We start from the raw sequence: 57053 nt of genomic DNA, 5'->3' as shown, positions 1-57053 counted from the left end.
GCGGCCGGTGGAGGTTGCTTCAGACATGTTGGGCTCCGGGATTCTGCGGCTCACTGGCACCGCGTTGGGTGGGCTGGATTTTCCTGCCTCCGATCTTAGCCTCCGGCGCGCTCCACCCCGCTCTGGGCCGCCCGCTGTTTGGGCGGTCCAGCCGATGGTGAGAGAATTGCAGGAAGCCTATGGAGCGTGATCTGAAAGCCGTGACAAACAAGAACCGACCCGGTGAACGGACGTCCGGGGAGGACTCCGGCGACACCGAGGTCCACAGCATTACCGACGCCGCCGCCGCCCACTCGGAAGAGATGCGTCAGCGGATGATCAAGTATGCCGTGGCGATGGGCATTCGCATGGTCTGCCTGATCCTGGTGTTTGTGGTCGACGGCTGGTTCAAGATCCTCCCCGTCATCGGAGCAGTGTTCCTGCCGTGGTTTGCGGTGGTGATCGCCAACGGCAGCGACCACGCCGAAGTGCACAGCGAATCGCTGATCGACTACGTGCCGATGGGCGAATTGGACGCTCCACGCTCCGGGCAAACAACGGGCCAGGAACCACCGGCGGCGGACGATGTCCCCATCACCCTGTTGCAGGGCGAGCTGATTGACGACGACGAAGACCACGGACGGGCAGCTTCATGAACATTTTTGACTTGGCCGGCCCGACGGCCGAGCCCGCCAGCGCGCTGTGCTCCCGCAAGGCGTGCCGTGCGCACGCCGAGTGGCAACTGCTGTGGAACAACCCCAAGATCCACACGCCGGAGCGACGCAAGATCTGGCTCGCCTGTCCGGAGCACCGGGCCTGGCTGGAGGATTATCTCCAGACGCGGGGGCTGTGGAAGGAAACCCTTCCGCTGCACAGCACCCCCGACGAAGCCGCGGGCGGGGCCGGGAACGACGCTGCCTCGACCATCGCCCCGGGCAGGGCCGGCTGAATGTACCGCTTCCTTTTCTCCAGCAAGTGGCTGGGCTACCTGCTCCTGGCCGCCATTTTCGCCACCGCCTGCGTGCTCCTGGGCCGCTGGCAGATGGACCGCCGGGCGGAAACGCTCGCGGAGATCAACCGCGTCGTCTCGAATTACTCGGCCACCCCGATCCCCTTCGCGGACGCCCGGAACCAGTTCATTAAACTCGACGCCGACCGTGAGTGGACACAGGTCGAGCTGCACGGCCGCTACGACGAGGCCGCCCAGCGGATTGTCCGCAACCGCCCGCTCAACGGCCAGCCGGGCTACGAGGTGGTGGTCCCCTTCAAGCTGGACTCCGGCGAGACGGTTGTGATTGACCGCGGCTGGCTGCCGATCGGCAACAAGACCCCGGGCAGCCCGGACTCAATTCCTGCCCCGCCCCCGGGCGAGGTCACGGTGGTTGCGCGGCTCAAGCATTCCGAGCCGGAACTGCAGCGCGGCGCCCCGGACGGGCAGCTCGCGTCGATCGACCTCGCCGCCTACTCGGCCCAGCTCGGGTATCCCCTCCTCACCGGGGCCTACGGCCAGCTGGCCTCGGAAACCCCGCCGGCAGCGGACATGCCCGTCGGCTTCCCCAAGCCGTCCACCGACGAGGGCACGCACCTGTCCTACTCGCTGCAGTGGTTTGCCTTTGGCGTTCTCATGTTCGTCGGCTTCGGCTACGCAGCACGCCAGCAAGCCCGCAACGCTGAGATTGACGCCGAGGACGCCCAGGATCAGGCCGCGGCCGCCGACGGCTACCTGCACGTCAGCAACCCGGCGCCCCGCCGTCGTCCTGTCCCCCGGAAGCGGAAAACTGCCACCGCGGAGGAAGAGGAAGACGCCATCCTGGACGCCCAGGGATTCTGAAGGAGCACAGCATGGACCCCGACGCCGTAGCGAACGTCCGGCGCGCGCTCCTCGCGGCGGGCGCGGCCGACACCGTAGCCGTCTTTGAGACCCAGGTGCCGACCGCCGCCGCGGCGGCCGCGGCCTTGGGCTGCGACGTCGCGGCGATCACCAACAGCCTCGTGTTCGACGTCGACGGCGCTCCCCTGCTGATCCTGGCCAGCGGCGCGGCCAAGGTCGATCTCCGCCACGTCGCCGCGCGGCTCGGGTCAGGGAAGATCCGCCGCGCGGATGCCGACTTCGTCCTGCTGCACACGGGCCAGCGCGTCGGGGGTGTAGCCCCGGTGGGCCACCCGCAGAAGATCAGGACCCTGCTCGACGAGTCCCTGAAGGACCACGAACTCCTCTGGGCCGGCGCCGGCGACCACCACTCCATGTTCTCGATCACCTACCAAGAACTCCACCGCATCACCAACGCCGAACAGATGCCTGTCCGCTAAACACTGGCAGCACGGATGGTGACGTTGCCTCAAGCGCAATGGTGACGTCCAAGTAAGCGCCGAACGCGGGCAATTTGCGTAGCGTGCGTCTAAGCGGGGGCCCACGCCGTCAGGGTTCCCTGGCCGAGCTTGCGAGGTTAGGGCGACGGTGGGGAGGACGAGCGAGCACGCGGCAAATTGCGCGCGCGAGGCGCGAACCCAACCACGGAACGAAGGCGGAGCGGCGAAGGAAGGCGAGCGGCCTAAGCCAGCGTGATCAAGTCCAGGTAGTCCTCATTCCAGAGGTCCTCGACGCCATCAGGAAGCAGCACAACACGCTCCGGGTTGAGGGCTTCGACAGCACCCTCGTCGTGGCTCACCAGCACCACGGCACCGGTGTAGTTGCTCAGGGCCCCGAGGATTTCGGCGCGGCTGGCCGGGTCGAGGTTGTTGGTGGGCTCATCAAGGAGCAGCACGTTCGCGCTCGAGGCCACGATGGTGGCCAGCGCCAATCGTGTCTTTTCGCCGCCGGAGAGCACACCGGCGGGCTTGTCGACGTCGTCGCCGGAGAACAGGAACGAGCCCAGGATGTTGCGGACCTCGGCGTCGTTCATGTCAGGGGCCGAGGAGCGCATGTTCTGCAGAACGGTGCGGTCGACGTCGAGCGTCTCATGTTCCTGGGCGTAGTAGCCGACCTTCAGTCCGTGGCCGGGGATCACTTCGCCGGTGTCGGGCTTGTCGACGCCGGCGAGCATGCGCAGCAGTGTGGTCTTGCCGGCACCGTTGAGGCCCAGGATGACCACCTTGGAGCCGCGGTCGATGGCGAGGTCGACGTCGGTGAAGATTTCCAGCGAGCCGTAGGACTTGCTGAGGCCGTCGGCGGTGAGCGGCGTCTTGCCGCAGGGTGAGGGGTCCGGGAAGCGCAGGGCGGCCACGCGGTCGTTCTCGCGGACCGCTTCGAGGCCGCCGAGGAGGCGTTCGGCGCGCTTGGCCATGTTCTGCGCGGCGACGGCCTTGGTGGCCTTGGCGCGCATCTTGTTGGCCTGGTCCATCAGGACCTGGGCCTTCTTTTCGGCGTTGGCGCGTTCGCGCTTGCGGGCACGTTCGTCGGTTTCGCGCTGCGTGAGGTAGCGCTTCCAGTCCATGTTGTAGAAGTCGATCTGCGCGCGGTTGGCGTCCAGCAGGAAGACCTTGTTCACCGTGGCCTCAAGCAGTTCCGTGTCGTGGCTGATCACGATCAGGCCGCCCTGGTGGTTCTTCAGGAACTCCCGGAGCCAGGCGATGGAGTCGGCGTCGAGGTGGTTCGTGGGCTCATCGAGGAGCATCGTCTCGGCGTCGGAGTACAGGATGCGTGCCAGCTCTACACGGCGGCGCTGGCCGCCGGAAAGGGTCTTGAGCGGCTGGTTCAGCAGCCGGTCCGGCAGGGCGAGGTTTGAGCAGATCGCTGCGGCCTCGGCCTCGGCCGCGTAGCCGCCGGCGGCGAGGAACTCGGATTCCAGCCGGTCATAGCGGTTCATCGCCTTGCGCTGGACCTCGGCGTCCTCGCTGGCCATCTCTTCGTGTGCCACGCGGAGCTTGCCGACCGCGATGTCGAGGCCGCGGGCGGACAGGATGCGGTCCCGGGCCAGCTGCTCCATGTCCGGCGTGCGCGGGTCCTGCGGCAGGTAGCCGATCTCGCCGCTGCGGGTGACCTTACCGGCGGCGGGCAGGCCCTCGCCGGCCAGGACGCGGGTGAGCGTGGTCTTGCCTGCACCGTTACGGCCGACGAGGCCGATCTTGTCTCCCTTGTCGATCCGGAAGCTCACCTGGTCCATAAGCAGACGGGCGCCGGCGCGCAGTTCGAGATCCTGGACGGTAATCAATGCAGCTAAGGCCTTTCACAACAGGGAACGCCGCGGCACAACGGATGGAGTCTGGACGGGGCCGGGGCAGTGTGGCCGAGAGAACGGCCTCTACCAGTCTACCGGCACCTCCCCTGCCGGGTGACATCGGGGAACGCGGCGGACGACGGCGGCCCGCGTCCGCCAGCGCCGGCTCCCTTTGGCGGGGTTGGCCAGCGAGGGGACCGCCGCTTAGTGCAAGGCCTACAAAATGGCGGGGTTGCCGCGGCCGTATCGTCGGAAGTAGGACCTCGGCCCCACCACTCGACTCCACCACTCGACTCCACCACTCGACAGGAAACAGCATGAGCAACACCGACAATTCCGTCACCAACACCGCCCCGGCGGCAAGCCATGGCAGCACCGCCCCGGCGGCCCCGCGCCAGAGCCGCCGACGCCGCTGGGACGCGACCGACCTCGCACTGATCGCGGTGTTCGCGGCGATCATCGCGGGTTCTGCCCTGATTGCCGCAATCCCCGTGGGCGGGCTTGGTGTGCCGATCACCCTGCAGACTCTCGCCGTGATGCTCACCGGACTGGCGCTCGGCCCGGGCCGCGCCTTCGCTGCCGTGGGCCTGTACCTCCTGCTGGGCTTCGCCGGGCTGCCGATCTTCAGCGGCGGGCGCAGCGGGCTGGGTGTCCTGGCGGGACCCTCGGCCGGCTACATCTTCGGCTTCCTGCTGGCCGCCACGGCCGTCGGCGCCCTGACCGTCGTCGTGCTGCGCCGCACGGGGGCGCACTCCGCGAAGGTCCGGGCTGTGCTGCTCTTCTGTGCCGCCATGGTCAGTAGCATCGTCTTTGTCCACGGGCTGGGCATCCTCGGCATGATGGTCAATGCCAAGCTCAGTCTCTCCGCGGCCTTCCTCGCCGATCTGGCCTTCTACCCGGGCGACGTCATCAAAAACATCCTCGCCGTGACGGTCGCGTTGACGCTGCATAAGGCGTTCCCTGACCTGCTGATCCGCCGGATCCGCCGCGTGGAGTTGGCCGGCGAGGCAGACGGACGCGCATGAGTATTGTCCTGGACGGTGCGGCCGTCCGGGTAGCCGTCGACGGCCGCCCGGAGCCCAAGACCCTGCTTGAGCCGGTGTCCCTGACGCTGGCTGAACGCCGGATCGGCGTCATCGGGGCGAACGGCTCGGGCAAATCCACCCTGCTCCGGATGCTTAACGGCCTCGTCGCACCGAGCTCCGGCGCGGTGGCGGTGTCAGGTTTCGACACGGTCCGGGATGTCCGCGCTGTCCGCCGCCGCGTCGGCTTCGTCTTCACCGATCCGCTCTCGCAACTCGTGATGCCGACCGGTCGCGAAGACGTCGAATTATCGCTGCGCCGCTCGGTGCGGAACGCCGGCGAACGGCGTGCCCTCGCGGAGGCCTGCCTCGAACGGTTCGGGCTGCTGGGGCTGGCGGACCAGAGCGTATACGAGCTCTCCGGCGGCGAACGGCAGCTTGTCGCCCTCGCTGCGGTGCTGGCCGTGAACCCGGACATCCTGGTACTGGATGAGCCTTCCACCCTGCTGGACCTGCGGAACCGGGAACTGCTGCGCCGCACCCTAGCGGGGCTGGACCAGCAGATCATCCTGTCGACCCACGACCTCGACCTCGCGCTCGATCTGGACCGGGTGCTGGTGGTGGACGACGGCAAGATCGTGTTCAACGGCGGGGCGGCCGCCGCCGTCGCGCACTACCGCGTGCTCTGCGCGGCGGAACCCGCCGGGGTGCGGGGCGCCGGCGTGCGGGAAGCCGGCGGGGGGACGGCGCAGCCGTGAGGGGCCATGGCTTCCTGCTCGCCAACTATGTACCGGGCACCTCGCTGGTGCACCGGATTCCCCTGTGGCTGAAGTTCTTGCTGGTACTGGCGTGCGGGATGGGATCGTTTCTCGTTGCGGACTGGGCCGCGGCGGCAGCTGGACTCGCCTTGCTGTGCGGGGTATTCCTGCTCAGCGGGGCAGGTGCCCGCAGGCTGTTCCGGGCTGTCCGGCCGATCCTGCCCGTGCTGGCTGTGATCGGCGTGTTCCAGTGGTGGCAGCTGGGCGGCCCGGTCGCCGCGCGGATTGTGTTGAACGTTTTGGTCTGCGTGGTGGCGGCGGCAATCCTGACGGCCACCACGCAGGTCCAGTCGCTGTTGGACGGTGTAGCCTCGCTGGCGCGGCCCTTTCGCCGGCTCGGCGCCGATCCCGAGCGGTTCGCCCTGACAATTGCCATCATGCTGCGCAGCATCCCGTTCATCGCCGGCGCCTACGCCGATGTGCGCGATTCGGCACGGGCCCGCGGCCTGGAACGGAACCCGCGTGCATTGGTGCTGCCGGTCTTCATCACTACGGTGGCATTCGCCCGGCAAACCGGCGATGCCCTGGCGGCGCGCGGTTTGGGTGAGGCTGACGATAGGGAGGACCGGGAGGATCGGGACGGCCTAGCGGGCTGAGACGACCGGGCCGGGGCAGGTTTCGTGCCGCGGCTTGAAGCACTGGGCATGCCCCCCGCCGCGGCCCGCGACGGCGCATGCCCATTCCTCGTCCTGCGCACTGGACATATGACCACTATGTCCACTCCCCGCAGCCAGGAACGGGCATGCCCGGCAGGGCTGGCGCACCGGGCATGCCCCCTGCCGCGGCCCACCACGGCGCATGCCCATTCCTCGTCCTGTGCAGTGGACATATGACCACTATGTCCACTCCCCGCAGCCAGGAACGGGCATGTCCGGCAGGGCTGGCGCACTGGGCATGCCCCTTGCCGCGGCCCACCACAGCGCATGCCCATTCCTCGTCCTGCGCACTGGACATGTGACCACTATGTCCACTCCTCGCAGCCAGGAACGGGCATGTCCGGCAGGGTTGGTGCACCGGGCATGCCCCCTGCCGAGGCCCACCACGGCGCAGGCCCATTCCTCGTCCTGCGCACTGGACATGTGACCACTATGTCCACTCCCCGCAGCCAGGAACGGGCATGTCCGGCAGGGTTGGCGCGCCGGGCATGCCCCTTGCCGCGGCCCGCGACGGCGCATGCCCATTCCTCGTCCTGCGCACTGGACATGTGACCACTATGTCCAGTCCTCGCAGCCAGGAACGGGCATGTCCGGCAGGGCGCTACCGGAGCGAGCGGTACTCGAACAGTGCAGCAGTCCCCATCCCGCCAGCGATGCTGATCATGGCCAGGGCCAGTCGGCCATCCACGGCCTCCCGGCGGGCCTGGGCCAGCAACCTGGTCACGAGCACCGCGCCGGACGCTCCGTAGGCGTGCCCCAGGGCAAGGGCGCCGCCGTCGAGGTTCGCGCGTTCCGAGTCGATGCCCAGCTGGTCGAGGCATGCCAGGGTCTGGGATGCGAACGCCTCGTTGAACTCGATCAGCCCGAGATCCCCGGCCGCGACGCCGGAAACCGTAAGCAGGCGTTCAGCGGCGGCCGCCGCGCCCATCCCCAGCAGCGCCGGCTCCACGCCCGCGGTGTCCGTCCCGAGGACCAGGAGGCCGTCCCGTGCGCCGAGTTGGCGCGCCCGGGCCAGCGAGGTGATCACGACGGCGGCGGCCCCGTCCGCGTCGAAGCAGGAGTTGCCGGCTGTCACGGTCCCGCCGGGAACGAACGCGGCAGGGAACCGGGCCAGCAACGCCGGGGTCAGCGAGCGGCGTGGGCCGTCATCGCAGCCCACGGGACCATCGGGCCCGGGCAGCGCGACGGTCTCGGTTTCGAAGGTTCCGGCCGCCGCGGCGTCGAGGGCGCGACGGTGGCTGCGCAGCGCGAAGTCGTCCTGCCGTTGCCGCTCAATGCCATGGCGGACGGCGACGTTCTCGGCGGCCACCCCCATGTCCGGGTCGCCGATGCTGCCGGGGGCGAACTGGGCGCGGCTGAAGAACTGCGGCTCGCCGTCGGCGCCGCGCCTGGCCCGCAGTGGTGCGGTGCTGATGCTCTCCACCCCGCCGGCGAGATACACGCTGCCGCCGCCGGAACCCCCGCCGAATTGGCCGCCGGACGCGACGAGCCGGGATGCCAGCACGATCGCGTCGAGGCCGGACCCGCACTGCCGGTCCACGGTCAGTCCCGGAACGCCCACGGCCAGCCCGGCCTCGAGGGCCGCCAGCCGGGCGACATTGCCGCCGCCGCCCACCGCGTTCCCGACCACGACGTCCGTCACCTGGTCCGGTGCAACACCCGAGTCGGCCAGCAGTCGGTGCAGTACCGGCGCCAGCAGTTCGTGGGCGGGCAGCGTCTTCAGGGCTCCGTGGGCGCGGCAGAGCGGGGTCCGCAGCGCCGCGATGATGACGGGCTGCCGGTCCTCCGGCAACAGTCCGCCCCGGCGCGGCGCAGGCGAAGGCGTCCGGGAAGGCAACGGGTCCTCAGCCAAGGCGCCGGACACGAGGATCATTCCGGGCGATCCACTCAAGCAGCAGCGGCCGGCTGGGCTTGCCGCGATCGGTGAGGGGCAGCTCGGTCAACGCGTAGTAGTCCAGCGGACGTTTGCTCCGGACCAGGACATCCTCGACGCCGGCCTTCAGCTGCGTGCCCGTCAGGCCGCCGTGGGACGGCAGTACCGCGGCCACGACGCGCTGGCCGCGAAGGTCGTCCGGCTGCCCGGCGGCCATGGCGGCGGCGACACCCGGCACGGACGCGAGGGCGAGTTCCACCTCGTGCGGGTACACGTTGGTCCCCGCCGTGACAATCATGTCCGAACGGCGCCCCAGCAAATGCAGGGTTCCGTCGGACAGGTAGCCCCGGTCCCCCACAGTGTGCCAGCCGTCGAAGCACTGCAGCGCCGTGCCGTCGTCGCCCCACAGGTAGCCCTCGCTGACCATGCCGCTGCGCACGCAGACGTTGCCGTCGCATCCGTCAGGAACCGCGGCGCCACCGTCGTCGAGAATCCTGATCTCGACGCCGGGAAACGGACCGCCGATTCCCGTGCCGTTCGCCGTCCCGCCGTACGCTCTCAAGCTGGACGCCGGGGCCTCGCCCGGCCGCAGTCCTGCGCCGGCGACGAAACTGAGCTCCGCGGCGCCGTAGTACTCGAAGATCGTCGCGTTCGGCGCCCAGCGGCGGGCGGCCTCCAGGGTGCGCGCGTCGAGCTTGGAGCCGGCGCAGATGATGCTCCGCAGGCCGGAGGCATCCACGCCGCCGGCCAGGCCGCGCTCACTGAACAGCCGCAGCATGGTCGGTACCAGGACCAGCCGGGTGATGCCGTCATGGCTGACCGCGGTGTGTGCGTCGCCGACGTCGAACTGCTCGAGGGTGTGGAATTCAGAGCCGGCATACAGGCATTCGGCAAGCGCATAAAGATTGAGGCTGGCGGCAAGCGGTCCGGGTGCGAGCGTCCGGTCCTCGGGCCCTAGGCCGAAAAACTCGACCGAAGACTCGAAGGACAGTCGCCAGGAGCGCCGCGAGCGGGTGAACGCCTTGGGCAGCGCAGTTGTGCCGGAGGTGAGCCCGATCAGGAAAGGCGACTCAGGTGACCCGTCCTCGAGTTCGCTGCCCAGGCCGGTGCCGTCAGCGGGAACGGCTTCCGCGATCCGGGCCGTGATGGCGTCCAGGAGCTGCTGGGGCCAGGTGGGGTCCAGCACGGCGCAGCGGCGGCCGGCCGCGACGGCCGCCGCGAAGGCGACCGCAAAATCCGTGGAGTTGCGCTCGGCCAGCACCGTGACGGCCGGCGTCACCGGGACGAGCGCAGCCGCCGCGTTCCGCAGTTCGGACCAGCTCAGGCGTTTTCCGGCCACGACGACGGCGGTGCCGTCGGGGCGCTCATCGGCCCAACGCTGGAGTCTGTCAAGAAAAGGCATCGGATCAACTTTACCGGGCAGCGGGGCCCCGGCCGCCGGGAGAGGATATTGTGACAGCATGAGTTTCAATGACAACGTGCAACTGGACCCGTCGCAGGTCCAGAGCCGCGGCGGCATGGGCCGCGGCACCAAAATCGGCGGCGGGATCGGCGGCGGCATCGTGCTGCTGTTGGCCGCGCTGTTCGGCATCAATCCGCAGCTCCTGGAGGGCCTGGCCGGCACTACCCAGGACCAGACGCAGAGCCAAAGCACCGCGCCGGCCTGCAAGACCGGCGCCGACGCCGACGCCCGCCTGGAGTGCCGGATCGTGGGCACGGTCAACAGCCTGAATGCCTTCTGGCCGGATTATCTGGGGCAGTACGACAAGAAGTACCCGCAGCCGGAGACGGTCCTGTTCCGCGGCGCCACCAACACCGGCTGCGGCAACGCCACCTCGGAGGTCGGCCCGTTCTACTGCCCCGCCGACCAGACGGCGTACTTCGATCCGGGCTTCTTCCAGGAACTCGTGGACCGCTTCGGATCCTCGGGCGGCCCGCTGGCGCAGGAGTACGTGGTGGCCCACGAGTTCGGCCACCATATCCAGAATGTCCTCGGCACCATCGACCGCGCCCAGCAGGATCCCCAGGGCCCGCAGTCCGGCGCGGTGCGGGTGGAGCTCCAGGCCGACTGCTATGCGGGCCTGTGGGTCCGCTACGCCACCACCACCAAGGACCCGAAGAGCGGACAGCCGTTCCTGGAACCGCTCAAGACGCAGGACCTGCAGGACGCCCTGTCCGCAGCCTCCTCCGTGGGCGACGACCGGATCCAGAAGGCAGCCACCGGGCGGGTTTCGCCGGAGTCCTGGACCCACGGCTCCAGCGCGCAGCGGCAGAAATGGTTCTACCAGGGTTACAAGACCGGCGACATCAACCAGTGCGACACCTTTAAGGTCGCGACCCCTTAACCCCTTCGACCGCTCCGAAACCACCGTTATGGGCCTCCAAAAGGGCCGTTGCGGAGCACTCGATGTCATCGCGGCAGAGAAAACGACGGCGGGCCCACCTCCAAGAGGTGGGCCCGCCGTCGTTGTGGGGATCCTAGATGTTGAAGCCCAGGGCCCGCATCTGGTCGCGGCCGTCTTCGGTGATCCGCTCCGGACCCCATGGCGGCATCCACACCCAGTTCAGCCGCCAGTCGTCGACAATGCCGTCCAGGGCCTTGCCTACCTGCTCCTCGATCACGTCGGTGAGGGGGCAGGCCGCCGTGGTGAGCGTCATGTCGATCAGCAGGGCGCCGTCGTCGTCTGAGTACTTCAGGCCGTAGAGGAGGCCCAGGTCAACGATGTTCACACCCAGCTCCGGGTCGATCACATCCTTGAGTGCCTCTTCGACATCCTCGAGGCCCGTGCGGGCCATATTGATTTCGGTCATGGCGTAGTCCTAACTAGGCCTGTGCTGCGGCGTCGGCGGCAGCGATGGCGGCGGCTCCGGCGCCCGGGAGGTAGCGGTCGTAGCCTTCTTCTTCAAGGCGGTCGGCCAGCTCCGGGCCGCCCTCTTCGACAACCTTGCCGTCCACGAACACGTGCACGAATTCCGGCTTGATGTAGCGCAGGATCCGGGTGTAGTGGGTGATCAGCAGGGTGCCCATGTTGCCCTCGGCGTGGGCGCGGTTGACGCCCTCGGAGACGACCTTGAGCGCGTCGACATCCAGGCCGGAGTCGGTCTCGTCGAGGATGGCGAACTTCGGCTTGAAGAGCTCCAGCTGGAGGATCTCCACGCGCTTCTTCTCGCCGCCGGAGAAGCCCTCGTTGACGTTGCGCTGGGTGAAGTCGGCGTCGATGCGCAGCTGGGCCATGGCAGCCTTGACGTCCTTGGTCCAGGTGCGGAGCTTCGGGGCTTCGCCGTCAATGGCGGTCTTGGCGGTGCGCAGGAAGTTGGTCATACTGACGCCGGGAACCTCGACCGGGTACTGCATGGCCAGGAACAGGCCGGCGCGGGCGCGCTCGTCAACGCTCATCGCGAGGACGTCTTCGCCGTCAAGCGTGATGGTGCCGCTCGTGACGTTGTAGCGCGGGTGCCCGGCGATGGTGGAGGCCAGGGTGGACTTGCCCGAGCCGTTGGGACCCATGATGGCGTGCGTCTGGCCGGTCTTGATGGTCAGGCTGACGCCCTTCAGGATTTCCTTGGTGCCCTGCTCGGTGTCAATGCTGACGTGCAGGTCCTTGATCTCAAGAGTAGACATGTGTCTTGTTCTCCTCTGCACCCCCGCCTCGGCGGCGGTGCGTTTTCTCGTCGATAAGTTTTTGTGGTGCTGGTTGCCGGCCCGGCCGGGACAAGCGTGGCTTGCCCCGGCGGTCAGCTGAAGTTCGGAGCTTCGGCGCCGTTCAGGATGGTGCTGACGTCCACGTAGACGTCGTCGCCCTGGATGGTCACGGCGAAGACAGGCACGGGATCGTAGGCAGGCAGCTGGAGCGGCTGGCCGCTGCGCAGGTCGAACTGTGAGCCGTGGCCCCAGCATTCGATCTTGCAGCCTTCCACTTCACCCTCGGAGAGCGAGATGTCTGCATGCGAGCAGGTATCGCCGATGGCGTGGATCTCCCCCATCGAGTCCTTGACGACCGCTACCGGGTAGTCATCGATCAGGATCCGCAGCGCCTGCTTGACCTGGATCTCGCTGGCGTTGCAGACCAGCTCGCCCTTTGGCTGTTCCGTCATGTTCGTTGTCCGTCTTCCCTAGTGCCGTGCACTAGTTTTCCGTGGCGGCGAGCTCGCGCTCGACGGCCGCCGTGAGGCGCTCTTCGATGGCGGGAACCTTGATCTGCTGGATGATCTCGTTCAGGAAGCCGCGGACCACCAGTCGGCGGGCCACCTTTTCCGGAATGCCGCGGGCCATCAGGTAGAACAGGTGCTCGTCGTCGAAGCGGCCGGTGGCGCTGGCGTGGCCGGCGCCGGCGATCAGGCCGGTTTCAATCTCAAGGTTCGGCACGGAATCCGCGCGGGCACCGTCGGTGAGGACCAGGTTGCGGTTGGCCTCGTAGGTGTCGGTGCCTTCTGCTTCCTTGCGGATCAGGACGTCGCCCACCCAGACGGTGTGCGCGTTCCGGCCCTGCAGGGCGCCCTTGTAGAGCACGTTGGACTTGCAGTTGGCGACGGCGTGGTCCACGAAGAGGCGCTGCTCGAGGTGCTGGCCGGCGTCCGCGAAGTAGAGGCCGAACATTTCCGCTTCGGCGCCGGGGGCGGTGAAGCGGGTCGACGGCGTGACACGGACCAGGTCGCCGCCGAGGCTGACGACTATGTGCTTGAACTTGGCGTCGCGGCCGAGCTTCGCCTGCTGGGAGGAGGCGTGCACGGCGTCGTCGTTCCATTCCTGGAGGGAGATGACGGTGAGCTGCGCGCCGTCCTCGACCAGGATCTCGACGTTTTCCGCGACGACGGCGGTGCCCTGGTGGTCCAGCACAACAACGGCCTTGGAGAACTTCTCCGCGATGATCACAACGTGCTGCGCGGAGGCCCCGGTGCCCTGGCCGGTCAGGACTACGCTGACCTCGCCCTCGGCCTGGACCTCGGCGGGAACCGTGATGACGGTGGCCTCGGTGAAGTTCTCCCAGGCGTTCGCGGAGACCCGGTCCTCGGGGATGGCGGCGGAGCCGATGCGGGCATCGTCCCGGCCGACGGTCTCGATCCGGACGCTGTCCGGGCCGGTGACGGCCACGGACGGTGCCGCGCCGCTGAGGACGTCGGTGTGCAGGCCGCGGAGGCGCTTGAGCGGGGTGAACCGCCAGTCTTCCTCCATGCCGGTCAGCGGCTTGAAGTCCGCCAGCTTGTACGAGGTCAGGCGGCCGGCGCGTGAGCTGTCCGGGACGCCGACGCCGCCGCCGTGCGAGTGGCGCTTGACGGCTTCGCCGGCCAGCGGCGACTTGGACTCCGCGGCGTTCAGCGGTGAAAGGCTCTCGCCTTCCTCGGTGAAACCGTTGATGAACGGCTGGGCTGAGGGCGCGCCGATGCGGGCCTTTTCAGTAGTGATGTCAGTCATTAACCGACCGATCCTTCCATCTGCAGTTCAATCAGGCGGTTCAGCTCGAGGGCGTATTCCATCGGCAGTTCGCGGGCAATCGGCTCGATGAAGCCGCGGACGATCATCGCCATGGCCTCGTCTTCGCGCATGCCGCGGGACATCAGGTAGAACAGCTGTTCTTCGCTGACCCGCGAGACCGTGGCCTCGTGGCCCATGGTGACGTCGTCCTCGCGGATGTCGATGTACGGGTACGTGTCCGAGCGGCTGATGGTGTCCACCAGCAGCGCGTCACAGCGGACCGTGTTGGCCGAGTGCTTGGCGCCTTCGCGGACCTGGACCAGGCCGCGGTAGGCAGCCCGGCCGCCGCCGCGGGCCACGGACTTGGAGATGATCGAGCTCTTGGTGTTGGGCGCGATGTGGACCATCTTGGAGCCGGTGTCCTGGTGCTGGCCTTCGCCGGCGAACGCGATCGAGAGGGTCTCGCCCTTGGCGCCTTCGCCCACGAGGTAGACGGCCGGGTACTTCATGGTGACCTTGGAGCCGATGTTGCCATCGATCCACTCCATGGTGGCGCCCTCTTCGCAGATGGCGCGCTTGGTGACCAGGTTGTACACGTTGTTGGACCAGTTCTGGATGGTCGTGTAGCGGACGCGGGCGCCCTTCTTCACGATGATCTCCACGACGGCGGAGTGCAGCGAGTCCGAGGTGTAGATCGGCGCGGTGCAGCCCTCGATGTAGTGGACGTAGGAGTCCTCGTCCGCGATGATCAGGGTGCGCTCGAACTGGCCCATGTTTTCCGTGTTGATGCGGAAGTAGGCCTGCAGCGGGATGTCCACGTGGACGCCCTTGGGCACGTAGACGAAGGAGCCGCCGGACCAGACCGCCGTGTTCAGCGAGGCGAACTTGTTATCGCCCACCGGGATGATGGTGCCGAAGTACTCCTGGAAGATTTCCGGGTGCTCGCGCAGCGCGGTGTCCGTGTCCAGGAAGATGACGCCCTGGGCTTCCAGGTCCTCGCGGATCTGGTGGTAGACCACCTCGGACTCGTACTGGGCGGCGACGCCGGAGACGAGGCGGCTGCGCTCGGCTTCCGGGATGCCCAGCTTCTCGTAGGTGTTCCGGATGTCCTCGGGCAGGTCCTCCCAGGTGGCGGCCTGCTTCTCCGTGGAGCGCACGAAGTACTTGATGTTGTCGAAGTCGATGCCGGACAGGTCCGCACCCCAGGTGGGCATGGGCTTGCGGTCGAAGTACTTCAGGCCTTTCAGGCGCAGGTCCAGCATCCATTCCGGCTCGTTCTTCTTGCCGGAGATGTCACGTACGACGTCCTCATCGATACCACGGCGTGCGTTGGCGCCGACGTCGTTCTTGTCGGCCCAGCCGTATTCGTAGGTTCCGATTCCGTGGAGCTCGGGATTCTTTTCCAGAATCTCCGAGATCACAGTGGATTCAGCAACCTTCTTCTCTGATAGTTGGTCCGTCATCACGGCCTTTCTTGCAGATGGTTGGATACTTCGTCCGGGTTGCCCGGGCCCGCGGGGCTGGGAGCCCCGACGGCGGCCGGACGGCCCGTAGGTATGTGGGTGGTGCAGACATGGCCGCCGCGCGCCAGGGTGGAGAGCCTGCGCACATCGACGCCGACCAGCCGGGAGAACAGTTCGGTCTCCACGTCGCAGAACACCGGGAACTGCGCGGCGAGCTGCTGGATGGGGCAGTGGCCCTGGCAGAGCTGGACGCTGGAAAGGGCGGCCGGCAGCGGCGCCTTGGCCTCGATTGACTGCGCCGAGGCGACAAAACCGTCGCGGCTCAACGCCTCGGACAAGGCCTGCGCGCGTGCCGTGATATCGGTTCCCGCCCGCTCGATTTCCGGCGCGTAGCGGCGTTCCATTTCGGCGAAACGCTCGACGGCGAACTCCCGTACCGCGTCCTCGCCGGCCATTTCGCCGAGCCGCCGCAGCGCGGAGCTGGCGATGTCGAGGTAGTCGTTGCCGAGCGTGGACTGGCCCTGCGAGCTGAGCACGTAGCGGCGCGCCGGGCGCCCCGCGCCGGCGCCTGCACGGGCCGCGCGCTTGACTTCGATCACGCCGTGACGTGAGAGGTGGTCCAGGTGACGTCGAACCGCCGCCGGAGTGAAACCGAGCAGCTCGCCGAGCTCCGCGGCGCTGATCGGACCGTGTTCGAGCACAGCCGCCAAGACTCGGTCCCGGGTGCGTTCCTCCGCGTCGGCAGCCATCGCCGCAGGCATTGCTGCGGGAACAGCCTCGCCTTCGGCAGGCTCGGCCGACTCCGCGCGCACGGCAGGCGCGGCAGAAGTAGTTGGGCTCATGGAATACACAACACAATCATGTCGTAATTTACTCCCCCGATCCAGTAAGGCATGGCTTTCCTGGCGCTGGCTCCGGATCGGGGCCTACTACATCGCGTAGAATGCTTTGGTGCGATCTCCCGAATCCCCCGCCCTGACAATCAGCGGGCTCATCAAGGATGTTGGTCCGCTGCCCAGCCTTGACGGCAAAATGCTGCGGGTGGTCAGTGGCGTCTCCCTCGTTGCCGAGCGCGGCCAGGTGACCGCCCTGCTGGGAGCCAACGGGGCTGGTAAGACCACCACCATCGAATGCGCCCAGGGCCTGCAGAAACGGTCCGGCGGCAGCATCAGCCTGCTCGGCCAGGATCCGGACACGGCCGGGGCGGAGCTGCGCGCCCGCGTCGGCGTCATGCTCCAGGACGGCGGCCTGCCGCCGTCGGCCCGCCCTATCCCGCTGCTCAGGCACATCGCCGGAATGTACCAGGACCCGTGGCCGGTGGACGAACTCGTGGCGCGCCTGGGCATCGACGCTTTCAGCCGGACCTCCGTTCGGCGACTCTCCGGCGGCCAAAAACAGCGCCTCGCCCTGGCCGCAGCCCTGGTGGGCCGCCCCGAAGTGCTTTTCCTCGATGAGCCCAGCGCCGGCCTGGACCCGCAGTCCCGCCAGTTGGTCTTTGAGCTAATCGCCGAACTGCGGGACCGCGGCATGGCCATCATCCTCACGACCCACCTCATGGACGACGCCCAGCGCCTGGCCGACTACGTCTACATCATCGACGCCGGCCGGAACGTCGCCGAAGGCACCGTAGCGCAGTTGCTGCGGCACGAACTGGCGGCCGCCGGCGAACAGCACATCCGGACGCTGCATTTCGAAGCGGAGCCCGGACTGGACCTGGCCGGCGTCCTGCCCGCCGACGTCGACATCCGCGAGACGCGTGCCGGAAGCTACAGCGCCACCGGTGCGCTCACGCCCGCCGACCTCGCCGCCGTCACGGCCTGGTGGGCGGACCGCGGCATCATGCCGGCCTCCATGAGCCTGGCCGCCCGCAGCCTCGAGGACGTCTTCCTCGACATCTCCGGAAGGGAGATCCGATGAGCTCCGCCCCCGCCACCGCCGGCACCCCGCTGGGCAGCGCCCCCGCTCCCCTGCTGCGCCGGATCCTGCTGCAGGGCAAGTACGAGACCGTCACCATGATCCGTAACGGCGAACAGCTGATCCTCGCGATCATCCTGCCGTTGCTGGCCCTCGTGGGCCTGACCGTTACTCCCCTGCTGGACGGCCTTGGTTCCAGCAGGATCAATACCGCCGTGCCGGGCATCCTCGCCCTCTGCGCCATGTCCACGGCGTTCACCGGCCAAGGCATCGCCACGGGATTCGACCGCCGCTACGGGGTGCTGCGTTTCCTCTCCACCACACCGCTGGGCCGCGCGGGCCTGATCCTGGGCAAGGTGCTCGCGGTGCTGGCGGTGCTGCTGCTCCAGGTGCTGGTGGTCGCAGCGGTCGCCCTGCCCCTGGGCTGGCGGCCGTCGGCGCCGGGGCTGCTCCCGGGCTTGCTGCTGCTGGTCCTCGGCGCCGCTGCCTTCACCGCCCTGGGCCTGCTGGTGGCCGGCACGGTCCGGCCGGAGGCCACGCTGGCGATCACCAACCTGCTGTGGATCCTGCTGGGCGCCCTCGGCGGCATCGTCATCCCGGCCGAGCGCCTCCCCGCTCTCGCCCAGGCGATTGTGCACTTCCTTCCCTCCGGCGCGCTGGGCCAGGCGCTGCGGGATGCTTTCCTGCACGGCAGCGTCAATCTCGCCGCCGTCTTTGTCCTGCTGCTCTGGACGGCCATTGCCGGCGCCGCAGCAACCCGTTGGTTCAAGTGGAATTGAGAAAACTGTGAGTACGGCATCCCGCCCTTCCCGGATCGTGTCCCGCATTTCCTCCCGGCTGCCCGTCACCGTCGACAGGACCGTCCGCCGGCTGGCCGTGCTGTCCCTGATCGGCCAGACCGTGCTGGTGGTGACCGGCGGCGCCGTCCGCCTCACCGCTTCCGGCCTGGGCTGCCCCACCTGGCCGCGCTGTACCGACAGTTCGCTCGTGAACACCCCGGAGATGGGCATCCACGGCATCATCGAGTTCGGCAACCGGCTCCTGACGTTCGCGCTGGCCGCCGTCGCAGTCGCGATGCTGGTGTACCTGTGGAACCTGCGCAAGGAACGCCGGGACCTTTTCCTGCTGGCCCTCGGCCTGCTGGCCAGCATCCCGGCCCAGGCTGTCATCGGCGGCATCACCGTCCTCACCCAGCTGAATCCGTGGGTGGTGGGCCTGCACTTCCTGGTCTCGATGGCACTCGTGGTTCTCGCGACCCTGCTGGTCAACCGGGCCTACGGCAGGACCGGCAAGTTCCGCACCAGCCGGCTCCCCGCGCTGCCGGGCGCCGCACGCCCCGTGCTGACCGCCGTCGCGCTGATCTCGGCCGTAGCCGTGTGCCTCGGCGTCGTGGTGACCGGTGCGGGCCCGCACGCCGGCGACGCGAACGCGCCGCGCAACAACCTGGACTGGGACCTGTTCTCGCACATCCATGCGGTCCCTGCCTACCTCGTCACCGCGGGGGCCCTGTTCGGCGTCGTCCTGGTGTTCCGCGGCCGCATCACCGGCCCGTTCCGCACGGCGGTGTTCCTGCTCCTGGGCGTCACCGTGCTGCAGGCGGTCATTGGCTTCACGCAGTACTACAACGGCATCCCGGCCCTGCTCGTTGCCGCCCACATGCTCGGCGCGGCCCTTCTGATGAGCGCGTCCAGCAACGCCGCCGACATCGCGCGCAGCAGCCCGCTGAAGTAGCACCCCCTCCGGCAGCAGCCGCCTGAACCACAAACGCGCCGGTCACCCGCCGCCCATCCGGAAGACCGGAGCGGGCGGCAGGTGACCGGCGCGTTGTTTGTTGCGGGAGACTTCTGCTTAGCCGCCGACGATGGCGGACCCGATGAACGGGTCGACAGCCAGGGCGATGAAAAGCAGGGTGAGGTAGCTGATCGAGCCGTGGAAGACCTTCATGGCGCCCTTGTTGGAGACGTCGCCGCCCTGTGCCCGGTTGTAGAGGGCATGCGACTCGTACAGGAACCAGGCCCCCGCGGCGACGGCGGTGACGGTGTACACCCAGCCGGCCCCGCCGACCGGGATCAGCAGCAACGAGCAGACAACCATGGCCCACGCGTAGAGAACCACCTGCACGGAGACGACCTTGGCGCCGGCGATCGCGCCAAGCATAGGCACGTTGGCGTTGCGGTAGTCCTCGCCGTAGCGCATGGACAGCGGCCAGTAGTGCGGCGGCGTCCAGAGGAAGATCACCATAAAGAGCACGACGGCGGGCCATTCCACCGTGTTGGTCACGGCGGCCCAGGCGATCAGCACCGGGAAGCAGCCCGCGGCGCCGCCCCAGACGATGTTCTGCGCGGTGCGGCGCTTCAGGATCATGGTGTAGATCACGACGTAGAACACGATGGCGCCGAGGCCCAGCCAGGCCGAGAGCGGGTTGGCACCGAACCAGAGGATCGCGATGGCGGCGGCGCCGAGGAGCCAGGAAAACACCAGCGCTTCCCGCGGCGTGACCTCGCCCGTAACCAGCGGCCGGTTCTCCGTCCGGTGCATCAACTTGTCGATGTCCCGGTCGATGTAGCAGTTGAAGGAGCCCGCACTGCCGGCAGCAAAGGCGCCGCCCACGAGGGTCGCCAGGATCAGGCCCAGGGACGGGAAGCCGCGCTCGGCGTAGATCATGGTGGGCAGGGTGCTGACCAGCAGGAGTTCGATCACCCGGGGTTTCGTGAGCGCCAGGTAGGCCTTGGCTTTGCGGCCGAAGCCGATTCGACCCGGGGCCGGGGAGGCGTTAAGCGGCGTATCTGTTGTGCTCACGGTGGCAGTCACTCTGTTCTGTCTGGCTGTTCAGTCCGGCTGGTCGCCGCAGTACGTCCTAGATCCGGCGCACTGCGTTCGGAGGGGGTCCACGCGCAGCGCACAGGCATGTCCTCGCCCCCGTTGGTAGCCACGCACCATCATACCGTGGCGGCACCCGCGTCCGGGTCCTCCGGAAACCCGCTGGAATTCCGCCAGGTTAACGCAGCCTCACCGCCGCGGCGGCACCCGGTGATTCATATAAGCCGAAAACCGGTCCAATTCGTGAGATGTACGCTACCCGGCAGGTGGAATGGGGCTAAGCTGTCTGACAGATCAGCACGCACGGGCGGCTGCCCCCAACGGCGCTCCCTGCCTCTGCGCATGCGACTAAATGATAGATCAACGTTTCGATGGTGAACGGCTGGTACGAACCGCAGCGGGCACCGAACTGTGCCCCCGGCGGAAAGCCCTCAGCGGGAAAGCTCCCAGAGGGAAAACCCGTACCACCGGCCGTCAGCACAGAGAGGGGCCCGGTTTACGTGCCACATTTGGAAGAGCAAGAACTGTCATGGACTCATCTGGACCAGCGTGCCGTGGACACCGTCCGGGTACTCGCGGCGGATGCGGTGGAGAAGGTCGGCAACGGCCACCCCGGCACGGCCATGAGCCTGGCCCCGGCCGCCTACCTGCTCTTCCAGAAGTTGATGCGCCACGATCCGGCGAACCCGGACTGGCTGGGACGTGACCGGTTCGTCCTGTCCCCCGGCCACACGTCCCTGACGCTTTACATCCAGCTCTTCCTCTCCGGCTACGGCCTGGAGCTGAAGGACCTCGAGGCGCTGCGGACCTGGGGGTCGCTGACCCCGGGCCACCCGGAGTACAAGCACACCGCCGGCGTGGAAATCACCACCGGCCCGCTCGGCCAGGGCCTGGCATCCGCCGTCGGCTTCGCTTACTCCCAGCGCCGGATGCGCGGGCTGTTCGACGCCGACGCCGCCGAGGGCACCAGCCCGTTCGACCACACCATCTGGGTGATCGCTTCCGACGGCGACCTGCAGGAAGGCGTCACGTCCGAGGCCTCCTCGCTCGCCGGCCACCAGGAATTGGGCAATCTCGTGGTGATCTACGACGAGAACCACATCAGCATCGAGGACGACACCGACGTCGCGTTCACCGAGGACGTCCTGGCCCGGTACGAGGCCTACGGCTGGCACACCCAGCGGGTCGACTGGACCCGGACCGGAGAGTACAAGGAGGACGTGCCCGAGCTGCACGCCGCCCTGCTCGCCGCGAAGGCCGAGACGGGCAAACCCTCCATCATCTCGCTGCGCACCATCATCGGGTGGCCGGCGCCGAAGAAGCAGAACACCGGCAAGATCCACGGCTCGGCCCTCGGCGCCGAGGAAGTCGCGGGCCTGAAGAAGGTCCTCGGCTTCGACCCGGAGCGCAGCTTCCAGGTCGACGACGAGGTCCTGGCCCACACCCGCGAGGCGCAGTCCCGCGGCGCCTCGGCACGGACCGAGTGGCTGGCGTCCTTCGAGGCCTGGCAGTCGGCCAACCCCGAGGCGGCCGTCCTGCTGGAGCGCGTTGAAGCCCGGAAGCTTCCGGCCGAACTCGATGCCGCCCTGCCGGTCTTCGAAGCCGGCAAAGACGTCTCCACCCGCGCCGCGTCCGGCAAGGTCCTGAACGCGATCGGCCCGGTCATGCCCGAGCTGTGGGGCGGCTCCGCCGACCTCGCCGAATCCAACAACACCACGATCGAGGGCTCCCCCTCGTTCATCCCCGCCTCCCGGCAGACCGAGGCATGGAAGGGCAACCCCTACGGCCGGGTGCTGCACTTCGGCATCCGCGAACACGCCGCGGCGTCGATCGTGAACGGGATCAGCCTGCACGGGGCGACCCGGGCGTTCTCCGGCACGTTCCTGATCTTCTCGGACTACCAGCGCCCGGCGATCCGGCTCGGCGCCCTGATGGGCGTCCCGTCCCTGTATGTCTGGACGCACGACTCGATCGGCCTCGGCGAGGACGGCCCGACCCACCAGCCGGTGGAGCAGCTCGCCTCGCTCCGGGCGATCCCGGGCCTGGACGTCGTGCGCCCCGGCGACGCGAACGAGGTCGCGGCGGCCTGGAAGGTCATGCTCGAGAACCATGAGAACCCGGCCGGCATTGTGCTGACCCGGCAGAACATCCCCACCTATGCCCGCGGGACTTCCGATGCCGAGGCAGACACCTTCGCCTCGACGGCCGGTGTCGCCAAGGGCGGCTACGTGCTGGCCGAAGCGTCCGCCAACGGCCAGAGCACCGAGGCGCAGGTCATCCTGATCGGCACCGGCTCCGAGGTCCAGCTCGCCGTGGCCGCCCGCGAGGCCCTGCAGGCCGAAGGCATCCCCACCCGGGTGGTCTCCATGCCGTGCGTGGAATGGTTCAACAAGCAGGACGCCGCCTACCGCGAGGCAGTGCTCCCCGCCAACGTCAAGGCACGCGTCTCCGTCGAAGCCGGGCTCGCCCTGGGCTGGAAGGAGTTCGTCGGCGACGCCGGCCGCTCCATCAGCCTCGAGCACTTCGGCGCGTCGGCCGACTACAAGCGCCTGTTCCAGGAATTCGGCATCACCGCCGAGGCCGTGACCGCCGCCGCCAAGGAATCCCTCGCCGGCCTCACGGCCTGATCCCAACTTCACGCTTTCCGGGCCGCCGCCCCACCAACGGCGGCGGCCCCAGACTTCAGGAGTTACACATGAACACCACCCCCACCGCTACCCCCACGCAGCAGCTCTCCGACGCCGGCGTCTCCATCTGGCTCGATGACCTCTCCCGCGGCCGCCTCGCCACCGGCACGCTGCGCAAGCTGATCGAAGAGAAGAACGTCGTCGGTGTCACCACGAACCCGAGCATCTTCCACGCTGCCATCACCACCGGCACCGACTACGACGCCAAAATCAAGGAAATGGCAGCCGCCGGCGCCAGCGTCGAGGAGACCGTCTTCGCGATCACCACCACCGACGTCGCCGACGCCTGCGATCTGTTCGCCCCCGTGGCCGCCGCGACGAACGGCGTCGACGGCCGCGTCTCGATCGAGGTGGACCCGCGCCTCGCCTGGGACACCGCCGGCACCATCACCGAGGCCAAGGAACTCTACGGCCAGGTCAACAAGGACAACGTCCTGATCAAGATCCCCGCCACGATTGAAGGCCTCGAGGCCATCACCGCCACCCTGGCAAGCGGCATCAGCGTCAACGTGACCCTGATCTTCTCGCTCGAGCGCTACCGCGCCGTGATCAACGCGTTCCAGAGCGGGCTCGAACAGGCCAAGGAGAACGGCCACGACCTGTCCAAGATTCACTCCGTCGCGTCGTTCTTCGTCTCCCGCGTGGACTCCGAAATCGACAAGCGCCTCGACGCGATCGGCACGGACGAAGCCAAAGCCCTCAAGGGCAAGGCCGGCCTGGCCAACGCCCGCCTGGCCTACCAGGTCTACGAGGAGCTCTTCTCCACCGAGCGCTGGGCCCTGCTCGCCGAAGCCGGCGCCCGTCCGCAGCGCCCGCTGTGGGCCTCCACCGGCGTCAAGGATCCGGCCTACCCGGACACCCTGTACGTGACCGAGCTCGTCGCCCCCGGCGTTGTTAACACCATGCCGGAAAAGACCCTCGACGCCACCTACGACCACGGCGCCATCACCGGCGACACGGTCACCCGCGGCTACGACGACGCGAACGCGACCCTCAACGCGCTCGACGCACTGGGCATTTCCTACAACGAAGTCGTCGCCGTGCTCGAGTCCGAAGGCCTCGACAAGTTTGTGGCAAGCTGGAAGGAACTGCTGGCCGACGTCGAGGTCGCCCTCGCCGCTGCACGGAAGGACGCATAGTCCCCCATGACCACTCTCAGCTACGACGCCACGGGCGCCGCCCGCCAGGCGCATGAACAGCACCTGCCCGCCCTGCTGGAGGACCGGGTCGCCACCCGGATCTTCGCCAAGGACGCCACCCTGTGGGGTCCCGACGCCGAAGCCGAGGCCGCGGTCCGGCTCGGCTGGGTGGAGGCCGCCACCGTCTCCCAGCCGCTCGTGGCGGACATCCTGGCCCTCCGCGACGCGCTCCGCGCCGAAGGCGTGACCCGGATTGTCCTGTGCGGCATGGGCGGTTCCTCGCTGGCCCCCGAGGTCATCGCCGGAACCGCCGGCGTCGAGCTGACGGTGCTGGACAGCACCGACCCCGAGCAGGTTGGCGCCGCCCTGGCAGACCGGCTCGAGCAGACCGCCATCGTGGTCTCCTCGAAGTCCGGCTCCACGCTGGAGACCGACTCGCAGCGCCGCGTCTTCGAGCACGCCTTCACCGAGGCCGGGCTCGACGCGAAGAGCCGGATCGTCATCGTCACGGACCCGGGATCGCCGCTGGACAAGGCCTCACGCGAAGCCGGCTACCGCGCCGTCTTCAACGCCGACCCCAACGTCGGCGGCCGGTACTCGGCACTGACTGCCTTCGGGCTGGTGCCGTGCGGACTGGCCGGCGTGGACATCCAGGCCTTCCTGGACGAAGCCGAAGAGACCGCCGAGATCCTCAATGACGACAGCGAGGAGAACATCGGCCTCGCCCTCGGCGCCGCGCTGGGCGGCACTAACCCGCTGCGCGACAAGATCGTGATCGCCGAGGACGGCTCCGGGATCGTAGGGTTCGCCGACTGGGCCGAACAGCTCATCGCCGAGTCCACCGGCAAGCTCGGCACCGGCGTGTTGCCGGTCGTCGCCGGTCCGGACGCGCCCGAGGTCACGGGCGGCGCCGCGGACGTGCTGGTGATCCGGCTGGTGGCAGCCGACGCCGACGTCGAACTGGGCGACAACGAGTCGGCCATCGCCGGCGGCCTCGCCGCGCAGATGATGACGTGGGAGTTCGCCACCGCCGTCGCGGGACGGCTGCTGGGCATCAACCCCTTCGACCAGCCCGACGTCGAGGCCGCCAAGGTCGCAGCACGCGGCCTGCTGGATGCGCAGCCCGAACCGACGCCGGCCAACTTCACCGACGGCGCGATCGAGGTCCGCGGCGGCACCTGGCTGGGCGACGCCGGCACCGCGGCCGAAGCGGTCAGCGCGTTGTTGGGCCAGCTCGGTGCGGACGGCTACCTCAGCGTCCAGGCCTACTTCGACCGGCTCAACTACGCACCACTCGAAGGCATCCGGGACGAACTGGCCGCCCTCAGCGGCCGCCCCGTCACCTTCGGCTGGGGACCGAGGTTCCTGCACTCCACCGGGCAGTTCCACAAGGGCGGCCCGGCGATCGGCGTGTTCCTGCAGGTCACCGCGGCCTCCGCGACGGACCTGGCCATCCCGGAACGCCCGTTCAGCTTTGGAGAGCTGATCTCCGCCCAGGCCGCCGGCGATGCGCAGGTCCTCAGCGAACACGGCCGGCCCGTGCTCCGGCTCCACCTCACGGACCGTGCCTCCGGCGTCCGCCAGTTGCAGCAGCTTGTCTCCTCGCTGGCCGGCACTTCATTTGCTGGCCGCCCAGCGTCCTCCACCGAAAGCTAAGGCACCACAGCAACCATGCCACTCTCGCAAAACGGCAGCCCTAAGTCCGCGGGCCGGGGGCGCAATCCGCTCCGGGACCCGCGGGACCGCCGGCTGAACCGCATCGCCGGCCCCTCCTCCCTGGTTCTCTTCGGCGTTACCGGTGACCTCGCCCGCAAGAAACTCATGCCGGCCGTCTACGACCTCGCCAACCGCGGGCTCCTGCCCCCGAGCTTCGCCCTCGTCGGGTTTGCCCGGCGGCAGTGGGAGAACGAGGACTTCGCCGCCGAGGTGAAGGAATCGGTCAAAAACTACGCCCGCACACCCTTCGACGAAACGGTGTGGAAGCAGCTCTCCGAGGGCATCCGCTTCGTGCAGGGCGAGTTCGACGATGACGACGCCTTCGAGCGGCTTAGCGAAACCATCGACGAACTCGACGAGCAGCGTGGCACCCGCGGCAACCACGCCTTCTACCTCTCCATCCCGCCGAAGGCCTTCGAACTGGTTTGCCGGCAGCTCTCCAAGCACGGCCTCGCCCAGGCCGAGGGCGACAAGTGGCGCCGCGTCGTGATCGAGAAGCCGTTCGGGCACGACCTCGAGTCGGCCCGGCAGCTCAACGACATCGTGGAATCGGTGTTCCCGCCCGATGCGGTCTTCCGGATCGACCACTACCTCGGCAAAGAGACGGTCCAGAACATCCTGGCCCTGCGCTTCGCCAACCAGCTGTTCGAACCGTTGTGGAACGCCAACTACGTGGACCACGTCCAGATCACCATGGCGGAGGACATCGGCACGGGCGGCCGCGCCGGGTACTACGACGGCGTGGGCGCCGCCCGCGACGTCATCCAGAACCACCTGCTGCAGCTGCTTGCCCTGACCGCCATGGAGGAACCGATCTCCTTCAACGCGGACGACCTCCGCGCCGAGAAGGAAAAGGTCCTGGCCGCGGTCCGGCTGCCGGAGGACCTCTCCACGCACTCGGCGCGCGGACAGTTCGCCGGCGGCTGGCAGGGCGGTGAGCAGGTCCAGGGCTACCTGGAGGAGGAAGGCATCCCCGCCGACTCCACCACCGAGACGTTCGCCGCGATCCGGGTGGACATCAACACCCGGCGCTGGAGCGGCGTGCCGTTCTACCTGCGGGCCGGCAAGCGGCTGGGGCGGCGAGTGACGGAGATCGCCGTCGTGTTCAAGCGCGCGCCCAACCTGCTCTTCCGTGACCACGGCGAGGACGACTTCGGCCAGAACGCCGTCGTCATCCGGGTGCAGCCCGATGAGGGCGCCACCATCCGCTTTGGCTCCAAGGTCCCCGGCACCCAGATGGAAGTCCGCGATGTCACGATGGACTTCGGCTACGGCCATTCCTTCACCGAGTCCAGTCCCGAAGCCTACGAACGGCTCATCCTGGACGTGCTCCTTGGCGAGCCGCCGCTGTTCCCGCGGCACCAGGAGGTGGAGCTGTCCTGGAAGATCCTGGACCCGTTCGAGGACTACTGGGCCAGCCTGAACGAACAGCCGGAGCCCTACGCCCCCGGAAGCTGGGGTCCCGCCTCCGCCGATGAACTGCTCGCCCGCGACGGACGGACCTGGAGAAGGCCATGATCGTAGATCTTCCCGACACAACAACCTCCAAGATCTCCAAGAAGATCATGGCGCTGCGCGAACAGGGCGGCGTGATCGCCCTGGGCCGCGTGCTGACCCTCGTGGTGGTGACCAAGTCCGGCCTCGAAGAGGAAGCCATCGAGGCCGCCAACGAAGCCAGCCGGGAACACCCCTGCCGGATCATCGTCCTCGCCGACGCCGGCGCCTCGGCGCCCACCCGGCTGGACGCGCAGATCCGGGTGGGCGGCGACGCCGGCGCCTCCGAGGTCATCCTGCTCCGCGGCTACGGCGAACTCGCGGAGGAAAGCGAATCCCTCGTGGCCGCGCTGCTCCTTCCGGATGCCCCGATCGTGGCCTGGTGGCCGCACGGTGCGCCCCGGAATGCCTGCGAGACGTCGATCGGCCGGATCGCGCACCGCCGCATCACCGACTCCGCAAACGAGCCGGACCCGCTGGCGGCGCTGGACAATCTCCGCAGCACCTACAAGGCCGGCGACACCGACCTGGCCTGGACCCGCCTGACCAACTGGCGGATCCAGCTGGCGGCAGTCCTGGACCAAGTGGACTCCTCGCCGGTCACCGCCGTCGCTGTCGAAGGCGCCTCGGACTCCCCCAGCACCCTGCTGCTCGCGGCATGGCTCACGCTGGCGCTGGACGCCCCGGTGACCATCGTCGCTGATCCGGCCGGCACCGGGATCCGGCGCGTGCGGCTGACCCGCACCGGCGGCGACGTGCAGCTGTTCCGACCCGGACTCACCGTGGCGGAACTGACCCAGCCGGGCCAGCCTGCCCAGCGCATCTCCTTGCCGCGCCGCAGCCTCAAGGACTGCCTGGCTGAGGAGCTCCGGCGCCTGGACCCGGACGAAGTCTTCGGTGAAGTGATTACTATTGGACTGCCACGTACCAACCTAAGGAGTGTCCGTCCCAGTGAGCGCTGACCCCAGAGTAAGCATCCATCCTGACTCGACCGTCCTGATGGCGGCGATCGCGGCACGCCTGATCACCAAGCTTGTGGACATCCAGGACAAGCACGGCGAGGCAACGGTGGTGCTTACCGGCGGCACGATGGGGATCGGCTCGCTCAAGGCGGTCGCCGAGTCGCCGGCCGCACCGGCGGTGGACTGGTCCAAGGTCAACTTCTGGTGGGGCGACGAACGCTTCGTCGGCTCGGACGACGCCGACCGCAACGCCCGCCAGGCGCACGAGGCACTGCTCTCGCACATCAACGTGGACCCCTCGCGCGTCCATGTCCCGGGCTCGACGGACGACTTCGGAACCCCCGAAGAAGCAGCGGCGGACTACGCGCGGCGGCTTGCCGAGGCGGCCGCGGCCGAGCACGCCGCCGATATGTCCGATGACCGTCCGGAGGAGCCCGGCGCCTTGCCGCGGCTGGACATCGTGCTGCTGGGCGTCGGCCCGGACGCGCACGTGGCGTCCTTGTTCCCGGAGCAGGCCGGCATCCGGGAGAAGGAGTTGACCGTCGTCGGGGTCCGCAACTCCCCCAAGCCGCCGCCGGCCCGGCTCTCCCTCACGCTGCCGACGATCAACACCGCGAACGAGGTGTGGATGGTGGTGGCCGGCGATGACAAGGCCGGCGCCGTGGGCTTGGCCCTGGCCGGAGCCAACCCGGTGCAGGTGCCGGCGGCAGGGCCCCGTGGCCGGTTCCAGACGCTGTGGCTGATCGACGAGGACGCAGCCTCACGCGTCCCCGAGCAGCTCGTCCGGAAGGGCGCGTCGGGCGCGTAGCCGTTCAAGCGCTCCAGCCAGCACGTCTTCGGCGTCCTGGCTGGAGCGCCTTTCTTTAACGTATTCGAGGTGGCTCTTGAACCCCTCCGCGGTTTCGTCCTCCAGCGCGAAGCGGGACTCGTCCCGGGTGGCTGCTCCGCCGCAGCGGCGGCAGTCCCACACCCCGGGGATTTGCTCCTCAGGGAGCTTGGCGAACACGAGGGCTGTCTCGTGGCCTTTCGCGCACCGGTAGGTGACGCAGATCCGGGGTTGCGCCGCGCCCCCGTCGAGGGGCTCATGGCGGGCCGGGGCTCCGGCGATGGCACCGACGCGGATGCCCCTGAATCCGGAAGCAGAATGCAGCATCGGGAACTCCTGGCTACTCGGCTGGTGGATTGGCTTGCCAGCGACAGTGTAGTTCGGAGTTCCCGATGCGGGGAGGGCCGCAAGGCCCATATGAAGTTTTAGAAAACGGGGGTACTAGGAGTCGGCGCCGGTGCTGAAGCGCATCAGCAGGCCGAGGGCGATGATGACGACGCCCCAGGTGACTCCGAGGATGACCGTGAAGCGGTTGAGGTTCCGCTCGGCTACGCCCGAGGAGCTGAGCCCGGAACTCATGCCGCCGCCGAACATGTCGGACAGACCGCCGCCGCGCCCCTTGTGAAGCAGGATGAGCAAGGTCAGCAGGAGGCTGGTGATGCCCAGCAGCACCTGGAGAATGACATGAAGAACGTCCACGACGGCCTTTCAGAAGATGGGGATTGCGGGGGCCAAAGCTGTGTCCGGACTAATCCGTCAGCAGGTGACTCTCGAACCTGACAATATTAGCAAACTCGGCGGCGTCCAGGCTGGCACCGCCGACCAGCAATCCGTCCACGTCGCGTTCCTTGAGGATCGAGGCGGCGTTGTTCGCCTTCACCGAGCCGCCGTAGAGCAGGCGCGTCTTGGCGGCGACCGAGGCGTCGAAGAGGGTGGCGAGTTCGGCGCGGATCGCGGCGCACATCTCCTGGGCATCCTGCGGCCCGGCGACTTCGCCGGTGCCGATGGCCCAGACGGGCTCGTACGCGACCACCAGTTCGGCCGCCTGCTCCGCGGTAAGGCCTTCGACGCCGGCCCGCAGCTGGGCAAGCGTGTGGTCCACGTGCGTGCCGGCCTGGCGGACTTCGAGCCCCTCGCCGACGCACAGCACGGGGGTCATGCCGTGGCGGAAGGCCGCCTTGGTCTTGGCGTTGAGGACCTCGTCGGACTCGTTGTGAATGGTGCGGCGTTCGCTGTGGCCCACCAGGACGTAGCGGCAGCCGAGCTTCGCGAGGAACTGTCCGGAAATGTCCCCGGTGTAGGCGCCGGAGTCGAACTGCGAGAGGTCCTGGCCGCCGTAGACGACGTCCAGCTCGTCGCCCTGGACGAGGGTCTGCACGCCGCGGAGATCGGTGAACGGCGGGAACACGGCGACCTCCACCCGGCTGTAGTCGTGTTTGGCGTCGGACAGGGTCCAGGCCAGCTTCTGCAGGAGGGTGATGCCCTGGACGTGGTCCATGTTCATCTTCCAGTTGCCCGCGATGAAGGGCTTGCGGTCGAACTTGCCGTGGGTTGACGTTGTCACGTGATCTCCAAAAGATTCGTAGCAGTGAAAGAGCCGGCAGGGTGCCCGCCTTGCGGGCCGGGCACCCTGCCGGCTGGAGGTTCTAGCGGTCCAGCACGCTCAGGCCGGGAAGTTCCTTGCCTTCAAGGTATTCCAGGCTCGCGCCGCCGCCGGTCGAGATGTGCCCGAACTGGTCATCGGCGAAGCCCAGGGTCCGCACCGCGGCGGCGGAGTCCCCGCCGCCCACGACTGTAAATGCCGCGGTTTCCGTGAGGGCCTTGGCAACGGCCCGCGTGCCGCCGGCGAAGGCCGGGAACTCGAAGACGCCCATGGGCCCGTTCCAGAAGACCGTCTTGGCTCCGTTGATCCGCTCTGCGAAGGCGGCTGCCGAATCCGGGCCGATGTCCAGGCCGATGCCGGAGGCACCAAAGCTGCTGGACTCGATGGCGTCGGCTGACACCGTTTCGTGGTCGGCGTCGGCGGCGAACTTGCTGGCCACCACGACGTCGGTGGGGACAACGAACTCGGTGCCGGCGTCGGCGGCGCGCTTGAGGTAATCCTGGACGACCGGGATCTGGTCCTCTTCGAGCAGGCTGCCGGCGACCTTGTGGCCGGCGGCGGCAAGGAAGGTGAACAGCATGCCGCCGCCCACCAGGATGGTGTCCGCCTTGCCGATCAGGTTGGCAATCACGGCGAGCTTGTCCGAGACCTTCGAACCGCCCAGCACGACGACGTAGGGCCGCTGGGTGTCGGTGGTCAGCTTGCGCAGCACCTCCACCTCGGTGCGGACCAGGTCGCCCTGGTAGGACGGCAGCCGGGTGGCGACGTCGTACACGCTGGCGTGCTTGCGGTGCACGGCACCGAAGGCATCGTCAACGAAGGCGCCGTTGTCACCGGTGAGGGCGACCAGCTCGTCCGCGAAGGCGCCGCGTTCGGCGTCGTCCTTGGACGTCTCGCGGGCGTCGAAGCGGACGTTTTCGAGCACGAGGGCTTCGCCGTCCTGCAGTGCGGCGGCGGCCGCCTTGGCGGATTCACCGACCGTGTCGTCAGCGAGCGAGACCTTGAAGGACGCCAGCTCTGCCAGGCGCGCCACGGCGGGCTTGAGCGAGTACTTCTCCTCCGGGGCGCCCTTGGGGCGGCCGAGGTGTGCCGTGACCAGCACGCGGGCACCGGCGTCCGTAAGCTTCGACAGCACTGGCAGGGAGGCCTTGATCCGGCCGTCGTCAGTGACTGCAGAGCCGTCGAGCGGCACGTTCAGGTCACTTCTGACCAGAACGTACCGCCCGCGGACACCATCAGCGATCAGTTCGTCGAGGGTGTGGAATGTCATGGGTCTTACCCTAGCCCAGCTTCGACGCGACGAGCTCCGTAAGGTCGACGAGGCGGTTGGAGTAGCCCCACTCGTTGTCATACCAGGAAACAACCTTGACCTGGTTGCCGATCACCTTGGTCAGGCCGGAGTCGAAGATGGACGACGCCGGGTCCCCGACGATGTCCGAGGAGACGATCGGCTCATCGGTGTAGGTCAGCAGGCCCTTGAGCTCTTCGGTCTCGGACGCGGCCTTGAGTGCGGCGTTGACTTCCTCGACGGTGGTCTCGCGGGAGACGGTCACGGTGAGGTCGGTGGCGGAGCCGGTGGGGACCGGGACGCGGATGGCGTAGCCGTCCAGCTTGCCCTTGAGCTCCGGCAGCACCAGGCCGATCGCCTTGGCTGCGCCGGTGGAGGTGGGAACCATGTTGATGGCGGCGGCGCGGGCGCGGCGGAGGTCCTTGTGCGGGCCGTCCTGCAGGTTCTGGTCAGCGGTGTAGGCGTGGATGGTGGTCATCAGGCCGCGCTCGATGCCGAAGGAGTCGTTGATGACCTTGGCCAGCGGGCCGAGGCAGTTGGTGGTGCAGGAGGCGTTGGAGATGATGTTGTGCGCGGCGGGGTCGTAGAGGCCGTCGTTCACGCCCATCACGATCGTGATGTCCTCGTCCGAGGCGGGGGCGGAGATCAGGACCTTCTTGGCACCGGCGTCGATGTGCTTCTGCGCATCGGCGGCCTTGGTGAAGAAGCCGGTGGACTCGATCACGATGTCCACGCCCAGCTCGCCCCAGGGGAGCTGGGCCGGGTCACGCTCGGCAAGGACCTTCACGGTCTTGCCGTCGACGACGATGTTGCCGTCCTTGACCTCGATGGTTTCGGCCAGGCGGCCGCCGACGGAGTCGTACTTGAAGAGGTGTGCGAGGGCTTCCGGGCTGGTGAGGTCGTTGACTGCAACGATCTCGAGGTCTGCTCCCTGGGCCAGGGCGGCGCGGAAGTAGTTGCGGCCGATGCGGCCGAAGCCGTTGATACCAATACGTGTCGTCACGTTTTCAGTCTCCTTGGTGCTCTATCAAGCACGATTAGTTGAGTAGGCGTTCAAGCCAACTAACAGATCCCGCACGCCATTGGGCAGAGATGATTACCAGATCGGAGGGCGACCAGCCACGTTGCTGAAGGCTAACCGCCTTCCGTGATCCATCTTACGTTTAAGTGGACCCGCCCCCGCAAGTGCGGGGGCGGGCAGTCCACGTTTCGGGCCGAACGGCTCGAAATGTGAGCTTTGTTACAGCCTGGTTTCGGCTAAGCGCCGGTTTGCACTGTCCTAGAGGGTGATCAGGCCGGTGGCGTTCTTCCGGGCGGCGTCGAAACGCTTGGCGACGTCGGCCCAGTTCACGATGTTCCAGAAGGCCTTGACGTAGTCGGCCTTGACGTTGACGTAGTCCAGGTAGAAGGCGTGCTCCCACATGTCCAGCATCAGCAGCGGCGTGGTGCCCAGCGCGACGTTGCCCTGCTGGTCGTAGAGCTGCTCGATGACAAGGTTGCCGCCGATCGGCTCGTAGGCGAGGAAGCCCCAGCCGGAGCCCTGCAGGCCCAGCGCCGCGGCGCTGAACTGGGCGCGGAAGGCGTCGAAGGAGCCGAAGGCGTCGTCAATCGCGGCCGCGAGCTCGCCCTCGGGCTTGTCGCCGCCGTCCGGGGAAAGGTTCTTCCAGAACACGGAGTGGTTGATGTGGCCGCCGGTGTGGAACGCGAGGTCCTTGGAGAGGCGGTTGATGTTGGCGAAGTCGCCCTTTTCGCGTGCCTCGGCCAGCTGGGCCAGCGCGTTGTTGGCGCCGGCCACGTAGGTGGCGTGGTGCTTGCTGTGGTGCAGCTCCATGATCTTCGCAGAGATGTGGGGCTCCAGCGCGGCGTAATCGTAGTCAAGTTCGGGCAGTACGTACTCGGTCACAAAATCCTCCAATGTCGTGGACGTGTTCGTCCGGTTTTGCTAACTCTCGGATTGTGCATCCGGATGGTTGGACACCCGGAAGTCTATGGATGTGGATCCAGTGGGCATAGCCTCCGGTCCTGCTGAGGTATTCCCGGCCGTCGGATCCGATTCTGTCGCTGAATCCCCGCAGTGGCTACTCGTCGAGCATTTCCGGCGTCACGTTCGCCTCGGTGCCGGGAATGCCCAGGTCCTGCGCCCGTTTGTCCGCCATCGCCAGGAGCCGTCGGATCCGGCCGGCGATGGCGTCCTTCGTCATCACCGGGTCGGCGAGCCGGCCCAGTTCGTCCAGGCTGGCCTGCTTGTGGGCCACACGCAGTTCGCCGGCGTATTTCAGGTGGTCCGGGACGTCGTCGCCGAGGATCTCCAGTGCCCGGTCCACGCGGGCCCCCGCGGCGACGGCCGCCTGCGCCGAGCGGCGCAGGTTGGCGTCGTCGAAGTTGGCCAGCCGGTTGGCGGTGGCGCGGACTTCCTTGCGCATCCGCCGCTCCTCCCAGACCATCAGCGCGTCGTGGGCGCCCATCCGGGTCAGCAGCGCCGCGATGGTGTCGCCGTCGCGGATCACGACGCGGTCCACTCCCCTGACCTCCCGTGCCTTGGCCTGGATGCCGAGCCGGCGGGCGGCGCCAACGAGGGCGAGGGCCGATTCCGGCCCGGGGCAGGTGACCTCCATGGCGGAGGAGCGGCCGGGCTCGGTGAGCGAGCCGTGGGCCAGGAACGCGCCGCGCCAGACCGCCTCGGCGTCGGCGGCGGAGCCGTTCACCACCACGGAGGGCAGGCCGCGGACGGGCCGGCCGCGGGCATCCAGCAGGCCGGTCTGGCGGGCGAGGGCCTCGCCGTCGCGCACCACCCGCACCACGTAGCGGCTGCCGCGGCGCAGGCCGCCGCCGGAGACGACGATGATTTCGCTCTGGTGCCCGTAAACCTCGGCAATCGCGGCACGGAGCCGGCGGGCGGTCGAGGCCAAGTCCACCTCGGCCTCAATCACAATCCGGCCGGAGATGATGTGCAGGCCCCCGGCGAAGCGGAGCATGGCGGACACTTCAGCCTTGCGGACCGAGGACTTCTTGATGTCCAGCCGGGAAAGTTCTTCCTTGACTGATGCTGTCAGTGCCATGGCACCTTTCCTACCTGTTCCCGAAAATGTCGTGGTACGCCGTTGCCAGGCGCAGCGGGTCGTGGATCGGCCGGCGGCTCGACGCCCCTACTTTACCCAAGACCACCTCTGCTCCGAGCATCCCGGCCGCCCGCTCGAACTCCGGGAGGTCCGGCACCGACGCGGGGTCCGCCAGCACGACGTCGACACTGAAGTCCGGTGCGTAGTCGCGCAGCACGCGCAGGTGGTCCGCTGCGGACATTCCGAGGGTCTCCTTGGTGTCCGTGGCGAGGTTCATCGTGAGGCAGCGCCGCGCCTCGGTCTTGCACAGCGCATCGCGCATCTCCGGCAGCAGCAGGTGCGGCAGCACCGAAGTGTACCAGGAGCCGGGGCCCAGGACCACCCAGTCGGCGAGTTCGATCGCGGTCAGCGCCTCGACGCAGGCCGGGGCCGACTCGGGCAGCAGCCGGACGGCTTCCAGCGAACCCGCGACGGCGCACTTGGCCTGTCCGCGGACGGTCTGCAGCCCCGACGTGCCGTCGGGCTTCCCCACCCGCACCTCGCCTTCGATGGTGAGCGGGGTGGTGGACATCGGCAGGACCTGGCCCCGGGCGCCGAGCAGCGCCCCGGCCCATTGCAGCCCGACGACGGCATCCCCGAGCAGTTCCCAGAGGGTGACGATCAGCAGGTTGCCCATCGCGTGTTCGTCGAGCGAACCGCCGCGGCCCTTGCCGGGTTTGAACCGGTGCTGCATGACATCGCGCCAGGTCCGACCCCAGTCGGTGTCGTCGCAGAGTGCGGACAGGGCCATCCGCAGGTCACCGGGCGGCAGGACGCCGTACTCGTCACGCAAACGGCCGGAGGAACCGCCGTCGTCGGCGACCGTTACGATCGCGGTCAGTTCCGAGGTGAGCAGCCGCAGGGCGGAAAGTGAAGCGGAAAGGCCGTGGCCTCCGCCGAGGGCGACCACGGAGGGGCCTTTGTCCTGCTGGCCGGCGGAGGCCGCACTGGCGGCCGGCACCAGGGGCAGCGGCCCGGTCAGGAGCGCCATTACTCGCGGCCCAGATCCCGGTGCGTAGTGGTGACCGTGACACGCGGGTACTGGGCAAGCCGCCGCGAGAGTTCAACCGCCACGGCGACGGAACGGTGCTTGCCGCCGGTGCAGCCGACGGCGATGGTCGCGTAGTGCTTGTTTTCGCGCCGGTAGCCGTCCAGGACTGGTTCGAGGGCCAGCACGTAGCGCTCCACGAAGTTGTTGACGCCCTCCGCCTCGAGCACGTAGTCGCTGACGTCCTTGTCGAGCCCGGTGTGCGGGCGCAGTTGCGGAACCCAGTGCGGGTTGGGGATGAAGCGGGCGTCGGCGACGAAGTTGGCGTCCACCGGCAGCCCGTACTTGAAGCCGAAGCTCATGACGTTCAGGCGCAGCGCCACCGGACCGGTTTCGCTGAACAGTTCGGTGATGGCGGTCGCGAGGCCGTGGACGTTGAGTGTCGAGGTGTCCAGCACAATGTCCGAGGATTCGCGCAGCTCATGCAGCAGCTCGCGTTCCGCGGCGATGCCGTCGAGGATCCGGCCGCCGCCCTGCAGCGGGTGCGGCCGCCGGCCCTGTTCGAAGCGCCGGACCAGGACGTCGTCGCTGGCGTCGAGGAACAGCACCCGGAAGGTGACACCGCTGGCTTCGAGGTTGCGCAGCGCGGCGCGGATGTCCGCGAAGAGGTCCTTGCTGCGGACGTCGACGACGACGGCGAGTTTGGAGATGGAGCCCGGGGCGTGGGAGACCAGCTCGGCGAGCGTGCCGAGCATCTGGGGCGGCAGGTTGTCCACCACGTACCAGCCGTGGTCCTCGAGGGCGTCCGAGGCGGTGCTCCGACCGGCCCCTGACATCCCGGTCACCACGAGCAGTTCCGCCTCGATCGGCTTGACGGGGGTCAACCCGTCCGCCTCCATGCCGGATCCTGCCGTTGACTCTGTCATCAGTCGTGCCCCATCTCTGCTGTCTGCTCTGCCGTGAGGCCGGCGCACGCGGCAGTTGCCTGCCCGCCGTGCGCCGTACCTCAGCTCCTTACCCTAGCTAAGATTGCCGGAGCTAGCTAAGTTTCGAGGATTTCGCCGGTTGTCATGTTGACGGCCGGCGCGGCGGGCCCTTCCGTGTCCTCCGCCGCGTTGAAATGCCGCACGATTGCCCCGGCGAGGGCTGGTCCGACCCCCTTGGCGGCCGTCAGCTCCTCGACCGTGGCGGCCTTGATGCTTTTCACCGAGCCGAACTGGTTCAGGAGCGCCTTGCGCTTGGAGTCGCCGAGGCCGGGCACGCCGTCCAGCGCGGAGACTGTCATGGCCTTGCCGCGCTTTTGCCGGTGGAAGGAGATGGCGAAGCGATGCGCCTCGTCCCGGATCCGCTGCAACAGATAGAGACCGGCCGAGGCGCGCGGCAGGATGACCGGGAAGTCGCTGTCCGGCAGCCAGACCTCCTCGAGCCGCTTGGCGAGTCCGACCACATAGACATCCTCGATGCCGAGCTCTTCGAGGGCCTTCGCTGCCGCGTTCACCTGCGGCTTGCCGCCGTCGACGACGACGAGGTTGGGCGGGTAGGCGAATTTCGTCTTCGGCGCCGGGGTCGTGGTGTCCGCGACCGGGGCCACGGCGGCGGCCTGGGCGACGGCCAGCGGCCCGGAACCGTCGGCCGTTTTATCGGCTTGTTCCTGCAGGTAGTTCCGGAAGCGGCGGGTCAGGACGTCATGCATGGCCGCCGTGTCGTCGTTGGCCGCGGCACCGGTGACCGAGAATTTCCGGTAGTCGGATTTCTTCGGCAGGCCGTCCTCGACCACCACCATGGAGCCGACCACGTTGGTGCCCTGGATGTGCGAGATATCGAAGCATTCAATCCGCATCAACGCGACCGGCAGATCCAGGGCTTCCTGCAGTTCCTGGAGCGCCTGGGAACGCATCGTCAGGTCGCCGGCGCGCCGGGACTTGTGCAGCTTGAGGGCGTGTTCGGCGTTGTCCCGGACGGTGGAGAGCAGCGTGGCCTTGTCGCCGCGCTGCGGGACACGAATGTCCACCCGGGCCCCCCGCAGCCCGCTGAGCCATTGGGCGAGTTCGGCGGCGTTGCTGGGCTCGGCCGGCACCAGAACCTCGCGGGGCATCCGGCCTTGGCTTTCGCCTTCCTCGCCGTAGACCTGTTGGAGCAAGTGCTCGACGAGGTCGGGCGTGGTGGTGTCCTCGACCTTTTCCACCACCCAGCCGCGCTGGCCGCGGATCCGGCCGCCCCGGACGTGGAAGACCTGGACTGCGGCCTCAAGCTCGTCCTCGTGCAGCGCGAACACGTCGGCGTCGGTATCCTCGGCCAGGACCACGGCATTGCGTTCAAAGACCTTTTTCAGCGCGATGATGTCATCGCGCACCCGGGCCGCGCGTTCGTAGTCGAGCTCCGCGACGGCGGCGGCCATGTCCTTCTCGAGCCGGGACACGAAGCGCTTGGCTTCGCCGCCCATGAAGGCGCAGAAATCCTCGGCCAGGGCCCGGTGGTCCTCCGCCGAGATCCGGCCTACGCAGGGCGCCGCGCACTTGTCGATGTAGCCGAGCAGGCAGGGACGGCCGCTGGCTTCTGCGCGTTTCAGGACGCCGGGGCTGCAGCTGCGGACCGGGAAGACCCGCAGCAGGGTGTCCATGGTGTCGCGGATGGCGCCGGCCGTGTAGGGCCCGAAATACCGGGTCCCCTTGCGCCGTTCGCCGCGGAGGACCTGCACCCGGGGGTACTTCTCCCCCATCGTGACGGCGAGGTAGGGGTAGCTCTTGTCATCGCGGAACATGACGTTGAACCGCGGCTTGAATTCTTTGATCCAGGTGTATTCGAGCTGCAGGGATTCCAGTTCGCTGCCGACGACGGTCCATTCCACGCTGCTGGCGGTGTGCACCATGGCATACGTCTTGGGCAGCAGGCCCGCGGGGTTGGCGAAGTAGGAGTTCAGCCGGGACCGGAGGTTCTTGGCCTTGCCGACGTAAATGACCCGGCCATGCGGATCGCGAAAGCGGTACACGCCCGGGTTGGTCGGGATCTCCCCCGTCTGGGGACGGTAACTAGCTGGATTTGCCACTAGTCCATTCTACTAAGCCGGGCGGGACCGCCCCGACCGTCGGCTCCCGTGCGGGTGTGGCGGACGGGTGACCGGACGGGTGTCCGCGGCAGGGAGCAGCGCTAATCGACGCTTTTGCTCTGGTTGTAGGTGGTGGCCCGCTGCTGGCCGCTCAGTTCGGCGATGGCGTCCATGATCCGGTCCGTGACCTGTCGGCGCGCCGGCAGGGAGTGGTCCGGGCCGGTTTTGTCGAAGTACAGGGGCTCGCCCACCTTCATGGTGAAGTGCTGCGGTGTCACCTTGTTGCTGTCCGCCGGCTGCAGGTTTTCGGTGCCGATCAGGCCCACCGGGATGACCGGGGCGCCGGTGGTGAGGGCAAGCCAACCGACGCCGGTGCGTCCGCGGTAGAGAATGCCGTCACGGGAGCGGGTGCCCTCCGGGTAGATTCCAACGCCCTTGCCGGCGTCGAGGATGTCCAGCAGCGTCTTCAGCGCCTGGACGCTGGCGGCCTGTTCACCGCGTTCGACCGGAATGGAACCGACGGCTTCGAAGAAGGACTTCATCAGCTTGCCCTTGGCGCCGCCCGTGGTGAAATATTCCGCTTTGGCGAAAAAAGCCACGGGGCGCGGCATGAGGGCCTGGACGATCACACTGTCGAGGAAGGACAGGTGGTTCGGCGCCACGATGAAGGGACCCTCCTTGGGCACGTTCTCGAGGCCGATCACGGTGGGACGGCAGGTCGAGGAAATGAGCCCGCGGGTCGTCCAGCGGATCGCGTCAAACATTGCCAATGGTGTGCACCTCATTCAGGGCTGTGGTCCCCGGGCATTCGGAGAGTCTGGTGATCGTAGCGTGAAGCGCCGCAGTGGTGTGCACGATCTCGACGGCGCCGGCCGCGTGGAGTTCGCCGTCGGGCGCAAAACCCCAGCCTACGCCGACACAGTCCGATCCGTTCGCAGCCGCCCCGGCCACGTCCTGCGCCCGGTCCCCCACCATGACGGCCTGGCCTGCGGGGACGGGACCCGCCCCCGGCCCGGCGCCGGCCTCGTCAGCGACGGACTTCCCCGGATGCGGGAGGCGAAGTTCGGTGAGGGGCGCTGCGATTCCGTCCGCTGTCCCCCCGGCAGGATCGACAAGAGTGCCGTCGAGGTCGAAGATCACGGGCACGGTTGTAGGCGTCACGGGCCTAGTTTCTCACGAGTGCGCGGCTGCCAGAAATTCACATACTCCTTCGGGAATACATCGTGGGTACTTCGCTTCGCGACGACGCGCAAATGCCCTGCCGCCGCCGGAAGTCCGGTAGCGGCAGGGCATTTGCGCGTCATGGAGCGGGTGTCGCCTCGCAGTCAGCGAACCCCGGTCAGCCCAGGATGTCGGCCAGGAAGGCCGCTGTGTGGCTTTCCTTGGACTTGGCCACCTGCTCCGGTGTTCCGGAGGCAACGATCCGGCCGCCGCCGGAACCGCCGTCGGGTCCCAGGTCCACGATCCAGTCGGCGCTCTTGATGACGTCCAGGTTGTGCTCGATCGTAATCACGGTGTTGCCCTTTTCGACCAGGCCCTGCAGCACCATCAGCAGCTTGCGGATGTCCTCGAAGTGCAGCCCGGTGGTGGGCTCGTCCAGGACGTAGACGCTGCGGCCGTTGGAGCGCTTCTGCAGCTCCGCGGCCAGCTTCACGCGCTGCGCCTCGCCGCCGGAAAGGGTGGTTGCAGGCTGGCCGAGCCGTACGTAGCCGAGGCCGACGTCGACCAGGGTCTTGAGGTGCCGGGCGATCGGCGAGAACGCGGCGAAGAACTCGGCGCCCTCCTCGATCGGCATGTTCAGGACGTCCGCGATGGTCTTGCCCTTGTAGTGCACCTCGAGCGTTTCGCGGTTGTAGCGGGCGCCGTGGCAGACCTCGCAGGGCACATACACGTCCGGCAGGAAGTTCATCTCGATCTTCAGCGTGCCGTCGCCGGAGCAGGCCTCGCAGCGTCCGCCCTTGACGTTGAAGGAGAACCGGCCGGGCTGGTAACCGCGGACCTTGGCCTCGGTGGTCTCGGCAAAGAGCTTCCGGATGTGGTCGAAGACGCCCGTGTAGGTGGCCGGGTTGGACCGCGGGGTGCGGCCGATGGGGCTCTGGTCGACGTGCACCACCTTGTCCAGGTGCTCGAGGCCCTGGACCGTCTTGTGCCGTCCGGCGACCTGCTTGGCGCCGTTGAGCTTGTTGGCGAGCACCTTGTAGAGGATCTCGTTGACAAGGGTGGACTTGCCGGATCCGCTGACGCCGGTGACGGCGGTGAACAGGCCCAGCGGGAAGGCTGCGTCCACGTTCAGCAGGTTGTTTTCCTTGGCGCCGACGACCTTCAGCTCGCGCTTCTTGTCGTACTTGCGCCGCTTCTTCGGCACCTCGATGGACTTACGTCCGGAGAGGTAATCGCCGGTCAGGGACTCGGTGTTCTTCAGCAGGTCCTGGTAGGACCCGGAGTGGACCACCATGCCGCCGTGCTCGCCGGCGCCCGGTCCGATGTCGACCACCCAGTCCGCCTCCTGGATGGTGTCTTCGTCGTGTTCGACCACGATCAGGGTGTTGCCGAGGTCCCGGAGCCGGGTGAGGGTTTCGATCAGACGCCGGTTGTCGCGCTGGTGCAGGCCGATCGAGGGCTCGTCGAGGACGTACAGCACGCCGACCAGGCCGGAACCGATCTGGGTGGCCAGGCGGATGCGCTGGGCCTCGCCGCCGGACAGGGTGCCGGAGGGCCGCTCCAGATTCAGGTACTCGAGGCCGACGTCGAGCAGGAAGGTCAGGCGGGCCTGGATCTCCTTGAGGACCTGGTGGGCGATCTGGGCCTCCCGGCCGCTGAGGACCAGGGTGTCCAGGAAGTGCGCGCATTCGCGCATCGGCAGCGCGGCGACCTCGGCAATCGACTTGCCGTTGATCAGGACGGAGAGCGACGCCGGGTTCAGCCGGGCGCCGTTGCAGGCCGGGCACGGGACCTGGCGCATGTACTCCTCGTAGCGGTCCCGCGCCGAGTCGGAATCCGTTTCCGTGTGCTTGCGGTGCACGTACTGGACAACGCCCTCGAAGCCGGTGCTGTACTTGCGTTCCCGGCCGAAGCGGTTGCGGTACTGCACCACGACCTTGTGGTCCTTGCCGTGCAGCACGGTCTGCCGCGCCTCAGTGGAGAGCTTCTCCCAAGGCGTGGTCATCTTGAAGCCAATTTCCTTGGCCAGGCCGCCGAGGAGCCGGTTCCAGTACTCGGTGGTGGCGGTGCCGAGCGACCAGGGCGCGATGGCGCCTTCGGCGAGGGAGAGCTCCGGGTTGGGGATGAGGAGTTCCTCATCGACCTCGAGCTTGGTGCCGATGCCGCTGCAGGCGGAGCAGGCGCCAAAGGGATTGTTGAAGGAGAACGAGCGGGGTTCGATTTCGTCGATCGCGAGGGGGTGCTCGTTGGGGCAGGCGAGGTGCTCGGAGAAGGCACGGATCCGTTCCGGGTCATCCGCCTCGAGGTCGACGAATTCGGCCAGCACGCGGCCCTCGGCAAGGCCCAGGGCGGTTTCCACCGAGTCGGTGAGGCGCTGGCTGATGCCTTCCTTGACGACGAGGCGGTCCACCACCACCTCAATGGTGTGCTTGAACTGCTTGCCCAGCTTGGGCGGATCGCTGAGCTGGATCAGCTTGTCGTCCACCCGGGCCCTTGAGTAGCCCTTCGCCGTGAGCTCCTTGAACAGTTCGACGAATTCGCCCTTGCGGCCGCGGACCACCGGTGCCAGCACCTGGAACCGGGTGCCCTCGGGCAGTTCCAGGAGCTGGTCGACGATCTGCTGCGGGGTCTGCTTGGTCACCGGCTCGCCGCAGACGGGGCAGTGCGGGCGTCCCACCCGGGCCCAGAGCAGGCGCATGTAGTCGTAGATCTCGGTGATCGTGCCCACGGTGGAACGGGGGTTCTTGCTCGTGGACTTCTGGTCGATCGACACCGCGGGCGACAGGCCTTCGATGAAGTCGACGTCGGGCTTGTCCACCTGGCCCAGGAACTGGCGGGCGTAGGCGGAGAGCGACTCCACGTAGCGCCGCTGTCCCTCGGCGAAGATGGTGTCGAAGGCCAGCGAGGACTTGCCGGAGCCGGAAAGGCCGGTGAAGACGATCATCGCGTCGCGCGGCAGGTCGAGGTCGACGTTGCGCAGGTTGTGTTCGCGCGCGCCCTTCACGACGAGTCGGGACAGGTCCGGGCGGGCCAGCTCTATGCCCGACGGGGCCGGGCTGGACGGCTTGGGGCCGGCCGATTTTCCGGACTTCACCGGTACGGCGGCGGGCTGGACATCAACGGCGGGTTCTTCAGCTACGGCTTTAGGCACGCCTCCAATGCTAATCGAAAACTTCTTCGAATATCCATTCGGAGGACCGGTGTGCTATTGGCGGTCGTACGCCGCCGCCAGTAGTTGAACGGCCTCGGCGAAGCTGGCGCCCTGGGCTTTGGCTGCCGCCGCGAACTCCGAGGCGGCAGCGGTAAGCGAGCCCCAGGCCTCGTCCCGGGCACAGACGACGGTGCCGTTCCGGCCGCGGGTCGCGACCACGCCGGCGGCCTCGAGTTCCTTGTAGGCGCGCGCCACGGTGTGCGGCGCCACCCCCAACTCCCCTGCCAGGCTGCGGACGGCCGGCAGGCGGGTGCCCGGCGCCAGGGTGCCGTTGTCCGCCTGCTCGATGATGTTCAGCCGGAGCTGCTCAAACAGCGGCACCGAGCTGCCCGTGTTTGGCTTCCAGCTGCCTGGAAATTGTGCGGCGGCACGTTCCGCGGAACTCACAGCTCAGGCTCCAGAACGCTCTCGGGCTGTTCGCGGCCGGCGAACTGGGCCCGGTAGAGGGCGGCGTAGAAACCGCCCCCCGCCATCAGTTCCTGGTGGTTTCCCTGTTCAACAATCCGTCCGTGGTCCATGACCAGAATTAGATCAGCGTCCCGGACCGTGGACAAGCGGTGGGCGATCACGAAGCTGGTCCGGCCCTGGCGCAGCCGGGCCATTGCCTGCCGGATCTGGGCTTCGGTGCGGCTGTCCACCGAGCTGGTGGCCTCGTCGAGGATCAGGACGCCGCGGCCGGCCAGCTGCGCCCGGGCGATCGAGATGAGCTGGCGCTGGCCGCGGCTGAGGGAGTCGCCGTCGTTGCCAAGCATGGTGGCATAGCCGGCCGGGAGGGCGCGGACGAACTGGTCCACGTGGCTGGCCTGCGCCGCGGCGATGATCTCGCCGTCGCTGGCGCCGGGCCTGCCGTATTCGATGTTCTCCCGGATGCTGCCGGTGAAGAGCCAGGCGTCCTGCATCACGGTGCCGAAGGCGGACCGCAACGCGTCGCGCGGTATTTCGGCGATGTCGATGCCGTCCACGGTGATCCGCCCGCCGTCCAGCTCGTAGAACCGCATCAGGAGATTGACCACCGTGGTCTTTCCGGCTCCGGTCGGCCCGACGATAGCGACGGTCTGGCCCGGCTCGACTGCGAAGGAGAGGTCCTCCACGACGGGGGCACCGGGACCGTAGCCGAAGGTGACGCTTTCGAAGCTGACCCGCCCCGGAGGTGCGGGCTCCGCGGCGCCGGCACGGGCGGCGGCGGCACGGGCGGCGCCAGCGGCAGAGGGCGCAGCATCCGCGGGGATCTCCGGTGCGTCCAGCAGCGCGAAGACGCGTTCCGCGGAGGCCACGCAGGACTGCATCAGGTTGAGCATTCCGCCGATCTGGCCCATTGGCTGGCTGAAGAGCCGGCTGAACTGGATGAAGGCCTGGACGCCCCCGATCGTCATGGTGCCTGCAGCCACCTGAAGCGCGCCGATGACGGCGACGGCGATGTAGTTGAGGTTGGAGACGAAAATCATCAGGGGCTGCACGACCCCGGACACGTACTGAGCGCTCGAAGCTGCCCGGAACAGCCGCGTATTGCTTTCCCCGAAGGTGGCCGCGGCCGCCCCCTGCCGGCCAAATGCCTTGACCACTTCGTGCCCGGTGAAGAACTCCTCCAAGTGGGCATTAAGTTCACCGGTGCTGGCCCACTGCTCGGTGAAGTGCGCCTGCGACCGCCGCGCCACGAGCACCGTGATCAAGGTGGAGACCGGGACCGAGGCCAGCGCAATCACGGCCAGCAGCGGCGAGAGCCATAACATCATGGCCAGGGCGCCGGAGAGCATCAACACCGACATGATGAGCTGGTTGAGCAACTGGTTGAGCGCCTGCGAGACGTTGTCGACGTCGTTGGTGGCCCGGCTGAGTACGTCGCCCCGGTGCTGGTCGTCGAAATGGCTGGAAGGCAGCAGATGGAGCTTTTGTTCGACGGCGGCGCGGAGCCCGTAGCCGAGCCGCTGCACCGCCGTCGCGGTCAGGGCGCCCTGGATCCAGCTGAACAGCGAGGCGCCCAGGTACATCAAGGCGACCGCTAGCAGCAGCCGGCCGAGCCTGCGCTCGTCGAAGGTGCCGCCGACGACGCTTTGGACCACGACGTCGGTGGCGTCGCCAAGGTATTTGGGGGCCGCCACGTTCAGCGCCGCGAAGGCGCAGGTGGCGGCGATGGCACCGGCCATGCGGCGGCGTACCGGCGTCAGGAGTCCCAGCAGCCTTCCGGCCGTCCGCCATTTGCTTGCAGCCGTTCCGCCCCGCGCGGCGACATCCGCGCTCACGGAGTTTCCTCCAGCACCAGTTGGGAGGCGGCGATCTCCTGGTAGGCCCTCGACGACTCCATCAGTTCCTGGTGGGTGCCTTTGGCCACCAGCCGGCCGTCCTCGAGCACGAGGATCAGGTCCGCCTTCTCGATCGTGGACACGCGTTCCGCCACCACCAGGACGGTGGCCGCCCGCAGCGCCGGTTCCAGGGCGGCGCGGAGCCTCTCGTCGGTGCCGTAATCAAGGGCGGAGAAACTGTCGTCGAAGAGGTAGACGGGCGCGGGCCGGAGGAGTGCCCGCGCGATGCACAGGCGCTGGCGCTGCCCGCCGGAAAAGTTTGTGCCGCCCTGGCTGACCGGCGCCTCGAGCCCGCCCGGGAGGTCGCGGACAAAGTCGCCCGCCTGGGCGGTCCCCAGGGCCTGCCACAGTTCCGCATCAGTCGCGTCCGGGCCGCCCACGCGCAGGTTCTCCGCGAGGGTCCCGGAGAAGAGGTAGGAATGCTGCGGCACCATGGAGATCAGTCCGCGCAGCTCAGCAAGCGGCAGCGATCGGGTCCCGCGGCCGCCGATGCTGATGCTGCCCGCCGTCGGGTCAAGGAAGCGCGGCAGCAGATTCAGCAGCGTGGTCTTGCCGCTTCCCGTGGCGCCGATGACCGCCGTCGTGGTTCCGGGAGCGGCCGTGAACGTGACCCCGCTGAGGACCGGGGCTTCGGCGCCGGGATAGGCGAATTCGACGTCGTGGAACTCCACGGTGCCTTCAGTGACGGGTCCGCGACCCGAACCAGGCGGCCGTTCCGGGGGCGGTAGCTTCGCCGGTGCCGGGCCCGGCTCCGGATCGCCGATGGACGGTTCGGTGTCCAGGACTTCCTGGATTCGCTCCGCGCAGGCAGCGGCCCGCGGGGCCGTCGTGAAGACGTACATGGCCATCATGATGGCGATCAGGATCTGCAGGATGTAGGCGATAAACGCGGTCAGCGCGCCGAGGCGCATCTGTCCGGACTGGATCCGGTGGCCGCCGAACCAGACCACCGCGACGGAGGACAGGTTAACCACCACCATGATCATTGGATTCATGCCGGCAACCAGCAGCGCAGAGTCGAGGTTGTTCCTGGTGAGGTCCCTGTTGGCCGCATCGAAGCGCCGGATTTCATGCTCCTGCCGGACAAAGCCGCGGATAACGTTGGCGCCAATGATCTGTTCGCGCAGGACCCGGCTGATCCGGTCGATGAGTCCCTGGCCGCGCCGGTACAGCGGAATCAGCCGGCGCACAATCAGCAGCATGAGTCCCGCGAGAACCGGGATCACGGCCACCACAATCCCGGACAGCGGCAGGTCCTGGCGCACCGCGAGGACGATGCCGCCGATGAAGCTGGCGGGCGCGGCGACGAGCATGGTGAAGACCAGGACGGTGAGGTTCTGGATCTGCGTGACGTCATTGGTGGCCCTGGTGACCAGGCTGGGCGCCCCGAACACGCCGACCTCCTGCGAGGAAAAGGTCTGCACCTTGGCAAAAAGCTTCTCGCGCAACTCCCGCCCCACGCGCATGGCGACGACGGCGCCGAGGTAGCCTGCGGCGATGGCGGCACCGACCTGGAGGGCAGCAACTACCGCCATCCAGGCTCCCAGGCGCAGGATCACGGGCGTGTCGCCGGCGACAATGCCGTCGTCGATAATGGCGGCGTTGAGGGTCGGAAGCATCAGGTTGGCGGTGGTCTGCACGAGCTGCAGGCAAATGATGGCCAGAACGGTCATCCTGTGGGCGACGAGCAGGCGCCCCATCAGGCTAAATAGCACCGAACCTCCATCACTAGAACAGGGCTCGGAATCGGACCAGACCGCGGCCGCCCCCAGACCGCCTTGTCATTGTAAGCCCCATCACATGCCGCTTGTTGTCACACGGCGTGTCACATTCGTCAAAGAGCCCGGCCGGCGGAAGGGTTCGCACCGTGCACCCCCGGGCGGCGGCAGGTCCGGCACCCTCTCAGCTCCGCTTGCGGCCCACGGCGAAGACCCTCCGGAAGGGGAAAACCGTTCCGTGGCCGCCCGGCGCGTAAGCCTCGTTCAGCAGCCGCGCGTAGTCCCGCTCGAACCGGGCGGCCTCTTCCGGCGTGAGCGCGGCCAGCACCGGGCGCAGGCCAGTCCCCCGCACCCACTCAAGCACCGGATCGGCGCCCGGCAGGAGCTGGAGGTACGTGGTCTCCCAGGCGTCGGCATCGCAGCCGGCGTCGAGCATCAGTTCGAGGTAATCCGCAGGCTCGCCCACCACGTCGTTATGCCGCAGCACTCCGGCCAGTCGGGCGGACCACTCATCCGAATCGGCGAGCGTCCGCATGAGGGTGTGCGAGGGGGCGTTGAAATTGCCCGGCACCTGGAGCGCAAACCATGCTCCCGGACGCAGCGCCCCAAGCCAGCGGGGCAGCAGCTCCCGATGCCCGGGCACCCACTGCAGGGCGGCGTTGGTGACGACGACGTCGGTATCCGGCGCGGGCATCCACGCGGCGATGTCCGCCAGGCCAAAGGAAAGGTTGTCCGCCGCGGCTGCGAAGGGGGCTGACTTCGCGAGCATTTCGGCGGAGGAGTCCAGCCCCTGCACCGCGGCGCCGGGCCAGCGCGCCGCCAGCGTGGCGGTCAGGCTTCCCGGTCCGCAGCCAAGGTCGACGACATGCCGCGGAGCCTCGGCGTGGATGCGGGCGGTCAAGTCGAAGAACGGCCGGTCCCGATAGTCGCCGAACTGCACGTACTTGGCTGGATCCCACTTCATGCATTCCTCGCTTCACCGCTCGGGCCGTCAGCCGAAGCCTAACCCGGCAGCGGCCCCGGGGCGCCGCCGCCGCACCGCGGGACGCCGGCCCGGGTTTCCGGCCCGGGTGTCGGGCCGCGGGATGCCACCCCGGGGGCAGGCAGCCGGCCGCGCCGCGGGCCACTAAGCTGGAAAGCAATGAAACTTGTTGATCAGCTCCCCGCCCCGGCCGCCCGAGTTCCCGGCAGGAGCGGGCTCGATCCGGATGAGCTCTACACCCGGTTCGTCGAATGGACGGAGAGCCGCGGCCTGGCCCTGTACACCGCCCAGGACGAGGCCATCATGGAGCTGGCCGCAGGCGCCAACGTCATCCTGGCGACCCCCACGGGTTCGGGCAAGTCGCTGGTGGCGATCGCGGCGCACTTCCAGGCCATGGCCCGCGGGGCGCGCAGCTATTACACCGCACCGATCAAGGCCCTCGTCTCGGAGAAATTCTTCGCCCTGTGCGAGATCTTCGGCGCCGAAAACGTCGGCATGATCACCGGCGATTCCGGCGTCAACCAGGACGCGCCCATCATCTGCTGCACCGCGGAAATCCTGGCGAACATCGCCCTGCGCGAGGGATCCACCGCGGAGCTTGGCGCGGTGATCATGGACGAGTTCCACTTCTACTCCGATCCGCAGCGCGGCTGGGCCTGGCAGGTGCCGCTGCTGGAACTCCCGCAGGCCCAGTTCCTGCTGATGTCCGCCACGCTCGGCGACGTGAGCCGCTTAGAGGAGGGCATCACCGAGCTGACCGGACGCCAGACGACGACCGTCAGCTCCGCGGAACGGCCCATTCCGCTGCACTTCTACTACCAGCAGACCCCCGTGCACGAGACCTTGGAGGAGCTCCTCTCCACCAAGCAGGTGCCGGTTTACGTGGTGCACTTCAGCCAGCTCGAGGCGATCGACCGGGCCCAGAACCTGATGAGCATCAACGTCTGCACCCGCGAGGAAAAGGACAAGATCGCCGAGCTGATCGCCGGCTTCCGCTTCGCCGCGGGCTTCGGCAAGACCCTCAACCGGCTGGTCCGGCACGGCATCGGCGTGCACCACGCCGGCATGCTGCCCAAGTACCGCCGGCTCGTCGAACAGCTGGCCCAGGCCGGTCTGCTCAAGGTCATCTGCGGCACGGACACTCTGGGCGTCGGCATCAACGTTCCCATCCGCACCGTGCTCCTGACCGCGCTGAGCAAGTACGACGGCGTCCGCACCCGCCTGCTGAATTCGCGTGAGTTCCACCAGATCGCGGGCCGGGCGGGCCGGGCCGGCTATGACACCGCCGGGACGGTGGTGGTCCAGGCGCCCGAGCATGTGATCGAGAACGTCAAGGCGATGGCCAAGGCCACGGCGAAGTTCGGCGACGACCAGAAGAAGCTGCGCCAGGTCGTCAAGAAGAAGCCGCCGGAGGGGTTTGTGTCCTGGGGCGAACCCACCTACAAGCGGCTGGTGGATTCCGTGCCGGACCCGCTGGGCTCCAGCTTCACCGTCACCCACGCGATGCTGATGAACCTGATGGAACGCCCCGGCGACCCGTTCAAGGCCGCGCGCCGCCTGCTGACCGAAAACCACGAGACGCGCGCCGCGCAGCTGCAGCTGATGAAAAGGGCGCTGGGCATCTACCGCGAGCTGCTGGCCGCCGGCGTCGTCGAACGCATCCCGCCCGCGGAACAAGGCCCGGACGGCCGCAGCGTCCGGCTCACGGTCCACCTGCAGGCGAACTTCGCCCTGAACCAGCCGCTCTCCCCCTTCGCCCTGGCGGCCCTCGAGCTGCTGGATCCGGAGTCGCCGTCGTATGCCCTCGACGTCGTCTCGGTGATCGAATCGACGCTGGAGAAGCCGCGGCAGATCCTGTCCGCGCAGCAGAAGAAGGCCCGCGGGGAGGCGATTGCCGCGATGAAGGCCGACGGGATCGAGTACGACCAGCGCATGGCCATGCTCGAGGAGGTTACCTACCCGCAGCCGCTCGCGGAGATCCTCGGCGAGGCGTTCGACGTGTACCGCAAGGCGGCGCCGTGGATCGGCGACTTCGAACTCGCCCCCAAGTCCGTGATCCGGGACATGTACGAACGGGCAATGAACTTCGGCGAATTCGTGCAGTTCTACGGCCTGGCCCGTTCCGAGGGCATTGTGCTGCGCTACCTGGCTGACGGCTTCAAGGCACTCCGGCAGACGGTGCCGCAGGACGCGCTGCGCGAGGACCTTGAGGACCTGATCGCGTGGCTCGGCGAGCTGGTCCGCCAGGTGGACTCAAGCCTGCTGGACGAATGGGAGGAACTCACCTCCGGCGCCGCCCCGACCCGGCACGATGCCCCGCCGCCCCCGCCGCCGTCGCTGACCTCCAATATCCGCGCCTTCCGGGTGATGGTCCGCAACGAAATGTTCCGCCGGGTGGAACTGTTCGCGGACGAGGCCGCCACAGCGCTGGGCGAACTCGACGCCGGCTCCGGCTGGGATGCGGAGCGCTGGGAGGACGCGCTGGACGACTACTTCGAGGAGCACGAGGACATCGGCACCGGCCCGGACGCACGCGGTCCGGGCCTGCTGATCATCACCGAGGAGCCGGGCGTCTGGAAGGTCCGGCAGATCTTCGACGACCCGGCCCGCAACCATGACTGGGGCATCTCCGCCGAGGTGGACCTGGCCGCCTCGGACGAGACCGGCACCGCCGTCGTGCGCGTGATCGACGTGAACCGCCTGTAGCCGCTAGTAAACTGGCGACCATGAGTGTAATCCGCCCGGCCACCGCCCACGACGTTCCCGCCATCCTGCAGATGATCCATGACCTGGCCATCTACGAAAAGGAGCCGGACGCCGTCCGGAACACCCCCGAGATGCTCACGCAGGTACTGTTCGGCGAGAACCCACGCGTGTACGCGACCATGGCCGAGAATGAGGCCGGCGACGTCCAGGGCTTCGCTTTGTGGTTCCTGAACTACTCCACCTGGGAAGGCGTGCACGGGATCTACCTCGAGGATCTCTACGTCATGCCGGAAGCCCGCGGCGCCGGCCACGGCAAGGCACTGCTGCAGCACCTGGCCGCCACCGCCGTGGAGCGCGGCTACGCCCGGGTGGAGTGGAGCGTGCTGGACTGGAACGAGCCCTCGATCGCCTTCTACAAGAACCTCGGCGCGGCCCCGATGGACGAATGGTCCACCTTCCGGCTCACCGGCGACGCCTTGGACGCATTCGCCGGCGCCCGGACGGCTAACGCCCGTGGCTGACCCAACGTCGACTCAGACAGCCTCCGTCCCGCACATCGTCAAGGCCAGGCACGACTACCGCGGCATGCGCACCGCGGAGCATTACTTTGAAGTACCGCTGGACCACTTCGGCGCCGACGGCGAAACGATCACCGTCTTCGCCCGGGAATACGTCTCCGCGGACCACAGCGAGGAGGCCGCCGCGGAACTGCCGTGGCTGCTGTACCTGCAGGGCGGTCCCGGCGGCCGCGGCAACCGCTTCCCCGCGCTGGGCGGCTGGAGCAAGGCCGCGGCGAAGGACTTCCGCATCCTGATGCTGGACCAGCGCGGCACCGGGCTCTCCTCCCCCATCGACCGCAAGACCCTGCCGCTGCGCGGGAGCGACCGGGACCAGGCGCAGTACCTCGAGCACTTCCGCGCCGACTCGATTGTGGCGGACGCGGAGGCGATCCGGCGGACCCTCGGCGCCGCGCCCTGGACTATCTACGGGCAGAGCTACGGCGGCTTCTGCGCGCTGAGCTACCTGTCCTTCGCCCCCGAGGGGCTGCGCGAGGCGCTGATCACCGGCGGCCTCGCGCCCCTGACCGGCCCCGCGGACCGGGTCTACCAGGCAACCTTCCGCCGCGTGGCAGCGCGCAACGCCGAATACTTCGGCTGGTACCCGCAGGACCGGGAGTTGGTCAGCCGCATCGCCGGGCACCTCCGCGACTTCGAGGAGTACCTGCCCGACGGCAGCAGGCTCACCGTGGAGCGCTTCCAGATGGTGGGTTCCTACCTGGGCGGCAACACCCGGGTGGACGGGCTGCACCACCTGCTGGAGGATGCCTTCGTCAGCACCCCCGACGGCGACCGACTCTCCGACGGCTTCCTGGAGCAGGTCCGCGGGCTTGTCTCCCGCGCGTCGAACCCGCTGTACGCCCTCATGCACGAATCCATCTACGGCCAGGGCGAGGCCACCGACTGGGCGGCACTGCGGGTGCTCCAGGACTTCCCGGAGTTCCGCCCGGACGCCGCCGCCCCGCTGCTAACCGGCGAGATGGTCTATCCCTGGTACTTCGAACAGGATCCGGCCCTCCGTCCGCTCCGCACCGTGGCGCAGCTGCTCGCCGAGAAGGACGACTGGAAACCGCTCTACGACCCCGAGCGGCTGGCCCTGAACAACATTCCGGTGGCCGCCGCCGTGTACACCGACGACATCTACGTGGACCGGGACCTGTCGCTGGAGACTGCAGCCGCCGTCCGCGGCCTGCAGGTCTGGGAGTCCGCTGAGTTCCACCACGACGGCATCGCCGACGACGGCGAGGCGATCTTCGGCCGGCTGCTCGGCATGGCCCGCGCGACGCGCGCCTGACGGCGTCCGCGGCTACCCGGCCGGGGGTTCAGGCCCCGGCAGGCTCCGGGTTGCGGCGTGACCGCGCCGCCGCCTGGAAGACCACGGCCAGGACCGCGGCAGCCACGACGGCCGCCACGAGGTTCAATCCCTGGTAGCCGATTCCGCTCATCACGAGACCGGCGAAGCCCGAGCCAACAGCGCCCGCGACGCCCATCAGGGTGTCCGACACGCCCTGCACGAGGACCCGCTCGCCGACCGCGACACTCTCCGCGAGCAGAGTGGAACCGGCGATGGTGGCCGCCGACCAGCCCAGCCCCAGCAGCACCAGTCCGACGGTGACCAGGGCCGGCAGCGCCTGGCCGAAGCCCGCGACGCAGACGGCGAGCAGGATCAGCCCGTGGCCCAGCAGGATCACCGGGAGCCGGCCGACCCGGTCGGTGAGCCAGCCCATGACCGGTGAGAGGGCGTACATGCCGGCGATGTGCAGCGAGATCGTGAAGCCGATCAGCACGAAGACGTCCGTGCCGGCGGTGTGGGCGTGCTCCGCGGCGCGACCGGCCATCGGGCCCTCGGTGAGCAGTTGCAGATGCAGCGGCGTCATGGACATCACGGCGGCCATGCAGCCGTGCGCCGCGACGACGGCGAGCAGCGCCAGCCGGGCGCGCGGGGAGGACCGGACCGCGCGCAGTCCGTTGCGCAGGGCATGCTTGCCCCGGGTTCCCGCTGTCCCTTTCGCCGGCTCCTCGTCCGCTGCGCGGATCCGGGCAGCCAGCAGCAGCGGATCCGGGCGCAGCCCGATGAACAGCAACAAGGCGGCGAGGGCCAGTCCGGCCGTCGAGAACACGAACGGCCCGGAAATCGGCGGCAGGCCGAGGGCCTGCCCCACCAGCGCGCCGGGCTGGATGAGGTTCGGCCCGGCCACGGCGCCGACGGTCACGGCCCACACCACGATCGCGAGGGACCGTCCGCGGTGTTCCGGCTCTGCGAGGTCGACGGCGGCGAAGCGGGCCTGCAGGTTGGCCGCCGTGCCGAGGCCCAGCATGGCGGCGCCCAGCAGCAGCAACGGGAAGAAGGCGGTGACGGTCGCCAGGATCACCAGCACAGCGCCGCTCATGGCGGACAGGAGCCCGGTCACGAGGGCTGCCCGGCGTCCCCGCCGGCCGGCCAGCCCGGCAAGCGGCAGCGCGGTCAGCGCGGCGGCGAGCGTCATGGTGGTGGTGACCGAGCCCGCCCAGGCGTTCGAGCCGGAGAGCTGGACGGCCAGCAGCGAGCCGACGGAAAGGCTGGCGCCGCCGCCGACGCCGCTGAGCAACTGGGCGGCACTGAGCATCACAACGGTACGGCGCTGCACCCGTTGCGGGTGCAGCGCCGTACCGGCCGCCGTCGCGGCGTCAAAGCTTTTCACGCTCCGAGCTTAGCCCGTGCAGGGCCGCCGGGGGCGCTACTCGGCGTCGGTGAGGCTCTTGCGCGAGTCCTCTTCGAGCCGGGCATCCAGCTTGGCCTTCGACGCCTTGGAGCTGACCAGGCTGGCGACGACCGCGATGATGATGGTGCCGATGATCACCCCGAGCGAAACGTAGGTCGGGATTTCCGGGGCCCATTCGATGTGCTTGCCGCCGTTGATGAACGGAAGTTCGTTGACGTGCATGGCGTGCAGCACCAGTTTGACGCCGATGAAGGCGAGGATGACCGAGAGCGCGTGCTTGAGGTAGATGAGCCGGTTCATCAGGCCGCCGAGCAGGAAGTAGAGCTGGCGCAGACCCATCAGGGCGAAGATGTTGGCGGTGAAGACGATGAACGCGCTCTGGGTGAGGCCGAAGATGGCCGGGATGGAGTCCACCGCGAAGAGCAGGTCGGTCATGCCGATGGTCACGAAGACGATCAGCATCGGAGTGAAGACCTTCTTGCCGTCGACTTCGGTGCGCAGCTTGCCGCCGTCGAACTTCTCGGACATCGGCAGGATCCGGCGGATCCGGGCGATCAGCGGGTTTTCCTTATCTTCCTCGTCCTCGCCTTCGTCCTGGGCCTGCTTCCAGGCGGTCCACAGCAGGAAGGCGCCGAAGATGTAGAAGACCCAGCTGAACTGCTCGATCACGATCGCGCCGAGCAGGATGAAGATGCCGCGCAGGATCAAGGCGATGATGATGCCGACCATGAGCACTTCCTGCTGGTACTTACGGGGTACCGAGAAGCGCGCCATGATGATGATGAAGACAAACAGGTTGTCGATGCTGAGGCTGTACTCCGTCACCCAGCCGGCGATGAACTGGCCGCCATACTCCGGGCCGGTGAAGAGGAACATGGCTCCGGCGAAGACCAAGGCCAGCGCAATGTAGAAGGAGACCCACAGGCCGGCTTCCTTCATGGAGGGTTCATGCGGCCGCTTCAGCACCAGGAGCAGATCGATGGCGAGGATGATTCCGAGAACGACGAAGGAGCCGATCTCGAACCAGACGGGAAGTTCGGGCACGAAGATACCTTTCGCAGGGTACAACTAAGCGGTGTAAGTCTCTCCGGCTAAGCTGCCGCACCGTGGCTGTCGCCATCAGGTGCCGATTCGCTGCCCGCTACGCCCGGCAGGGCATCTGTGCCGTGCGTGTTGACGATCGTAGCGCTTGGGATACTCCCCTACGTCTGATCCACTTTACCCTAGGCGTGCCCGGCCGACTGCATCTGGCGCAGCTCCTTCTTGAGATCCCCGACCTCGTCGCGCAGCCTGGCGGCGAGCTCGAACTGCAGCTCGCCGGCGGCGGCGTGCATCTGCTCGGTCAGCTGTTCGATCAGGCCCACCAGGTCCTCGGCCGGGGCGGCCGCGAGGCCGTCGGCGCGGACCTTGGAGCCGCCCTTGCCCTTGCCGCGCGCCTTGCCCGCGCTGGCCAGCAGTTCGCGGGTGTCCGCGTCCTCCTTGGCCAGCTGGTCGGTGATATCGGCGATCTTCTTGCGCAGCGGCTGCGGGTCGATGCCCTTTTCCGTGTTGTACGCCACCTGGATGGCGCGGCGGCGGTTGGTCTCGTCGATGGCCTGCGCCATCGAATCGGTGATCCGGTCCGCGTACATGTGGACCTGGCCGGACACGTTGCGGGCGGCCCGGCCGATGGTCTGGATCAGCGAGGTCGCCGAGCGCAGGAAGCCTTCCTTATCCGCGTCCAGGATGCTCACCAGCGACACCTCGGGCAGGTCCAGGCCCTCCCGGAGCAGGTTGATGCCGACCAGGACGTCGAAGACGCCCATCCGCAGTTCACGGAGCAGCTCCACGCGGCGCAGCGTGTCGACGTCGGAGTGCAGGTACTCGACCTTCACGCCGTGGCCCAGCAGGTAGTCGGTGAGGTCCTCGGCCATCCTTTTGGTCAGCGTGGTGACGAGGACGCGTTCGTTCTTCGCGGTGCGGGTGCGGATTTCGCCCAGCAGGTCATCGATCTGGCCCTTGGTGGGCTTGACGATGACCTCGGGGTCGATCAGGCCGGTGGGTCGGATGATTTGCTGCACGAAGCCGTCCGCTTTGCCGAGCTCGTACTTGCCCGGGGTTGCGGACAGGTAGACGGTCTGGCCCACGCGGTCCTGGAACTCATCCCACTTGAGCGGGCGGTTGTCCATCGCCGAGGGCAGCCGGAAGCCGTGGTCCACAAGGTTCCGCTTGCGGGACATGTCGCCCTCGTACATGGCGCCGATCTGCGGCACGGTGACGTGGGATTCGTCGATGACCAGCAGGAAGTCGTCCGGGAAGTAGTCGATAAGGCAGTGTGGCGCGGTTCCGCGGGCGCGGCCGTCGATGTGCGAGGAATAGTTCTCGATGCCGTTGCAGAATCCCATCTGCTGCATCATTTCCAGGTCATAGGTGGTGCGCATCCGCAACCGCTGGGCCTCGACCAGCTTGTTCTGGCTCTCCAGGACTTTGAGGCGGTCGGCGAGTTCGTCCTCGATCCGCTTGATCGCCCGGGCCATCCGTTCCGGTCCGGCGACGTAGTGCGAGGCGGGGAAGACGTACATTTCGGTCTCGTCCCGGAGCACTTCTCCGGTCAGCGGGTGCAGGGTATAGATGTTCTCGATCTCGTCGCCGAAGAACTCGATCCGGATCGCGAGTTCCTCGTACATCGGGATGATTTCCACGGTGTCGCCCCGGACCCGGAACGTGCCGCGGTGGAAGTCCATGTCATTGCGGGTGTACTGCATGGAGACGAAT

Annotated in this window: 51 protein-coding genes (2 of these 51 running past the window's edge); 20 read left to right on the top strand and 31 right to left on the bottom strand. The window is 68.0% G+C overall.

The window, feature by feature from the left end; translation table 11 throughout:
* Window positions 1-27 carry the beginning of a 3-oxoacyl-ACP reductase FabG gene (gene fabG, locus AC1DBD_RS13095; protein ID WP_175323342.1) on the bottom strand. It extends 699 nt beyond the left edge of the window, so the window shows 27 of its 726 coding nt (coding positions 1-27); the start codon lies at window positions 25-27; its stop codon lies off the left edge, out of view.
* A gap of 152 nt (window positions 28-179) precedes the next feature.
* On the opposite strand from fabG, the gene AC1DBD_RS13090 reads away from it, so the two are divergent.
* From AC1DBD_RS13090 to AC1DBD_RS13075, 4 genes are read left to right on the top strand one after another with little or no spacing between them, the layout of a single operon-like run.
* Window positions 180-635 (top strand): DUF3099 domain-containing protein, encoded by a 456-nt coding sequence (locus tag AC1DBD_RS13090; protein WP_476892566.1) that lies wholly within the window; start codon window positions 180-182, stop codon window positions 633-635.
* Window positions 632-928 (top strand): hypothetical protein, encoded by a 297-nt coding sequence (locus AC1DBD_RS13085; RefSeq protein ID WP_476892567.1) that lies wholly within the window; start codon window positions 632-634, stop codon window positions 926-928. The genes AC1DBD_RS13090 and AC1DBD_RS13085 overlap by 4 nt, the downstream gene beginning before the upstream one ends.
* Window positions 929-1810 (top strand): SURF1 family cytochrome oxidase biogenesis protein, encoded by an 882-nt coding sequence (locus tag AC1DBD_RS13080; RefSeq protein WP_476982275.1) that lies wholly within the window; start codon window positions 929-931, stop codon window positions 1808-1810.
* A gap of 11 nt (window positions 1811-1821) precedes the next feature.
* Window positions 1822-2289 (top strand): YbaK/EbsC family protein, encoded by a 468-nt coding sequence (locus tag AC1DBD_RS13075; RefSeq protein ID WP_476982274.1) that lies wholly within the window; start codon window positions 1822-1824, stop codon window positions 2287-2289.
* A gap of 242 nt (window positions 2290-2531) precedes the next feature.
* On the opposite strand, the gene AC1DBD_RS13070 is transcribed toward AC1DBD_RS13075, so the two are convergent.
* A complete protein-coding gene (locus AC1DBD_RS13070; protein ID WP_476982273.1) occupies window positions 2532-4130 on the bottom strand; it encodes an ABC-F family ATP-binding cassette domain-containing protein in 1599 nt (532 codons plus the stop codon).
* A 323-nt stretch (window positions 4131-4453) separates the two neighbouring features.
* Here AC1DBD_RS13070 and AC1DBD_RS13065 point away from each other — a divergent pair, with 323 nt between their 5' ends.
* Genes AC1DBD_RS13065 through AC1DBD_RS13055 form a run of 3 tightly spaced genes read left to right on the top strand, consistent with a single transcriptional unit; the run spans window position 4454 to window position 6572 of the window.
* Window positions 4454-5161 carry a biotin transporter BioY gene (locus tag AC1DBD_RS13065; RefSeq protein ID WP_476982272.1) on the top strand — a complete coding sequence of 236 codons (708 nt, stop codon included), beginning with the start codon at window positions 4454-4456 and terminating at the stop codon, window positions 5159-5161.
* A complete protein-coding gene (locus AC1DBD_RS13060; RefSeq protein WP_476982271.1) occupies window positions 5158-5916 on the top strand; it encodes an energy-coupling factor ABC transporter ATP-binding protein in 759 nt (252 codons plus the stop codon). The genes AC1DBD_RS13065 and AC1DBD_RS13060 overlap by 4 nt, the downstream gene beginning before the upstream one ends.
* Complete coding sequence (locus tag AC1DBD_RS13055) at window positions 5913-6572, top strand: energy-coupling factor transporter transmembrane component T family protein (protein ID WP_476982270.1); 660 nt, start codon at window positions 5913-5915, stop codon at window positions 6570-6572. The genes AC1DBD_RS13060 and AC1DBD_RS13055 overlap by 4 nt, the downstream gene beginning before the upstream one ends.
* A gap of 661 nt (window positions 6573-7233) precedes the next feature.
* On the opposite strand, the gene AC1DBD_RS13050 is transcribed toward AC1DBD_RS13055, so the two are convergent.
* Together AC1DBD_RS13050 and AC1DBD_RS13045 are read right to left on the bottom strand one after the other, a co-directional pair.
* The gene (locus AC1DBD_RS13050; RefSeq protein WP_476982269.1) at window positions 7234-8505 is read right to left on the bottom strand and encodes a thiolase family protein; all 1272 of its coding nucleotides are present in this window, start codon (window positions 8503-8505) and stop codon (window positions 7234-7236) included.
* Window positions 8477-9907: a class I adenylate-forming enzyme family protein gene (locus tag AC1DBD_RS13045; RefSeq protein WP_476982268.1), complete on the bottom strand. Its 1431-nt coding sequence runs from the start codon at window positions 9905-9907 to the stop codon at window positions 8477-8479. The genes AC1DBD_RS13050 and AC1DBD_RS13045 overlap by 29 nt, the downstream gene beginning before the upstream one ends.
* 58 nt (window positions 9908-9965) lie before the next feature.
* Here AC1DBD_RS13045 and ypfJ point away from each other — a divergent pair, with 58 nt between their 5' ends.
* On the top strand, window positions 9966-10850 hold the full coding sequence (gene ypfJ / locus AC1DBD_RS13040; protein WP_476982267.1) for a KPN_02809 family neutral zinc metallopeptidase: 885 nt from the start codon (window positions 9966-9968) through the stop codon (window positions 10848-10850).
* A gap of 133 nt (window positions 10851-10983) precedes the next feature.
* Here the strand turns inward: ypfJ and AC1DBD_RS13035 are convergent, their stop codons facing one another.
* The 6 genes from AC1DBD_RS13035 to AC1DBD_RS13010 all read right to left on the bottom strand — a co-directional run bounded on the left by AC1DBD_RS13035 (window position 10984) and on the right by AC1DBD_RS13010 (window position 16223).
* A complete protein-coding gene (locus AC1DBD_RS13035; protein ID WP_138769377.1) occupies window positions 10984-11316 on the bottom strand; it encodes a metal-sulfur cluster assembly factor in 333 nt (110 codons plus the stop codon).
* A gap of 13 nt (window positions 11317-11329) precedes the next feature.
* Window positions 11330-12127 carry a Fe-S cluster assembly ATPase SufC gene (gene sufC / locus AC1DBD_RS13030; protein WP_441418699.1) on the bottom strand — a complete coding sequence of 266 codons (798 nt, stop codon included), beginning with the start codon at window positions 12125-12127 and terminating at the stop codon, window positions 11330-11332.
* A gap of 113 nt (window positions 12128-12240) precedes the next feature.
* Window positions 12241-12600, bottom strand: coding sequence for a non-heme iron oxygenase ferredoxin subunit (locus AC1DBD_RS13025; protein ID WP_441418698.1), 360 nt, complete (start codon window positions 12598-12600; stop codon window positions 12241-12243).
* Between the two features lie 31 nt (window positions 12601-12631).
* A complete protein-coding gene (gene sufD / locus AC1DBD_RS13020; protein WP_476892578.1) occupies window positions 12632-13918 on the bottom strand; it encodes a Fe-S cluster assembly protein SufD in 1287 nt (428 codons plus the stop codon).
* A complete protein-coding gene (sufB, locus tag AC1DBD_RS13015) occupies window positions 13918-15381 on the bottom strand; it encodes a Fe-S cluster assembly protein SufB (RefSeq protein WP_441418696.1) in 1464 nt (487 codons plus the stop codon). The genes sufD and sufB overlap by 1 nt, the downstream gene beginning before the upstream one ends.
* A complete protein-coding gene (locus AC1DBD_RS13010; protein WP_476892579.1) occupies window positions 15381-16223 on the bottom strand; it encodes a helix-turn-helix transcriptional regulator in 843 nt (280 codons plus the stop codon). The genes sufB and AC1DBD_RS13010 overlap by 1 nt, the downstream gene beginning before the upstream one ends.
* A gap of 109 nt (window positions 16224-16332) precedes the next feature.
* On the opposite strand from AC1DBD_RS13010, the gene AC1DBD_RS13005 reads away from it, so the two are divergent.
* From AC1DBD_RS13005 to AC1DBD_RS12995, 3 genes are read left to right on the top strand one after another with little or no spacing between them, the layout of a single operon-like run.
* Complete coding sequence (locus AC1DBD_RS13005) at window positions 16333-17298, top strand: ABC transporter ATP-binding protein (RefSeq protein WP_441418694.1); 966 nt, start codon at window positions 16333-16335, stop codon at window positions 17296-17298.
* Window positions 17295-18074, top strand: coding sequence for an ABC transporter permease (locus tag AC1DBD_RS13000; protein WP_476892580.1), 780 nt, complete (start codon window positions 17295-17297; stop codon window positions 18072-18074). Before AC1DBD_RS13005 ends, AC1DBD_RS13000 begins: the two co-directional genes overlap by 4 nt.
* A gap of 7 nt (window positions 18075-18081) precedes the next feature.
* Window positions 18082-19026: a COX15/CtaA family protein gene (locus tag AC1DBD_RS12995; RefSeq protein ID WP_476982266.1), complete on the top strand. Its 945-nt coding sequence runs from the start codon at window positions 18082-18084 to the stop codon at window positions 19024-19026.
* Window positions 19027-19143: 117 nt separating this feature from the next.
* Here AC1DBD_RS12995 and AC1DBD_RS12990 read toward each other — a convergent pair whose 3' ends face one another.
* Window positions 19144-20106, bottom strand: a complete 963-nt coding sequence (locus tag AC1DBD_RS12990) for a heme o synthase (RefSeq protein WP_476892581.1) — start codon at window positions 20104-20106, stop codon at window positions 19144-19146.
* Window positions 20107-20624: 518 nt separating this feature from the next.
* Between AC1DBD_RS12990 and tkt the strand changes: the two genes are divergently transcribed.
* The 6 genes from tkt to pgl all read left to right on the top strand — a co-directional run bounded on the left by tkt (window position 20625) and on the right by pgl (window position 28921).
* Window positions 20625-22742, top strand: a complete 2118-nt coding sequence (tkt, locus tag AC1DBD_RS12985) for a transketolase (RefSeq protein ID WP_441418755.1) — start codon at window positions 20625-20627, stop codon at window positions 22740-22742.
* 68 nt (window positions 22743-22810) lie between these two features.
* Window positions 22811-23941 (top strand): transaldolase, encoded by a 1131-nt coding sequence (gene tal, locus AC1DBD_RS12980; RefSeq protein WP_441418691.1) that lies wholly within the window; start codon window positions 22811-22813, stop codon window positions 23939-23941.
* Window positions 23942-23947: 6 nt separating this feature from the next.
* Complete coding sequence (locus AC1DBD_RS12975; RefSeq protein WP_476926191.1) at window positions 23948-25597, top strand: glucose-6-phosphate isomerase; 1650 nt, start codon at window positions 23948-23950, stop codon at window positions 25595-25597.
* 15 nt (window positions 25598-25612) lie between these two features.
* Entirely contained in the window at window positions 25613-27175 is a 1563-nt protein-coding gene (gene zwf, locus AC1DBD_RS12970; RefSeq protein WP_441418689.1) for a glucose-6-phosphate dehydrogenase, read from the top strand.
* On the top strand, window positions 27172-28113 hold the full coding sequence (locus AC1DBD_RS12965) for a glucose-6-phosphate dehydrogenase assembly protein OpcA (RefSeq protein ID WP_441418688.1): 942 nt from the start codon (window positions 27172-27174) through the stop codon (window positions 28111-28113). The genes zwf and AC1DBD_RS12965 overlap by 4 nt, the downstream gene beginning before the upstream one ends.
* A complete protein-coding gene (gene pgl / locus AC1DBD_RS12960) occupies window positions 28103-28921 on the top strand; it encodes a 6-phosphogluconolactonase (protein WP_476916705.1) in 819 nt (272 codons plus the stop codon). Before AC1DBD_RS12965 ends, pgl begins: the two co-directional genes overlap by 11 nt.
* On the opposite strand, the gene AC1DBD_RS12955 is transcribed toward pgl, so the two are convergent.
* The 17 genes from AC1DBD_RS12955 to AC1DBD_RS12875 form a co-directional block, all read right to left on the bottom strand.
* Window positions 28874-29266, bottom strand: coding sequence for an RNA polymerase-binding protein RbpA (locus tag AC1DBD_RS12955; RefSeq protein WP_441418686.1), 393 nt, complete (start codon window positions 29264-29266; stop codon window positions 28874-28876). The genes pgl and AC1DBD_RS12955 overlap by 48 nt on opposite strands.
* A 114-nt stretch (window positions 29267-29380) precedes the next feature.
* Window positions 29381-29638 (bottom strand): preprotein translocase subunit SecG, encoded by a 258-nt coding sequence (secG, locus tag AC1DBD_RS12950; RefSeq protein ID WP_175323316.1) that lies wholly within the window; start codon window positions 29636-29638, stop codon window positions 29381-29383.
* A gap of 49 nt (window positions 29639-29687) precedes the next feature.
* Entirely contained in the window at window positions 29688-30503 is an 816-nt protein-coding gene (gene tpiA, locus AC1DBD_RS12945) for a triose-phosphate isomerase (protein ID WP_441418685.1), read from the bottom strand.
* A gap of 82 nt (window positions 30504-30585) precedes the next feature.
* Window positions 30586-31812, bottom strand: coding sequence for a phosphoglycerate kinase (locus AC1DBD_RS12940; protein WP_441418684.1), 1227 nt, complete (start codon window positions 31810-31812; stop codon window positions 30586-30588).
* Between the two features lie 10 nt (window positions 31813-31822).
* The gene (gap, locus tag AC1DBD_RS12935) at window positions 31823-32833 is read right to left on the bottom strand and encodes a type I glyceraldehyde-3-phosphate dehydrogenase (RefSeq protein WP_476982265.1); all 1011 of its coding nucleotides are present in this window, start codon (window positions 32831-32833) and stop codon (window positions 31823-31825) included.
* Between the two features lie 276 nt (window positions 32834-33109).
* Window positions 33110-33733: a superoxide dismutase gene (locus tag AC1DBD_RS12930; RefSeq protein WP_175323312.1), complete on the bottom strand. Its 624-nt coding sequence runs from the start codon at window positions 33731-33733 to the stop codon at window positions 33110-33112.
* Window positions 33734-33908: 175 nt separating this feature from the next.
* The gene (gene whiA / locus AC1DBD_RS12925) at window positions 33909-34889 is read right to left on the bottom strand and encodes a DNA-binding protein WhiA (protein WP_066438143.1); all 981 of its coding nucleotides are present in this window, start codon (window positions 34887-34889) and stop codon (window positions 33909-33911) included.
* Between the two features lie 10 nt (window positions 34890-34899).
* Window positions 34900-35919 (bottom strand): gluconeogenesis factor YvcK family protein, encoded by a 1020-nt coding sequence (locus AC1DBD_RS12920; protein ID WP_476892588.1) that lies wholly within the window; start codon window positions 35917-35919, stop codon window positions 34900-34902.
* Entirely contained in the window at window positions 35919-36842 is a 924-nt protein-coding gene (rapZ, locus tag AC1DBD_RS12915; RefSeq protein ID WP_175323310.1) for an RNase adapter RapZ, read from the bottom strand. The genes AC1DBD_RS12920 and rapZ overlap by 1 nt, the downstream gene beginning before the upstream one ends.
* A 116-nt stretch (window positions 36843-36958) precedes the next feature.
* A complete protein-coding gene (uvrC, locus tag AC1DBD_RS12910) occupies window positions 36959-38962 on the bottom strand; it encodes an excinuclease ABC subunit UvrC (protein WP_441418681.1) in 2004 nt (667 codons plus the stop codon).
* A 101-nt stretch (window positions 38963-39063) separates the two neighbouring features.
* Window positions 39064-39732, bottom strand: a complete 669-nt coding sequence (locus AC1DBD_RS12905; protein ID WP_175323308.1) for a lysophospholipid acyltransferase family protein — start codon at window positions 39730-39732, stop codon at window positions 39064-39066.
* Window positions 39719-40123 (bottom strand): HAD hydrolase-like protein, encoded by a 405-nt coding sequence (locus AC1DBD_RS12900; protein WP_476892589.1) that lies wholly within the window; start codon window positions 40121-40123, stop codon window positions 39719-39721. The genes AC1DBD_RS12905 and AC1DBD_RS12900 overlap by 14 nt, the downstream gene beginning before the upstream one ends.
* 178 nt (window positions 40124-40301) lie before the next feature.
* Window positions 40302-43163: an excinuclease ABC subunit UvrA gene (uvrA, locus tag AC1DBD_RS12895; RefSeq protein ID WP_476916885.1), complete on the bottom strand. Its 2862-nt coding sequence runs from the start codon at window positions 43161-43163 to the stop codon at window positions 40302-40304.
* 165 nt (window positions 43164-43328) lie between these two features.
* Window positions 43329-43721, bottom strand: a complete 393-nt coding sequence (locus AC1DBD_RS12890) for a GntR family transcriptional regulator (RefSeq protein WP_476892590.1) — start codon at window positions 43719-43721, stop codon at window positions 43329-43331.
* Entirely contained in the window at window positions 43718-45478 is a 1761-nt protein-coding gene (locus AC1DBD_RS12885; RefSeq protein WP_476982302.1) for an ABC transporter ATP-binding protein, read from the bottom strand. The genes AC1DBD_RS12890 and AC1DBD_RS12885 overlap by 4 nt, the downstream gene beginning before the upstream one ends.
* A 92-nt stretch (window positions 45479-45570) precedes the next feature.
* Window positions 45571-47334, bottom strand: coding sequence for an ABC transporter ATP-binding protein (locus tag AC1DBD_RS12880; RefSeq protein ID WP_476982301.1), 1764 nt, complete (start codon window positions 47332-47334; stop codon window positions 45571-45573).
* Between the two features lie 202 nt (window positions 47335-47536).
* Window positions 47537-48316: a trans-aconitate 2-methyltransferase gene (locus tag AC1DBD_RS12875; protein WP_476982264.1), complete on the bottom strand. Its 780-nt coding sequence runs from the start codon at window positions 48314-48316 to the stop codon at window positions 47537-47539.
* 177 nt (window positions 48317-48493) lie between these two features.
* Between AC1DBD_RS12875 and AC1DBD_RS12870 the strand changes: the two genes are divergently transcribed.
* The 3 genes from AC1DBD_RS12870 to AC1DBD_RS12860 all read left to right on the top strand — a co-directional run bounded on the left by AC1DBD_RS12870 (window position 48494) and on the right by AC1DBD_RS12860 (window position 52891).
* On the top strand, window positions 48494-51040 hold the full coding sequence (locus tag AC1DBD_RS12870) for a DEAD/DEAH box helicase (protein ID WP_476982263.1): 2547 nt from the start codon (window positions 48494-48496) through the stop codon (window positions 51038-51040).
* 20 nt (window positions 51041-51060) lie between these two features.
* A complete protein-coding gene (locus AC1DBD_RS12865) occupies window positions 51061-51561 on the top strand; it encodes an N-acetyltransferase family protein (RefSeq protein ID WP_476926185.1) in 501 nt (166 codons plus the stop codon).
* A gap of 64 nt (window positions 51562-51625) precedes the next feature.
* Entirely contained in the window at window positions 51626-52891 is a 1266-nt protein-coding gene (locus tag AC1DBD_RS12860) for an alpha/beta fold hydrolase (RefSeq protein ID WP_476926227.1), read from the top strand.
* 28 nt (window positions 52892-52919) lie between these two features.
* On the opposite strand, the gene AC1DBD_RS12855 is transcribed toward AC1DBD_RS12860, so the two are convergent.
* The 3 genes from AC1DBD_RS12855 to uvrB form a co-directional block, all read right to left on the bottom strand.
* A complete protein-coding gene (locus AC1DBD_RS12855) occupies window positions 52920-54203 on the bottom strand; it encodes an MFS transporter (protein WP_476982300.1) in 1284 nt (427 codons plus the stop codon).
* A 111-nt stretch (window positions 54204-54314) separates the two neighbouring features.
* On the bottom strand, window positions 54315-55343 hold the full coding sequence (locus AC1DBD_RS12850; protein ID WP_346958166.1) for a TerC family protein: 1029 nt from the start codon (window positions 55341-55343) through the stop codon (window positions 54315-54317).
* Window positions 55344-55522: 179 nt separating this feature from the next.
* Window positions 55523-57053, bottom strand: partial view of an excinuclease ABC subunit UvrB gene (gene uvrB, locus AC1DBD_RS12845; protein ID WP_441418675.1) — the 3' portion only. 551 nt of this gene lie beyond the right edge of the window; the window shows 1531 of its 2082 coding nt (coding positions 552-2082); its start codon lies off the right edge, out of view; the stop codon is at window positions 55523-55525.

This window comes from Arthrobacter sp. 10T419 (genome assembly GCF_056394105.1).
This window is presented reverse-complemented; position numbering and strand designations above follow the sequence as displayed.

Coding starts and splice junctions, on each gene's coding strand:
- AC1DBD_RS12975 (WP_476926191.1), top strand. CDS start 23,948: ATGACCACTCTCAGCTACGACGCCACGGGCGCCGCCCGCCAGGCGCAT.
- AC1DBD_RS13050 (WP_476982269.1), bottom strand. CDS start 8,505: ATGATCCTCGTGTCCGGCGCCTTGGCTGAGGACCCGTTGCCTTCCCGG.
- AC1DBD_RS13085 (WP_476892567.1), top strand. CDS start 632: ATGAACATTTTTGACTTGGCCGGCCCGACGGCCGAGCCCGCCAGCGCG.
- AC1DBD_RS12920 (WP_476892588.1), bottom strand. CDS start 35,919: ATGGCGCTCCTGACCGGGCCGCTGCCCCTGGTGCCGGCCGCCAGTGCG.
- AC1DBD_RS13065 (WP_476982272.1), top strand. CDS start 4,454: ATGAGCAACACCGACAATTCCGTCACCAACACCGCCCCGGCGGCAAGC.
- AC1DBD_RS13090 (WP_476892566.1), top strand. CDS start 180: ATGGAGCGTGATCTGAAAGCCGTGACAAACAAGAACCGACCCGGTGAA.
- whiA (WP_066438143.1), bottom strand. CDS start 34,889: ATGGCACTGACAGCATCAGTCAAGGAAGAACTTTCCCGGCTGGACATC.
- tal (WP_441418691.1), top strand. CDS start 22,811: ATGAACACCACCCCCACCGCTACCCCCACGCAGCAGCTCTCCGACGCC.
- sufD (WP_476892578.1), bottom strand. CDS start 13,918: ATGACTGACATCACTACTGAAAAGGCCCGCATCGGCGCGCCCTCAGCC.
- rapZ (WP_175323310.1), bottom strand. CDS start 36,842: ATGACAGAGTCAACGGCAGGATCCGGCATGGAGGCGGACGGGTTGACC.
- AC1DBD_RS12865 (WP_476926185.1), top strand. CDS start 51,061: ATGAGTGTAATCCGCCCGGCCACCGCCCACGACGTTCCCGCCATCCTG.
- AC1DBD_RS12940 (WP_441418684.1), bottom strand. CDS start 31,812: ATGACATTCCACACCCTCGACGAACTGATCGCTGATGGTGTCCGCGGG.
- AC1DBD_RS13010 (WP_476892579.1), bottom strand. CDS start 16,223: ATGAGCCCAACTACTTCTGCCGCGCCTGCCGTGCGCGCGGAGTCGGCC.
- AC1DBD_RS13060 (WP_476982271.1), top strand. CDS start 5,158: ATGAGTATTGTCCTGGACGGTGCGGCCGTCCGGGTAGCCGTCGACGGC.
- AC1DBD_RS12875 (WP_476982264.1), bottom strand. CDS start 48,316: ATGAAGTGGGATCCAGCCAAGTACGTGCAGTTCGGCGACTATCGGGAC.
- AC1DBD_RS12955 (WP_441418686.1), bottom strand. CDS start 29,266: ATGCTGCATTCTGCTTCCGGATTCAGGGGCATCCGCGTCGGTGCCATC.
- AC1DBD_RS12885 (WP_476982302.1), bottom strand. CDS start 45,478: ATGGCCGGTGCCATCGCCGCCACCTGCGCCTTCGCGGCGCTGAACGTG.
- AC1DBD_RS12880 (WP_476982301.1), bottom strand. CDS start 47,334: ATGGGGCGCCTGCTCGTCGCCCACAGGATGACCGTTCTGGCCATCATT.
- AC1DBD_RS13075 (WP_476982274.1), top strand. CDS start 1,822: ATGGACCCCGACGCCGTAGCGAACGTCCGGCGCGCGCTCCTCGCGGCG.
- AC1DBD_RS13035 (WP_138769377.1), bottom strand. CDS start 11,316: ATGACCGAAATCAATATGGCCCGCACGGGCCTCGAGGATGTCGAAGAG.
- AC1DBD_RS13000 (WP_476892580.1), top strand. CDS start 17,295: ATGAGCTCCGCCCCCGCCACCGCCGGCACCCCGCTGGGCAGCGCCCCC.
- AC1DBD_RS12860 (WP_476926227.1), top strand. CDS start 51,626: ATGCGCACCGCGGAGCATTACTTTGAAGTACCGCTGGACCACTTCGGC.
- sufC (WP_441418699.1), bottom strand. CDS start 12,127: ATGTCTACTCTTGAGATCAAGGACCTGCACGTCAGCATTGACACCGAG.
- AC1DBD_RS13025 (WP_441418698.1), bottom strand. CDS start 12,600: ATGACGGAACAGCCAAAGGGCGAGCTGGTCTGCAACGCCAGCGAGATC.
- AC1DBD_RS12855 (WP_476982300.1), bottom strand. CDS start 54,203: ATGCTCAGTGCCGCCCAGTTGCTCAGCGGCGTCGGCGGCGGCGCCAGC.
- AC1DBD_RS12870 (WP_476982263.1), top strand. CDS start 48,494: ATGAAACTTGTTGATCAGCTCCCCGCCCCGGCCGCCCGAGTTCCCGGC.
- sufB (WP_441418696.1), bottom strand. CDS start 15,381: ATGACGGACCAACTATCAGAGAAGAAGGTTGCTGAATCCACTGTGATC.
- AC1DBD_RS13045 (WP_476982268.1), bottom strand. CDS start 9,907: ATGCCTTTTCTTGACAGACTCCAGCGTTGGGCCGATGAGCGCCCCGAC.
- AC1DBD_RS13080 (WP_476982275.1), top strand. CDS start 929: ATGTACCGCTTCCTTTTCTCCAGCAAGTGGCTGGGCTACCTGCTCCTG.
- AC1DBD_RS12965 (WP_441418688.1), top strand. CDS start 27,172: ATGATCGTAGATCTTCCCGACACAACAACCTCCAAGATCTCCAAGAAG.
- ypfJ (WP_476982267.1), top strand. CDS start 9,966: ATGAGTTTCAATGACAACGTGCAACTGGACCCGTCGCAGGTCCAGAGC.
- zwf (WP_441418689.1), top strand. CDS start 25,613: ATGCCACTCTCGCAAAACGGCAGCCCTAAGTCCGCGGGCCGGGGGCGC.